Annotated in this window: 54 protein-coding genes and 3 rRNA genes (2 of these 57 only partly in view); 38 read left to right on the top strand and 19 right to left on the bottom strand. The window is 62.8% G+C overall.

Annotated features, from left to right (window positions below):
- Nucleotides 1-295, top strand: the end of a protein-coding gene (gene map / locus BLU88_RS14915; protein WP_092015624.1) for a type I methionyl aminopeptidase. Its footprint begins 542 nt before the window's first position; 295 of the gene's 837 nt are visible here — the last part of the coding sequence; the start codon falls outside the window, past its left edge; the stop codon is at nt 293-295.
- A 9-nt stretch (nt 296-304) separates the two neighbouring features.
- Here the strand turns inward: map and BLU88_RS14910 are convergent, their stop codons facing one another.
- Entirely contained in the window at nt 305-544 is a 240-nt protein-coding gene (locus BLU88_RS14910) for a hypothetical protein (RefSeq protein ID WP_092015621.1), read from the bottom strand.
- 173 nt (nt 545-717) lie between these two features.
- On the opposite strand from BLU88_RS14910, the gene BLU88_RS14905 reads away from it, so the two are divergent.
- Both BLU88_RS14905 and BLU88_RS18185 read left to right on the top strand, forming a co-directional pair.
- On the top strand, nt 718-1,023 hold the full coding sequence (locus tag BLU88_RS14905; RefSeq protein ID WP_092015618.1) for a hypothetical protein: 306 nt from the start codon (nt 718-720) through the stop codon (nt 1,021-1,023).
- Nucleotides 1,020-1,166, top strand: a complete 147-nt coding sequence (locus BLU88_RS18185; protein WP_157689149.1) for a hypothetical protein — start codon at nt 1,020-1,022, stop codon at nt 1,164-1,166. Before BLU88_RS14905 ends, BLU88_RS18185 begins: the two co-directional genes overlap by 4 nt.
- Before the next feature lie 33 nt (nt 1,167-1,199).
- On the opposite strand, the gene BLU88_RS14900 is transcribed toward BLU88_RS18185, so the two are convergent.
- Complete coding sequence (locus BLU88_RS14900) at nt 1,200-2,345, bottom strand: MalY/PatB family protein (RefSeq protein ID WP_092015615.1); 1,146 nt, start codon at nt 2,343-2,345, stop codon at nt 1,200-1,202.
- A 368-nt stretch (nt 2,346-2,713) separates the two neighbouring features.
- On the opposite strand from BLU88_RS14900, the gene infA reads away from it, so the two are divergent.
- The 6 genes from infA to rplQ all read left to right on the top strand — a co-directional run bounded on the left by infA (nt 2,714) and on the right by rplQ (nt 5,887).
- Nucleotides 2,714-2,935, top strand: a complete 222-nt coding sequence (gene infA, locus BLU88_RS14895; protein ID WP_009379245.1) for a translation initiation factor IF-1 — start codon at nt 2,714-2,716, stop codon at nt 2,933-2,935.
- Nucleotides 2,936-2,993: 58 nt separating this feature from the next.
- Nucleotides 2,994-3,107: a 50S ribosomal protein L36 gene (gene rpmJ, locus BLU88_RS14890; protein ID WP_009884960.1), complete on the top strand. Its 114-nt coding sequence runs from the start codon at nt 2,994-2,996 to the stop codon at nt 3,105-3,107.
- Nucleotides 3,108-3,321: 214 nt separating this feature from the next.
- Nucleotides 3,322-3,690, top strand: a complete 369-nt coding sequence (gene rpsM / locus BLU88_RS14885) for a 30S ribosomal protein S13 (protein ID WP_025777905.1) — start codon at nt 3,322-3,324, stop codon at nt 3,688-3,690.
- Between the two features lie 51 nt (nt 3,691-3,741).
- The gene (rpsK, locus tag BLU88_RS14880) at nt 3,742-4,146 is read left to right on the top strand and encodes a 30S ribosomal protein S11 (RefSeq protein ID WP_025777904.1); all 405 of its coding nucleotides are present in this window, start codon (nt 3,742-3,744) and stop codon (nt 4,144-4,146) included.
- A 152-nt stretch (nt 4,147-4,298) separates the two neighbouring features.
- The gene (locus BLU88_RS14875) at nt 4,299-5,297 is read left to right on the top strand and encodes a DNA-directed RNA polymerase subunit alpha (protein WP_025777903.1); all 999 of its coding nucleotides are present in this window, start codon (nt 4,299-4,301) and stop codon (nt 5,295-5,297) included.
- A gap of 23 nt (nt 5,298-5,320) precedes the next feature.
- Nucleotides 5,321-5,887, top strand: a complete 567-nt coding sequence (gene rplQ, locus BLU88_RS14870) for a 50S ribosomal protein L17 (protein ID WP_092015612.1) — start codon at nt 5,321-5,323, stop codon at nt 5,885-5,887.
- A 350-nt stretch (nt 5,888-6,237) separates the two neighbouring features.
- Here rplQ and putP read toward each other — a convergent pair whose 3' ends face one another.
- A complete protein-coding gene (gene putP / locus BLU88_RS14865) occupies nt 6,238-7,758 on the bottom strand; it encodes a sodium/proline symporter PutP (RefSeq protein ID WP_092015609.1) in 1,521 nt (506 codons plus the stop codon).
- 96 nt (nt 7,759-7,854) lie between these two features.
- A complete protein-coding gene (purU, locus tag BLU88_RS14860; RefSeq protein ID WP_092015606.1) occupies nt 7,855-8,706 on the bottom strand; it encodes a formyltetrahydrofolate deformylase in 852 nt (283 codons plus the stop codon).
- A gap of 168 nt (nt 8,707-8,874) precedes the next feature.
- On the opposite strand from purU, the gene glyA reads away from it, so the two are divergent.
- Nucleotides 8,875-10,149 carry a serine hydroxymethyltransferase gene (gene glyA, locus BLU88_RS14855; protein WP_092015603.1) on the top strand — a complete coding sequence of 425 codons (1,275 nt, stop codon included), beginning with the start codon at nt 8,875-8,877 and terminating at the stop codon, nt 10,147-10,149.
- The gene (locus BLU88_RS14850; protein ID WP_092015600.1) at nt 10,149-11,030 is read left to right on the top strand and encodes a bifunctional methylenetetrahydrofolate dehydrogenase/methenyltetrahydrofolate cyclohydrolase; all 882 of its coding nucleotides are present in this window, start codon (nt 10,149-10,151) and stop codon (nt 11,028-11,030) included. Before glyA ends, BLU88_RS14850 begins: the two co-directional genes overlap by 1 nt.
- An 87-nt stretch (nt 11,031-11,117) precedes the next feature.
- Here BLU88_RS14850 and BLU88_RS14845 read toward each other — a convergent pair whose 3' ends face one another.
- The gene (locus tag BLU88_RS14845) at nt 11,118-11,606 is read right to left on the bottom strand and encodes a GNAT family N-acetyltransferase (RefSeq protein WP_092015596.1); all 489 of its coding nucleotides are present in this window, start codon (nt 11,604-11,606) and stop codon (nt 11,118-11,120) included.
- Between the two features lie 86 nt (nt 11,607-11,692).
- On the opposite strand from BLU88_RS14845, the gene BLU88_RS14840 reads away from it, so the two are divergent.
- The gene (locus tag BLU88_RS14840; protein ID WP_092015593.1) at nt 11,693-12,508 is read left to right on the top strand and encodes an exodeoxyribonuclease III; all 816 of its coding nucleotides are present in this window, start codon (nt 11,693-11,695) and stop codon (nt 12,506-12,508) included.
- Between the two features lie 236 nt (nt 12,509-12,744).
- Here BLU88_RS14840 and BLU88_RS14835 read toward each other — a convergent pair whose 3' ends face one another.
- Nucleotides 12,745-12,981, bottom strand: coding sequence for a CstA-like transporter-associated (seleno)protein (locus tag BLU88_RS14835; protein WP_092015590.1), 237 nt, complete (start codon nt 12,979-12,981; stop codon nt 12,745-12,747).
- The gene (locus BLU88_RS14830; protein WP_092015587.1) at nt 12,978-15,200 is read right to left on the bottom strand and encodes a carbon starvation CstA family protein; all 2,223 of its coding nucleotides are present in this window, start codon (nt 15,198-15,200) and stop codon (nt 12,978-12,980) included. Before BLU88_RS14830 ends, BLU88_RS14835 begins: the two co-directional genes overlap by 4 nt.
- Before the next feature lie 244 nt (nt 15,201-15,444).
- Here BLU88_RS14830 and trpS point away from each other — a divergent pair, with 244 nt between their 5' ends.
- The 4 genes from trpS (at nt 15,445) to BLU88_RS14810 (ending at nt 19,043) form a co-directional block, all read left to right on the top strand.
- Nucleotides 15,445-16,443, top strand: a complete 999-nt coding sequence (gene trpS, locus BLU88_RS14825; protein ID WP_092015584.1) for a tryptophan--tRNA ligase — start codon at nt 15,445-15,447, stop codon at nt 16,441-16,443.
- A 2-nt stretch (nt 16,444-16,445) separates the two neighbouring features.
- Entirely contained in the window at nt 16,446-17,495 is a 1,050-nt protein-coding gene (locus tag BLU88_RS14820; protein WP_092015581.1) for an App1 family protein, read from the top strand.
- A gap of 103 nt (nt 17,496-17,598) precedes the next feature.
- Nucleotides 17,599-18,168 carry a helix-turn-helix domain-containing protein gene (locus BLU88_RS14815; protein ID WP_092011929.1) on the top strand — a complete coding sequence of 190 codons (570 nt, stop codon included), beginning with the start codon at nt 17,599-17,601 and terminating at the stop codon, nt 18,166-18,168.
- A gap of 8 nt (nt 18,169-18,176) precedes the next feature.
- Nucleotides 18,177-19,043: an IS3 family transposase gene (locus BLU88_RS14810; protein ID WP_231939718.1), complete on the top strand. Its 867-nt coding sequence runs from the start codon at nt 18,177-18,179 to the stop codon at nt 19,041-19,043.
- 103 nt (nt 19,044-19,146) lie between these two features.
- Here BLU88_RS14810 and BLU88_RS14805 read toward each other — a convergent pair whose 3' ends face one another.
- The 5 genes from BLU88_RS14805 to BLU88_RS14785 form a co-directional block, all read right to left on the bottom strand.
- Complete coding sequence (locus BLU88_RS14805; protein WP_231939451.1) at nt 19,147-20,118, bottom strand: NAD(P)H-dependent flavin oxidoreductase; 972 nt, start codon at nt 20,116-20,118, stop codon at nt 19,147-19,149.
- Between the two features lie 172 nt (nt 20,119-20,290).
- Nucleotides 20,291-21,067: an enoyl-CoA hydratase gene (locus tag BLU88_RS14800; RefSeq protein ID WP_092015575.1), complete on the bottom strand. Its 777-nt coding sequence runs from the start codon at nt 21,065-21,067 to the stop codon at nt 20,291-20,293.
- Nucleotides 21,064-22,119, bottom strand: a complete 1,056-nt coding sequence (locus tag BLU88_RS14795; protein WP_092015570.1) for an enoyl-CoA hydratase/isomerase family protein — start codon at nt 22,117-22,119, stop codon at nt 21,064-21,066. Before BLU88_RS14795 ends, BLU88_RS14800 begins: the two co-directional genes overlap by 4 nt.
- 1 nt (nt 22,120) lies before the next feature.
- Entirely contained in the window at nt 22,121-23,287 is a 1,167-nt protein-coding gene (locus tag BLU88_RS14790; RefSeq protein WP_092015567.1) for an acyl-CoA dehydrogenase family protein, read from the bottom strand.
- 127 nt (nt 23,288-23,414) lie between these two features.
- A complete protein-coding gene (locus BLU88_RS14785) occupies nt 23,415-23,930 on the bottom strand; it encodes a MarR family winged helix-turn-helix transcriptional regulator (protein WP_092015564.1) in 516 nt (171 codons plus the stop codon).
- Nucleotides 23,931-23,982: 52 nt separating this feature from the next.
- Here BLU88_RS14785 and BLU88_RS14780 point away from each other — a divergent pair, with 52 nt between their 5' ends.
- From BLU88_RS14780 to rrf, 4 genes are all read left to right on the top strand, one after another.
- Entirely contained in the window at nt 23,983-24,657 is a 675-nt protein-coding gene (locus tag BLU88_RS14780; RefSeq protein WP_231939450.1) for an SOS response-associated peptidase, read from the top strand.
- A 703-nt stretch (nt 24,658-25,360) separates the two neighbouring features.
- A 16S ribosomal RNA gene (locus tag BLU88_RS14775) occupies nt 25,361-26,885 on the top strand.
- A gap of 417 nt (nt 26,886-27,302) precedes the next feature.
- Nucleotides 27,303-30,418 (top strand): 23S ribosomal RNA (locus BLU88_RS14770).
- A gap of 198 nt (nt 30,419-30,616) precedes the next feature.
- Nucleotides 30,617-30,735: ribosomal RNA gene (gene rrf, locus BLU88_RS14765) — 5S ribosomal RNA — on the top strand.
- Together the 16S, 23S and 5S rRNA genes form the textbook arrangement of a ribosomal RNA operon.
- Before the next feature lie 144 nt (nt 30,736-30,879).
- On the opposite strand, the gene BLU88_RS14760 is transcribed toward rrf, so the two are convergent.
- Nucleotides 30,880-31,530 carry a GNAT family N-acetyltransferase gene (locus BLU88_RS14760; protein WP_092015558.1) on the bottom strand — a complete coding sequence of 217 codons (651 nt, stop codon included), beginning with the start codon at nt 31,528-31,530 and terminating at the stop codon, nt 30,880-30,882.
- A 141-nt stretch (nt 31,531-31,671) separates the two neighbouring features.
- Between BLU88_RS14760 and gdhA the strand changes: the two genes are divergently transcribed.
- Nucleotides 31,672-33,018, top strand: a complete 1,347-nt coding sequence (gene gdhA / locus BLU88_RS14755) for an NADP-specific glutamate dehydrogenase (protein WP_092015554.1) — start codon at nt 31,672-31,674, stop codon at nt 33,016-33,018.
- A 235-nt stretch (nt 33,019-33,253) separates the two neighbouring features.
- On the opposite strand, the gene BLU88_RS14750 is transcribed toward gdhA, so the two are convergent.
- The gene (locus BLU88_RS14750; RefSeq protein ID WP_092015551.1) at nt 33,254-33,769 is read right to left on the bottom strand and encodes a flavin reductase family protein; all 516 of its coding nucleotides are present in this window, start codon (nt 33,767-33,769) and stop codon (nt 33,254-33,256) included.
- 31 nt (nt 33,770-33,800) lie between these two features.
- On the opposite strand from BLU88_RS14750, the gene BLU88_RS14745 reads away from it, so the two are divergent.
- A complete protein-coding gene (locus BLU88_RS14745) occupies nt 33,801-34,055 on the top strand; it encodes a DUF3039 domain-containing protein (RefSeq protein ID WP_035320920.1) in 255 nt (84 codons plus the stop codon).
- Nucleotides 34,056-35,849, top strand: coding sequence for a DEAD/DEAH box helicase (locus tag BLU88_RS14740; RefSeq protein WP_092015548.1), 1,794 nt, complete (start codon nt 34,056-34,058; stop codon nt 35,847-35,849).
- A gap of 123 nt (nt 35,850-35,972) precedes the next feature.
- On the opposite strand, the gene BLU88_RS14735 is transcribed toward BLU88_RS14740, so the two are convergent.
- Nucleotides 35,973-37,292, bottom strand: coding sequence for a nicotinate phosphoribosyltransferase (locus BLU88_RS14735; protein ID WP_092015545.1), 1,320 nt, complete (start codon nt 37,290-37,292; stop codon nt 35,973-35,975).
- Between the two features lie 52 nt (nt 37,293-37,344).
- On the opposite strand from BLU88_RS14735, the gene clpS reads away from it, so the two are divergent.
- The 10 genes from clpS to BLU88_RS14685 all read left to right on the top strand — a co-directional run bounded on the left by clpS (nt 37,345) and on the right by BLU88_RS14685 (nt 47,197).
- Nucleotides 37,345-37,650: an ATP-dependent Clp protease adapter ClpS gene (gene clpS / locus BLU88_RS14730; RefSeq protein ID WP_039207108.1), complete on the top strand. Its 306-nt coding sequence runs from the start codon at nt 37,345-37,347 to the stop codon at nt 37,648-37,650.
- A 3-nt stretch (nt 37,651-37,653) separates the two neighbouring features.
- The gene (locus BLU88_RS14725) at nt 37,654-38,232 is read left to right on the top strand and encodes a DUF2017 family protein (protein ID WP_092015542.1); all 579 of its coding nucleotides are present in this window, start codon (nt 37,654-37,656) and stop codon (nt 38,230-38,232) included.
- A complete protein-coding gene (locus tag BLU88_RS14720) occupies nt 38,229-39,050 on the top strand; it encodes an MBL fold metallo-hydrolase (protein WP_092015539.1) in 822 nt (273 codons plus the stop codon). The genes BLU88_RS14725 and BLU88_RS14720 overlap by 4 nt, the downstream gene beginning before the upstream one ends.
- Nucleotides 39,051-39,099: 49 nt before the next feature.
- Nucleotides 39,100-39,822 (top strand): ribonuclease PH, encoded by a 723-nt coding sequence (rph, locus tag BLU88_RS14715; protein WP_092015536.1) that lies wholly within the window; start codon nt 39,100-39,102, stop codon nt 39,820-39,822.
- Nucleotides 39,819-40,424 (top strand): RdgB/HAM1 family non-canonical purine NTP pyrophosphatase, encoded by a 606-nt coding sequence (gene rdgB, locus BLU88_RS14710; RefSeq protein ID WP_092015533.1) that lies wholly within the window; start codon nt 39,819-39,821, stop codon nt 40,422-40,424. The genes rph and rdgB overlap by 4 nt, the downstream gene beginning before the upstream one ends.
- 126 nt (nt 40,425-40,550) lie before the next feature.
- On the top strand, nt 40,551-42,056 hold the full coding sequence (locus BLU88_RS14705; RefSeq protein WP_092015531.1) for an ABC transporter substrate-binding protein: 1,506 nt from the start codon (nt 40,551-40,553) through the stop codon (nt 42,054-42,056).
- Between the two features lie 12 nt (nt 42,057-42,068).
- Nucleotides 42,069-43,016: an ABC transporter permease gene (locus BLU88_RS14700; protein ID WP_092015528.1), complete on the top strand. Its 948-nt coding sequence runs from the start codon at nt 42,069-42,071 to the stop codon at nt 43,014-43,016.
- Nucleotides 43,013-43,960, top strand: a complete 948-nt coding sequence (locus BLU88_RS14695) for an ABC transporter permease (RefSeq protein WP_092015525.1) — start codon at nt 43,013-43,015, stop codon at nt 43,958-43,960. Before BLU88_RS14700 ends, BLU88_RS14695 begins: the two co-directional genes overlap by 4 nt.
- A complete protein-coding gene (locus tag BLU88_RS14690; RefSeq protein ID WP_407922835.1) occupies nt 43,911-45,728 on the top strand; it encodes a dipeptide ABC transporter ATP-binding protein in 1,818 nt (605 codons plus the stop codon). Before BLU88_RS14695 ends, BLU88_RS14690 begins: the two co-directional genes overlap by 50 nt.
- A 53-nt stretch (nt 45,729-45,781) precedes the next feature.
- Nucleotides 45,782-47,197 carry an amidase gene (locus tag BLU88_RS14685; RefSeq protein ID WP_092015517.1) on the top strand — a complete coding sequence of 472 codons (1,416 nt, stop codon included), beginning with the start codon at nt 45,782-45,784 and terminating at the stop codon, nt 47,195-47,197.
- A 139-nt stretch (nt 47,198-47,336) separates the two neighbouring features.
- Here BLU88_RS14685 and BLU88_RS14680 read toward each other — a convergent pair whose 3' ends face one another.
- Nucleotides 47,337-49,277 carry a zinc ribbon domain-containing protein gene (locus BLU88_RS14680; RefSeq protein WP_092015514.1) on the bottom strand — a complete coding sequence of 647 codons (1,941 nt, stop codon included), beginning with the start codon at nt 49,275-49,277 and terminating at the stop codon, nt 47,337-47,339.
- Between the two features lie 115 nt (nt 49,278-49,392).
- Here BLU88_RS14680 and BLU88_RS14675 point away from each other — a divergent pair, with 115 nt between their 5' ends.
- Nucleotides 49,393-50,664 (top strand): cell division protein PerM, encoded by a 1,272-nt coding sequence (locus tag BLU88_RS14675; RefSeq protein WP_092017542.1) that lies wholly within the window; start codon nt 49,393-49,395, stop codon nt 50,662-50,664.
- A gap of 146 nt (nt 50,665-50,810) precedes the next feature.
- On the opposite strand, the gene BLU88_RS14670 is transcribed toward BLU88_RS14675, so the two are convergent.
- Nucleotides 50,811-51,263, bottom strand: coding sequence for a hypothetical protein (locus BLU88_RS14670; protein ID WP_092015511.1), 453 nt, complete (start codon nt 51,261-51,263; stop codon nt 50,811-50,813).
- A gap of 102 nt (nt 51,264-51,365) precedes the next feature.
- On the opposite strand from BLU88_RS14670, the gene purN reads away from it, so the two are divergent.
- The 4 genes from purN (at nt 51,366) to BLU88_RS14650 (ending at nt 54,243) form a co-directional block, all read left to right on the top strand.
- Entirely contained in the window at nt 51,366-51,989 is a 624-nt protein-coding gene (gene purN, locus BLU88_RS14665) for a phosphoribosylglycinamide formyltransferase (protein ID WP_092015508.1), read from the top strand.
- Nucleotides 51,990-52,037: 48 nt separating this feature from the next.
- The gene (purH, locus tag BLU88_RS14660) at nt 52,038-53,582 is read left to right on the top strand and encodes a bifunctional phosphoribosylaminoimidazolecarboxamide formyltransferase/IMP cyclohydrolase (RefSeq protein ID WP_092015505.1); all 1,545 of its coding nucleotides are present in this window, start codon (nt 52,038-52,040) and stop codon (nt 53,580-53,582) included.
- A gap of 105 nt (nt 53,583-53,687) precedes the next feature.
- A complete protein-coding gene (locus BLU88_RS14655) occupies nt 53,688-53,924 on the top strand; it encodes a DUF3017 domain-containing protein (RefSeq protein ID WP_231939449.1) in 237 nt (78 codons plus the stop codon).
- 136 nt (nt 53,925-54,060) lie between these two features.
- The gene (locus BLU88_RS14650) at nt 54,061-54,243 is read left to right on the top strand and encodes an antitoxin (RefSeq protein WP_092015499.1); all 183 of its coding nucleotides are present in this window, start codon (nt 54,061-54,063) and stop codon (nt 54,241-54,243) included.
- Nucleotides 54,244-54,401: 158 nt separating this feature from the next.
- Here the strand turns inward: BLU88_RS14650 and BLU88_RS14645 are convergent, their stop codons facing one another.
- Nucleotides 54,402-56,921: a UvrD-helicase domain-containing protein gene (locus BLU88_RS14645; RefSeq protein ID WP_092015496.1), complete on the bottom strand. Its 2,520-nt coding sequence runs from the start codon at nt 56,919-56,921 to the stop codon at nt 54,402-54,404.
- A 127-nt stretch (nt 56,922-57,048) separates the two neighbouring features.
- On the bottom strand, nt 57,049-57,080 hold the 3' end of the coding sequence (locus tag BLU88_RS14640; RefSeq protein ID WP_092015492.1) for a hypothetical protein. It continues 358 nt past the right edge of the window; only the last 32 of its 390 coding nucleotides appear in the window; the start codon falls outside the window, past its right edge; the stop codon is at nt 57,049-57,051.

The raw sequence follows: 57,080 nt of genomic DNA, 5'->3' as shown, positions 1-57,080 counted from the left end.
CACCTCGATGCATATGGCCCCCGAGGTGCTCAACTACCGTGCGCGTTCGAACGGCCCCAAGATCAAACCCGGCATGTGTCTGGCGATCGAGCCGATGCTCACCACCGGCGGTGCGGATACACGCACGCTCGCCGACGACTGGACGGTCGTGACAGCGGATGGTTCACGAGCGAGCCATTGGGAACACAGCGTGGCTCGCCATGGTGGGGGAGTCTGGGTACTCACGGCCGCCGACGGGGGTGCGGCCGGGCTGGCACCGTTCGGAATCACTCCCGTGCCTCCGAAGGGCGCCTGAGGGGAGAATTCAGGTCGCCGGCATCGGCCTTCTCAGGGCGGATCTGCCGACGAAATAGACTGTGGCGAAAGTCCCGGATGCCGCCATCAACCCGAGTGCGAACATCCACGTTGCGGTCTCGCCGATGGTGAATCCGAAGATCTGGAAGGTGCAGAAGGCGATGAAGGCCGTGAGGGCTCCCGCCAGCAGTCCGGATGCGCGGGACGTCTGGTACGCACGCTGATCGATTGAGTGCTTCTCGACATCCATGTCGCGGCTCCTCGTCGCTTCTCTGCGATCGCGGTATCCTCGGCACTGATCCTTGTGCTGTCACCGTAAGGTCTGGCCATAACGAGTGTCCACGATGTCCCGAAACGTCGGGCAGATGTGGGCGATCGGTACCGGATGACGCGGATCGGCTTCGACGTGATGTCTGCTTTCGGGTGTCTGCAGGCGAACGGATCGGGCGGGTCTCCGTCGACCGCCTGAGCGAGCACATCCTCTCGGACTTCGGAGACATCGTCGGCGATCATGTCTTTCCGGACTATGAGGGCCACTTCCACGCCATCATGTATTCCGTTTCAGAAGCCGAGCGCGGTCTGCGCGACCGACTGCAGTGCATCGTCCGCAGCCGCCGGATACAGGCAGCTCCGACCGGGAATCCTCAGCGGCTTCGCGGACCGAAGCATCCAGCTCATTGCGCGGCTGCCCGAGATCCCGGCTCCCAGCTGGTCCGAGGCACTCGTTGACGGCAGCCACCCCTGCCGTGCGGTTCTGCGCTCTGATGCGACAGTGCAACCTCGAATACCATCTGCGCTTCGACCAGCAGATCCGCGAGTGCGCGGCAGCCAGTTCCTCCTTCGGCCTCATCGAATGGCTGCCGGAGCACTGAGGCGCCGAAGGAGGAAGGTCTTCGGCGCGAGGCTCAGAGAATCCGGGCGATCCTTTCGACCGCTTCGATGAGGAGCGGACGGGGGAGGGCGAAGTTGAACCGGATATGACCGGCCCCGACCTCACCGCACAGCCGTCCTTCGGTCACGGCCACCTCGGCGCGGGATCGGATGAGATCGGACAGCCCCGACTCCAGGCCATAGCCCCGGAGATCCAACCATGCCAGGTAGGTGCCCTCGGGCTCGATATAGGTGGCACTCGGCAGCAGTGAGCCGACGAGATCGGTGAAGTGGTCGCGATTTCCCTTGAGATAGCCGTTGACTTCGCTCAGCCAGTCATTCCCACGCGTATACGCTGCTGTGGTCGCGAGGATCCCCGGGTTCGACGCAGCGCCGGAGACGAACTGTCCCTTCTCTGCCCAGACCTCACGGTCGGTGGGGGAGGTGAGGATGAGCTGGGCGCATTTGAGACCGGGGATGTTGAAGGCCTTCGACGCGGCTGTCGCGGTGGCGGTGTGTGCGGCGGTCGCCTCGGTGAGAGTGGCATAGGGGATGTGTCGCGCGGGCGCATAGACGACAGGAGCATGGATCTCATCGGAGAACACCCGGGCGCCGACCGCCTCGACGACGTCGGCGAGGGCGATCAGCTCTGCTTCGGTGTAGACCTTGCCGATCGGATTGTGGGGGTTGCACAGGACGAACGTCGCGCCGGGGGTCAGCGCGGAGGCGATGGCGTCGAGGTCGAGGGACCAGCCGCTCTCCGATCGCAGCATCGGGACTTCGATGAGCTCACGACCGGTCACCCGAGCGACGTCGAAGAACGGCATATAGGCCGGTGTCGGCAGCACGATCGGAGTGTCTGGCGGGGTGAGGTGGGTGAGCACGCCGAGGAAAGCAGCCAACACATCACTGGCCGGTTCGATGTGGCCGACCGGGATCTTCCAGCCGAATCGCTCCGAACAGAAGCTCGAGGTCGCCGTTCTGAGGTCGGCGACGAGATCGGCGGGGGCATAGCCGTAGAGGTCGCGATCGTCGATGGTCTGCAGAGACTGACGCACCGCGGGAGTGACCCCGAAGTCCATCTCGGCGATGAAGGCGCCGATGGAGCCGGGGAACGACGACCACTTTCGGCCGCCCTTGGCAACCAGGGACTCCTCGGTGATGGCATCGAAATCGGACATCTCTGTACTCCTCTTTGGGGACTGCGTCGGGTGCGGTTCTCACGCTAGCAGTCGCGGCTGCACCGGTGGGGTCGAACTGTCGTCGGAGGTCATGCGAACAGCGGGCCGCCTCGGCGAGGATGGGATTGTAAGGGACTTCACGCTCAGAAGCGAACACTGTGTGGAAGAATCTTTCTCCGTAGTGTAGGGTTGATGATTGGTCTGTTCTCATTCAACTCACCCTTTTTCAGTTGTGGGCGGCTTCTGCCATCCACTTCTTTTCATGTGGTGACGAGGATTGCAGGCCGAGGGGTCACCGGCATTGAGCCGGTGATACACGATTACGTCGAACGCGAAGGATTCGCGGGAATACGAGGTTAGCGAACGATATGGCCAAAAAAGAAGGGGTCATTGAGATCGAAGGCACCGTTGTCGAGGCTCTGCCGAACGCATCGTTCCGGGTTGAGCTGAGCAACGGGCACAAGGTGCTCGCACATATCTCCGGAAAGATGCGTCAGCACTATATCCGCATCCTTCCCGAGGACCGGGTCATCGTGGAGCTGTCTCCATACGATCTCTCGCGCGGACGAATCGTTTACCGCTACAAGTAAGGATCTTCGATCATTCGCGTCCTGTCCTTCCGGGCAGAGACCGAAAGAAGGAAAAACGATGAAGGTTAAGCCCAGCGTCAAGAAGATCTGCGAGAACTGCCAGATTACCCGCCGTCACGGCCGGGTCATCGTCATCTGCTCCAACCCGCGCCACAAGCAGCGCCAGGGCTGAGCAGCTCGTTCTGAGCAGATCGAGGCTCCTCCGAGAGGGGCTTCAGCAGCACCACACCCGCGCAAACCTCGCCATCTGCGTTCGGATCCATGGGAAGGGATAGCTTCCGTGGGGCGGACACAGGACGATACCTCCGGTCGGGGGCCGGAGACCTTGGGAGACCAAGGACAGGTTTGCATCAGCACCTCCGAAACAACAACAGGAGACAGTACCCATGGCACGACTTGCCGGAGTCGACATCCCGCGTGAAAAGCGCGTGGAAGTCGCCTTGACTTACATCTATGGTGTGGGCCGCACCCGTGCGCGCCAGACCCTGACCGAAACGGGAATCAGCCCTGATACCCGTGTGAAGGACTTGAGCGACGCAGAGCTCGTCCAGCTGCGTGACTACATCGAGGGCACATTCCAGGTTGAGGGTGACCTCCGTCGTGAGGTGGCCGCCGATATCCGCCGCAAGGTCGAAATCGGAAGCTATGAAGGCCTGCGTCACCGCCGCGGTCTGCCGGTTCGCGGTCAGCGGACCAAGACGAATGCGCGTACCCGCAAGGGACCCAAGCGCACCGTGGCCGGTAAGAAGAAGTAACACGCTCACCCGGTTGGCTGAGGCCAACCACCTCGATCAGGAGTAGGACATATGCCTCCCAAGTCACGCGCCGCTACAGTGCGCAAGCCTCGCCGCAAGCTGAAGAAGAATATCGTTGCCGGCCAGGCTCACATCAAATCAACCTTCAACAACACCATCGTGTCGATCACCGATCCGACCGGTGCTGTCATCTCCTGGGCCTCCTCAGGTGAGATCGGCTTCAAGGGTTCGCGCAAGTCGACCCCGTACGCCGCTCAGATGGCTGCTGAATCGGCTGCTCGCCGGGCACAGGAACACGGCCTGAAGAAGGTCGACGTGTTCGTCAAGGGACCGGGCTCGGGCCGCGAAACGGCTATCCGTTCGCTGCAGGCCGCCGGCCTGGAACTGGGAACCATCCAGGATGTCACCCCTGTTCCGTTCAACGGCTGCCGTCCCCCCAAGCGCCGCCGCGGCTGATCCTTCCGTGGAACTGCAACGGATGACGGGCATCAGCCCGACATCGGTCGCAGAACGGATTCCCAGATAACCCGAACCGTTCTTCATGGCCTCGAGGCCATGACGTGCAGTGCGAACGTCATATAGCGGATGTTCGCTGAAAGGAAGCCCACGTGCTCATTGCACAGCGCCCAACGCTCACGGAAGAAGTCGTCTCCGATAACCGCTCACGGTTCGCCATCGAACCGCTCGAGCCAGGATTCGGCTACACCCTCGGCAACTCGCTTCGCCGGACCCTGCTGTCCTCGATCCCTGGTGCCGCCGTCACATCCATCCGGATCGACGGAGTGCTCCACGAGTTCAGCACCGTGCCGGGAGTCAAGGAGGATGTCACTGAGTTCATCCTCAACCTGAAGTCCCTGGTCGTATCGTCCGAATTCGACGAACCGGTCGTCGCCTACCTGCGCAAGCAGGGACCTGGCACCGTGACCGCTGCCGATGTCTCTGCTCCTGCTGGGGTCGAGATCCACAATCCGGACCTGCACATCGCCACGCTGAATGGTGAGGGACGTCTGGACATGGAACTGACCATCGAACGTGGACGCGGATACGTTTCGAGCGCTCAGAACAAGAACGCGGACGCAGAGATCGGCCGGATCCCGGTCGATTCGATCTACTCTCCGGTTCTCAAGGTCACCTACAAGGTCGAAGCCACGCGTGTCGAACAGCGCACCGACTTCGATCGTCTGGTCCTCGACGTCGAAACCAAGCCCTCGATGACTCCGCGCGATGCCATCGCATCTGCGGGCAAGACCCTGGTCGAACTCTTCGGCCTGGCGCGAGAGCTCAACGTCGAAGCTGAAGGCATCGAGATCGGTCCCTCGCCTGTGGACGCGGCACTGGCCGCCGACCTGGCGCTGGCGATCGAAGACCTCGACCTGACCGTGCGCTCCTACAACTGCCTCAAGCGCGAAGGCATCCACACCGTCGGTGAGCTCGTTGCTCGCAGCGAAGCCGACCTGATGGATATCCGCAACTTCGGTTCGAAGTCGATCGACGAGGTCAAGGCGAAGCTCAACGAGCTCGGCCTGAGCCTCAAGGACAGTCCTGCCGGGTTCGAAGCCGGCCTCGTTGATGAGGACCAGTCCTACGTCGAAGACGAACAGTACTGATTAAGACCTAGGAGTAATTGACAATGCCAACCCCAACCAAGGGCCCCCGCCTCGGCGGATCGCCCACACACGAGCGCATGATGCTCAACAACCTGGCAGCCCAGCTGTTCGAGCACAAGCAGATCAAGACGACCGTGACCAAGGCCAAGCGCCTGCGTCCGGTTGCCGAGCGCATGATCACGAACGCCAAGAAGGGTGACCTGGCCGCACGTCGTCGCGTGCTCGGCCAGATCTCCGACAAGTCGATCGTGCACGAGCTCTTCACCTCGATCGCCGAAACGATGGCCGAGCGTCCCGGTGGATACACCCGTATCACCAAGATCGGTCCCCGCCCCGGCGACAACGCCCCGATGGCCGTCATCGAACTGGTCCTCGAGCCCTACTCGCCGAAGCAGGCAACCGTGAAGGAAGCCGAGCAGGCTGCCGCTGCTGCGGCGGCCCCGGCAGAAGAGGCACCGGCTGATGCAGAGGTCGTCGACGAGGCTCCGGCCGAAGACGCCGCTGTCGAGGCAGACGCTGTTGAAGCTGAGGCCGTCGAGGCCGACGCCGAGACCGCTGAAGAGTCCTCCGAGGCTGCCGAGGAGAAGTAAGCTCCTCGACCGACGTCCGGCCTGGTTCCACCAAGCCGTAAGTCGCACATTTCAGGCGGGCACCCACACGGGTGCCCGCCTGTAGTGTATTCACTGCCAGAACCGAGGTTCGATGCGTCGGGGCCGTGCGGATCTTGCGGGCCGCCTCGGCGCCGCTGGTCACATTTCGTTCATTTCATCGGGATCGATCCTGATACCTCGGGCGCGGAGTGGTCCTCAGAGGTCGAAGACTGATGGCGAAGTGGACAGAATGCGGTGACGGCGGGATCGGAACTCGAACGAAGGCCGGGACATCGACGTGTCCCGGCTTTCATTCGGCTCGCGCTGGCGTCTGCCTCACGCGACGATCCTCACTTCACTCGCGAGAGCTCCACCGAATCGTCGAACTCGATGTCAGCGGCCTCATCGTGTTTGTACGTGAAGCGGCTGACGATGACGGCGACGATGAGGTTGACGATGAAGCCGGGGATGATCTCGTAGATCGCGTCCGTCATCGGGGTGCTCACCTGGCCCCATACGAAGGCCACGATCGCACCGGAGAGCAGGCCGAACAGGGCGCCCCAATTGCTCAGACGCTTCCAGAACAGGGTGAGCAGGACGATCGGGCCGAACGAGGCGCCGAAACCGGCCCACGCGAACGCGACGAGGTCGAGGATGCTGTTCGACGGCGAGATCGCGAGCACCACCGCGATGACGGCGACGACGAGCACGCCGAGACGGCCGAGCAGCACATACGTCTTGTCCTGCAGCGTGCGCGTGGATCCGGCACGCAGGGCGACGATCTTGAACAGATCCTCGATGAGAGCCGATGACGTGACGACGAGCTGAGAGGAGATCGTCGACATGATCGCCGCCAGCACCGCAGCCAGCACGAGGCCGGCGATGAACGGGTGGAAGAGGATCTGCGCGAGGTCGAGGAAGACGGTCTCGGCATCGGCGGGCTCCATGTCCGCGTGCTGGGAGAAGTAGGAGATGCCGACGATGGCGGTGGCGATCGCTCCGAGAGCGGAGACGCCCATCCAGCCGACGCCGATGCGTCGGGCGACGGTGGCATCGGCGGGAGTACGCAGAGCCATGAAGCGCACAATGATGTGCGGCTGTCCGAAGTAGCCCAGTCCCCAAGCCAGGGCCGAGACGACGGAGGTGATGGTTGCGAAGGTCCAGAAGCCCTCGGACCCGAAGAGGTTGAGCAGGCCGGGATCGATCTCGGAGACGTTGTGGATCACGGTCGAGGGGCCGCCGGCGTTGATGACGGCGACGATCGGCACGGCCACCAGAGCGGCGAACATCAGCAGACCCTGCGCGACGTCGGTGAGAGTCGCACCGAGGAAGCCGCCGAAGAGGGTGTAGACCATCGTGATCGCGGCGACGAGGAGCATCCCGCCGAGGTAGTTGAGCCCGAAGCTCGACTCGAAGAATTTGCCGGCCGCGACCATGCCCGAAGAGACGTAGAAGGTGAAGAAGACGAGGATGATGATGCCGCAGACGATGCGCAGCAGTCGGGTCCGATCCTTCAGTCGCTGTTCGAAGAAGCTCGGAATCGTGATCGAGTCGCCGGCCTTCTCCGTGAACGCCCGAAGCCGTGGAGCGACGATCTTCCAATTGACCCAGGCCCCGATGGTCAGGCCGATGGCGATCCAGGCTTCGATGAGACCGTGCATATAGATGGCGCCGGGCAGGCCCATCAGAAGCCAGCCGGACATATCCGATGCGCCGGCGCTCAGTGCCGCAACGCTGGGCCGCAGCCCACGTCCTGCGAGCATAAAGTCATCGAGGTTGTTCTTCGTCTTACGGTAGGCGAACCAGCCGATGGCCAGCATGCCGATGAAGTAGAGGACGATTGCAATCGTGCGGAAAGTGGTTTCCGACATCTGAGCTCAGCTCCTTTGATAGGCCGAGCCGACCTTACAGCACAAGAGGTCCTAGGTGTGAATTTCCTGTGCACCCATGCGCTTTGAGGCGATGGTTCAGTCGAAGACGACCGTGCGGTGGCCGTCCATGAGGACTCGGCCCTCTGCGTGCCAGGCGACGGCCCGGGCGAGCACAGCAGCCTCGACGTCCTGACCATGTCGGACGAAATCGGAGGTCGCCTGATTGTGATCGACGCGGGCGACATCCTGTTCGATGATCGGGCCTTCGTCGAGATCGCTGGTGACATAGTGGGCGGTCGCCCCGATGATCTTCACACCGCGGGCATGCGCCTGATGGTAGGGCTTCGCGCCCTTGAAGCTCGGCAGGAACGAATGGTGGATGTTGATGACCCGACCTTCGAGGCGGTCACAGAGTTCGGGCGAGAGGATCTGCATATACCGGGCCAGGACGATGAGTTCGACATCGAGTTCATCGACGAGGGCAGACAGTCGCGCCTCGGCGTCGGCCTTCGTGTCCCGGGTGACCGGAATATGGTGGAAATCATGCCCGTGGAATTCCGACAGCGGACGCAGATCGTCATGGTTGCCGGCGATGCCGACGATATCGATGGGCAGCTGACCAGCCGAATGCCGGAACAGCAGAGTGTTGAGGCAGTGTGCGGCCTTGGACACCATGATCAGCGTGCGGGTCTTCTTCTCCACCGGCTGCAGACTCACGGTCATCGCGAACCGGGGAGCCACCTCGGCGAGGGCGTCTTCCACGGTCGTCGCCGAAATCCCCGCGGGCGTCGAGAACTGCAGGCGCAGGAAGAACTGCCGGGAATCGGGGGAGGAGAACTGCTGGGATTCGGTGATGTTCCCGCCGAACCCTGCGAGCACCCCGGTCACGGCATGGACGATGCCGGTCGAATCGGGGCAGGTGACACTCAGGATCCATTCGCAGCTCATGGTCACGATCCTAATCGGTGGAGGTGGTTTCCACCCACCCGGTGGCGGTATCCGGATGTCGGTCGCGGCCCGGAAACCAGGCGGTGTCGCTGTTAGCATGGTGCCGGGTGACGGCCGCAGTTTGCGCGCTGTCTCGCTCCCATCATCGGATGCCACAGGAGAGTACTCATGACCGAAAACTCGATGCAGGCTTCGCTTGCCGACATCGACCCGCAGATTGCCGAAGTCCTCGACCTCGAGCTGGGCCGCCAGCGTTCGACGCTCGAGATGATCGCCTCGGAGAATTTCGTCCCCCGCGCCGTGCTGGAAGCACAGGGATCGGTGCTGACGAACAAGTACGCCGAAGGGTATCCCGGGAAGCGCTACTACGGCGGATGCGAATACGTCGACGTAGCAGAGAACCTCGCCATCGACCGTGCCAAGAGCCTCTTCGGCGCCGACTACGCGAACGTCCAGCCTCACTCGGGTGCCTCGGCCAACGCGGCGGTCATGCACGCTCTGGCCCGTCAGGGAGACAAGATGCTCGGTCTGTCCCTGGCGCACGGTGGCCACCTCACCCACGGCATGAAGATCAACTTCTCCGGTCGCCTCTACGATGTCGCCTCCTACGAGGTCGATCCCGACACCTACCGCATCGACATGGATAAGGTGCGCGAGAAGGCTCTCGAACACCGTCCCGAGGTCATCGTGGCCGGCTGGTCCGCCTACCCTCGTCAGCTGGACTTCCAGGCATTCCGCGATATCGCCGATGAAGTCGGTGCGAAGCTCTGGGTCGATATGGCCCACTTCGCCGGACTTGTGGCCGCCGGTCTGCACCCGAACCCCGTGCCGTTCGCCGATGTCGTGTCCTCCACGGTCCACAAGACCATCGGCGGACCTCGCTCCGGCTTCATCCTCGGCAAGGAGGAGTACGCGAAGAAGGTCAACTCCGCCGTCTTCCCCGGCCAGCAGGGCGGTCCGCTCATGCACGTCATCGCCGCGAAGGCCGTGGCCTTCAAACTCGCTGCCTCGGACGAGTTCAAGGAACGTCAGGAACGCACCGTGCGCGGTGCCCAGATCCTGGCCGAACGCCTGCTGGCCTCCGACGTCGCTGAAGCCGGAGCCTCCGTGCTCACCGGCGGCACCGATGTCCACCTCGTGCTCGTCGACCTCCGCAACTCCGCTCTTGACGGGCAGCAGGCCGAGGATCTCCTCCACAACGTCGGCATCACCGTCAACCGCAATGCGGTTCCCTTCGACCCGCGCCCGCCGATGGTCACTTCCGGACTGCGCATCGGCACCCCGGCTCTGGCCACCCGCGGATTCGGCGACGAGGAATTCACCGTCGTCGCGGACGTCATCGCCGAGGCGCTCAAGCCGGGTGCCGATGTTGAGGCGCTCGCCGCCCGTGTGAAGAAGCTCAGCGATGATTTCCCTCTCTACGAAGGCCTGGAGCAGTACTGATGAGTGCACAGATCCTGGACGGCAGAGCTTGCGCGAAGCAGATCAAAGCTGAACTCACCGAGGCGGTGGCGACCCTGGCCGAGTCCGGGATCGTCCCGGGCCTCGGCACCGTTCTGGTGGGGGAGGACCCCGGATCGAAGTGGTACGTCGCGGGCAAGCACCGTGACTGCGCCGAGGTCGGGATCCAGTCGATCCGCCGAGATCTTCCGGAGTCGGTGAGCCAGGATGAGCTGTTGGCCGTCATCGACGAGCTCAATAAGGACGACGCCTGTACCGGGTACATCGTTCAGCTTCCCCTGCCGGACCATATCGACACGGACACGATCCTCGAAGCCATCGACCCGGCCAAGGATGCCGATGGTCTGCATCCGACGAACCTCGGGCGGCTTGTGCTCAACGTCAATTCGGAGATCACGACTCCGCTGCCGTGCACTCCGCGCGGAGTCATCGAACTGATCAATCGCAACGGCATCGAGCTGAACGGCAAGCACGTCGTCGTCATCGGCCGCGGAGTCACCGTGGGCCGGTCCATCGGTGCGCTGCTGACTCGGCGTGAGCACAACGCGACCGTGACGCTGACGCACACCGGCACGCGCAATCTCGATGAGCTGCTGGCTCAGGCCGATGTCATCGTTGCAGCCGCCGGCGCGGCCCGCATCGTGAAGGCGGAAGCGGTCAAGCCCGGAGCGATCGTCCTCGACGTGGGCGTCTCGCGTGAGACGGACCCGGAGACGGGGAAGTCGAAGATCGTCGGAGACGTCGATCCCGCGGTCGCCGAGGTGGCGTCCTGGGTCTCACCGAACCCGGGAGGCGTCGGTCCGATGACCCGAGCCCTGCTGCTCAAGAACGTCGTCGACACCGCCCAACGCTCAGCCACCTGACCCCTATTACTACCTGACGGCGGCCCAGCAACCTTGCGCGAGGTTGCTGGGCCGCCGTCAGGTAGTTCTGGGAGGTTTCGGTCGGGGTCAGTCCTCGGAGAGCTTGAGTTCGAAGAAGACGCGCGGATCGCCCGAGCCAGCGTAGTCCTCGATGAGTTCACCGCTGAAGCCCATGGAGGAGTGGAAGGAGATCGCGCCCGAAGACTCCGGCATCGTCGTCGCCTGCACCGAGGAGACGCCGAGCTGACGGGAACGGTCGATGAAGTGCTGGTAGAGGTGGCGGCCGATTCCCTGGTGGCGGAAATCGGAGCGTGCTGCCACCAGGTGGATGTAGGCGGGTCCGTCGTGCGGAATGACGCCGAGCAGGTAGCCGACGATCTCCGAACGGTAGCGGGCAACGAGTCCCGAAGTCACGAACTGACGGAACCAGTAGGCGTCATGGTCACCGCTGAGGTCGCGGTCTCCCCAGAAGTTCGCCTGGGCGTCGAGCAGGAATTCGCGCATCTCGCGGGCGTCGACCTCATCGAGCGGGCTGATGCTCAGCTGCTCGGTATCGATAGTTTCGTCAACGGCCATTGCGCCTCCTGATGTGTTCGTTCTTACCCTCACTCTATAACGCCCTGTCCCGGAAGAATAGTGCGCGCCATGTCATCATAGATCACATGATTCGGATTGCTTCAGTCAACGTCAACGGAGTCCGCGCAGCATGGCGAAAGGGGATGCCAACTTGGGTCGATGCAGCGAAGCCGGACTTCATCACACTCCAGGAGGTGCGCGCTGCCAACGATATCGCGCACAGTGTCCTTGCCGACACGGGCTACACCACCACCAGCCATGACGCGGAGGCCAAGGGCCGCGCCGGAGTCGCCGTGATGGCCCACAGCGAACCCGAGGCGGTGCGCGAGGGACTGGGCGACGACGGATACTTCGACCGGGCCGGACGGTGGGTGGAGACGGACTACCGCCTCGGCGACGGATCGCTGCTGACCCTCGTGTCCGCCTACGTCCATTCCGGAGAGGCCGACACCCCCAAGCAGGACGACAAGTACCGGTTCCTCGATCGCATGATCGAACGGATGCCCCAGCTGGCGAAGACCGCTGACCATGTCCTCATCACCGGCGACCTCAACGTGTGCCACACCGAACGCGACCTGAAAAACTGGAAGGCCAACCGGAAGAAGTCGGGATTCCTGCCGGAGGAACGAGCCTACTTCGACAGGTTCTTCGGGGAGATCGGCTTTGTCGACGTCCACCGCCGGCTCAGCGGCGACGTCGACGGCCCCTACACCTGGTGGTCGATGCGCGGGCAGGCCTTCGATAATGACACGGGATGGCGCATCGACTACCAGATGGCCACTCCGGCCCTGGCCGACGCAGCGGTCAAGGCCACCGTGGACAAAGCTGACAGCTGGGCCGAACGCTGGTCGGACCACGCTCCGCTGGTCATCGACTACGACCTCCCGGCTGTCAAGGCCTGAACCCGCAGTATCCGCCCGCTCGCAGGCAGACCTCGCCGAGGCGGCTCCCCGTGCTCTGTTCACCGTCGACGCCATCGTGGCCGTTCCAGGCCGCCGGGGTCAGCAGTCCGAAGGATATGAGCACGCCGTGACACTGGAAGAGCCCGGGGGCTCAGGACGAAATGTCCTGAGCCCCCGGGCTCTTTGTTGACTGCCGACCGTTCAGAGACGTTCAGTGACTGCGGCGTTTCAGAATCTCAGCAGCAGCGAGCCTTGGGATTGCGGTCCTGCTCATCGGTGAGATCACGCCAGAAGGCCTTTTCCTCCATCGCACCCTCACGAGTGCCGTGGCGGCGCTCGTAGGATTCGAGGTAGTGGATATAGGCGTTCTCGCCCATGATCTCCTTGAGGTACCAGTGCAGCCCGGCGATGCCTCGTCGCAGAGAACCCCACGGATCGCTGGCGATGCGGCTGAGCGGATGTGCGGTGCTCATTCCTTCCGCCTTCCTGCCTCGTGCTCGTCCCACTGTGCCTGGATCTCACGCTCGGGCTTTCGAGCGATGAGACCGGCCGGAGCGAACATCTTCGTCTCGACGAAGGGTTCCTCCGTCGTCGGCAGGGACCCCTTCTTGACGGCCTCGATGGACTTCCAGACTGCCATGACGACGACCATTGCGACAAGGAGTGCGAATACGATCGACAGCGTGCCCTGTACGAAAGTGTTGCGCACGACGGCGCTCATCGCCGCCACTCCTTCGGTGTTGCCCATCGAGGTCTCTCCGGCCGCCAGCGCATCCTTGTAGGCGAAGTGCTGAGCCCAGTAGCCGAGCTTCGGGTCGGAGGAGAAGATCTTCTGCCACGAGGCGACCATCGTGACCAGCAGGTCCCAGACGAGTGGAATGCCGGGGATCCACGCCCACTTGGCCAGACCCATCTTGCACACTATGGCGAAGACGACGGCGAGAGCGATCGCGGCCAGCAGCTGGTTCGAGATGCCGAAGAGCGGGAACAGCGTGTTGATGCCGCCGAGGGGGTCGGTGACACCCATGAGCAGGATCGATCCCCAAGCGGCGACCATGATCGCGGTCGTCAGCCAGGCACCCGGCGTCCATGAGGGGTCCCGGAACCGCTTCGAGAAGTTGCCGAGCGCATCCGAGAGCATGAAACGGGCCACGCGGGTGCCCGCATCGATCGTGGTGAGGATGAACAGCGCCTCGAACATCACGGCGAAGTGGTACCAGAACGACATCCAGGCCGGCCCGCCGAAGACGTTGTGGAGGATGTGCGCCATTCCCATCGCCAGCGTCGGGGCACCGCCGGTGCGTGAGACGATGCTCTCCTCACCGACGTCCTTGGCCGCCTGATCGAGGATCTCCGGGCTCGTCTCCACTCCGGACATGCCCAAGGAGTTGTTGATGAAGTCAGCGGCTCCCTGCACCGTTCCGCCGGTGAGCGGTTCGGCGGCATTCATCGCGAAGTAGAGACCCTTGTCGAGGCAGATCGCGGCGACCAGTGCCATGATCGCGACGAAGGACTCCATGAGCATGCCGCCGTAGCCGATGAGGCGCGCCTGGGTCTCCTTCTCGATGAGCTTCGGAGTCGTACCCGAGGAGATGAGGGCGTGGAAGCCTGACAAGGCTCCACAGGCGATGGTGATGAACAGGAACGGGAACAAGGCGCCCGCGAACGCCGGACCTGCCGTGTTGAATGCGAACTCGGTCAGGGCAGGCATCTGCACGGTCGGATTGACGATGAGGATGCCCACGGCAAGCAGCACGATGGTGCCGATCTTCATGAACGTCGACAGGTAGTCGCGCGGAGCCAGGAGCACCCACACCGGCAGCACGGCTGCGAGGAAGCCGTAGATCATCAGGCACCAGGCCAGAGTCACCTTGTCGAGGTGGAAGATCTCGGACCAGAACGGCGAGTTGTGGACCCAGCCGCCGGCGATGATCGCGATGACGAGCAGCACGATGCCGATGACGGAGGTTTCGACGACCTTGCCGGGACGCAGGTAGCGCATGTAGATGCCCATGAACACGGCGATCGGGATAGTCATCGCGATGGAGAAGACGCCCCAGGGGCTTTCGGCCAGCGCGTTGATGATGACGACGCCGAGGACCGCGATGAGGATGACCATGATGAGGATGATGCCGATGGAGGCGATGATTCCGCCCGTGCGGCCGAGCTCGTCACGGGTCATCTGTCCCAGCGAGCGGCCATTGCGGCGCATGGAGAAGAACAGCACCATATAGTCCTGGACACCGCCGGCGAGCACAACGCCGAAGACGATCCACAGGGTTCCGGGCAGGTAGCCCATCTGGGCTGCGAGGATCGGTCCCACGAGGGGGCCGGCACCGGAGATCGCCGCGAAGTGGTGGCCGAACAGGACTCGGCGGTCGGTCGGTGCGAAGTCGCGGCCGTTGTCGTTGAGTTCTGCCGGGGTGGCTCGCTTGGGGTTCGGGCGGCAGATCTTCCATTCGATGAGCTTCGCGTAGAAGCGGAAGCCGATGAGGTAGCTGCCGACGGCTGCAGCGACGAACCAGCTGGCCGACAGCTCTTCACCGCGCACGAACGCGATCATCGACCAGCCCGCGCCGGCGATGAGGGCGATGACCACCCACAGCACGATCTTCGCCGGTGTCCAGCGTGGCTTCTCGACCACGGCGACCGGCGGAAGGTCGTCCTCGGTCTTGACGTATTCGACCGACATAGTCCTCCTCCTTGAGAGATGACGCATCTGACCTCCGAGGGCCGACGCATTCGAATTGTTGAGTTCTCAGCATGATCGGACCTTCGCTGGCCACAGCTCGACAGTTGTTCGAGAACTGGGAGACACCTTGGTGAATCATGTGATCTGGTACGAACTATACCGCTGGACCCCGACCGAGCGTGACCCACGACACCAGACCGGACGCGTGATCGGACCCCGGCAGGGGAGATGGCATCATAGGACTATGACGAACTCTCCACAGCCGCGCACTGTCTCAGGTATCCAAGCCACTTCCGATTCCCTTCATCTCGGCAACTACATCGGGGCCCTGCAGCAGTTCGTGACTCACCAGGAGTCGCATGATGCCTTCTACTTCATCGCGAATATGCACGCGATCACCGTCGAACAGGATCCGGCCGAGCTGCGGGAGCGCACGCTGCGCACGGCTGCGCAGTTCATCGCCGCCGGTCTCGACCCGGAGAAGTCGACGATCTTCGTCCAGTCCCAGGTGCCTGCCCATCCGCAGCTGTCCTGGGTCCTCGAATGCACCACCTCGATGGGTGAGGCGAGCCGGATGACCCAGTTCAAGGACAAGTCCGCGAAGCAGGAGCACGTGTCCCTGGGGCTGCTCACCTACCCGGCCCTGATGGCCGCCGATATCCTCCTGTACAACCCGCAGCTCGTTCCCGTCGGCGAGGACCAGCGCCAGCACCTCGAGCTGACCCGCAACCTGGCCGAACGCTTCAACTATCGGTTCGGCAAGACCTTCACCGTCCCCGAGGCACAGATCCTCAAGGCGACTGCGAAGATCTACGACCTGCAGAATCCGGGCTCGAAGATGTCGAAGTCCCAGCCCAGCCCGCAGGGCCGCATCGACATCCTCGACGACGCGAAGGCCCTGACGAAGAAGATCAAGTCGGCCGTGACCGATGACGGCACAGAGATCGCCTACGATCCGGAAAGCAAACCGGGAGTGTCGAACCTGCTGACCATCTATTCCTCCCTGACCTCGCGCCCGGTCGACGATATCGTCGCCGAGTACGCAGGGAAGATGTACGGTCACCTCAAGGTCGACCTCGCCGAGGTGGCCGTCGAGACCCTGACACCCGTGCGGGAGCGTACGGTGGAACTCCTCGACGACCGAGCTCAGCTGCAGTCGATCCTCGACCGCGGAGCGGAGAAGGCCAGCGCCATCGCCGAGGCGACCCTGCGAGAGGTCTACGACAAGATCGGCTTCATCTGATCGTGGCGAAGAAGAAACCCGATGAGGGACCGCTCAATCTCACACCGGATATGCTCCACACCGCAGCGCGGGTGGAGGACCGGTTCAATGGGTGGATCCAGAATCGGGCCACCGACCATGCCTACCATCGCACCGTCATCGCCTACGACACATACGGTGGGACCGGGTGGGTGCGGGTGCTCGGACGCCTGGTGCTCACCCCGAACGGTCAGCCCGCCGCCGATGTCCATGCGAGCATCCGCGGCTGGAAATCCTTCGTCAGCGTGCCCCTGCCCAATGACACCGCATGGGTGCGCGTCAACGACGAAGAGCATATGGTCACCTCCGATCGCGGGGGCATCATCGACACCGTCATCCCCGGGGACTTCGAACCGGGGGAGACGGAGATCGAGCTGTGGACCGACGGTTCGCTCGTCGACTCTGCTGCCGTGCGCATCATCGGGGAGGACTCGACCTTCGGCATCATCTCCGATATCGACGATACGGTCATGGTCACCTCGCTGCCGCGTCCCTTCCTCGCCGCCTGGAACACCTTCGTCTTGAGTGAGCACGCGAGATCCCCGGTGGCGGGAATGGCCGTGCTCTATGACCGAATCACCTTCATGCGCCCGGACACTCCGATGGTCTACCTGTCGACGGGCGCTTGGAATTCGGCGCTGACGCTCAAGCGGTTCCTCTCCCGGAACCTCTACCCGATGGGGCCGCTGCTGCTCACCGACTGGGGGCCGACGACGACTCGGGTGTTCCGCTCGGGCAAGGAACACAAACGGAATTCGCTGGAACGTCTGGCCCGGGAATTCCCGTGGATGAAGTGGCTGCTCATCGGCGACGACGGACAGAACGACGAGGAGATCTACGGGGAGTTCGTCGAAAACCATCCGAAGAACGTCGCCGCCGTCGCGATCCGGCAGCTCACCGTCGGTGAGGCCGTGTGGGCCGGTGGACGGTCGAAGCGCCACGGTCGCGGCCAGGGTGTGCCGTGGATCTATGCCCCCGATGGTGCAGGCTTGGCCTCCCGCCTGACCGAACGAGGAATCATCTCGACGGTCTGAGCGGAACCTCACCGCTACCTGACGGCGGCCCAGCAACCTCGCGCTGGAGTGGTCCCGAAAGTTGGACTGTGATCAACACAAACCAACTTGAAGGGACTACTCCATGCGCAAGGACTGTCTGATCACCAACGTCCAAGCCCGTGCCGCGATCGAACTGTTCGACCACGGCTACGGATACGCTGCGACAGCCACGAAGCTCGACGTCCACAAACCCACACTCAAACTCCTCCACGACCGGTGGTTAGTGCGTGGAACAATATCGTTCATGGAACCCCACCAGCCCCGGCGCATACCAGCAGAGCAGAAGATCGCGACCGCGAAGCGATACCTCGACGGTGAACACAAAGTCGAACTCGCCAAGGAACTCGGCCTGGCATCATCGCGACCGATCCTCGACTGGGTCAAGGAATACCGAGACAAGGGCGAGGACGCTTTCACCCCACGCAAAGCATCGGGGAAGGGCAAAACAGCTCGCATGCGCGCGATCGATCACGGGCAGGACCCGGATGCCGACCCGGCACCGTCGAAGCCGGATGTGATGGCGAAGAAGACTCGGGTCGAGGACATCAGCCTGGCCGAGTACCGGCAGCTACAAGACCGGCTGCTGCGGGCGGAAGCGGAGAACGCGTACTTAAAAAAACTGAAGGCCTTGAGGCAGAACGGGCAGCTGTAAAAGCACGCATTGTTGCCAGTCTCAAGGCGGACTACCCACTGTCACTGCTGCTGAGCATTGCGGGGTTGGCGCGGTCGACGTTTTTCTATCACCAGAAACGCTTCGGTCAGAGACCTGACCCGTATGTGCAGGTGAGGGCCCGGATCCGGGAGATCTTCACCGACAGCAACGAACGCTACGGGCACCGCAAGATTATGACTGTCTTGGTCAAAGAGGGCCTGTCGATTGCGAAGAAGACCGTGCTGCGGTTGATGCAGGACATGGGGATCAAGACCAAGGTGCGCCGGAAGCGGTACAACTCCCACCGCGGCACGGTCGGCCGTGTGGCTGGCAATGTCCTCAACCGGGACTTCACTGCTGAGGAACCGAATGAGAAATGGGTCTCTGACGTCACGGAATTCGCTGTGGCGGATCAGAAACTGTATCTGTCACCGGTCATTGATCTCTTCGATACCAGTGTGGTGTCGTACTCGATGTCGACGTCACCGAACACGGCGTTGACGAACGAGTCACTGATCAGGGCATGCCAGGGGCTTCGGCCGGGTCAGGCACCGTTGGTGCACACGGACCAGGGGTTTCAGTACCAGCACGTGTCGTGGGCGGCGATCTTGGCCGAGTATGGTGCCACACCGTCGATGTCGCGGAAGGGAAATTGTTGGGATAACGCGGTCGCGGAGAACTTCTTCGGGCAATTGAAGTCTGAAATGTTCTATCTGCAGAAGTTCGACACTGTCGAGGACCTCAAGACCGCGATCGATGAGTACATTCACTGGTATAACTTTGAGAGGATCTCGACACGACTTGGCGGTCTTGCTCCGATGGAGTATCGGACCAAGACCGCCAATGCCACAGAGGCCGTAACCGCTCTATGCTGACCCCACAGCAGTCCAACTATTGGGGACCACTCCAGCGCGAGGTTGCTGGGCCGCCGTCGGGTAGCAATTGGGGCTGAGGAGGTCTTTGAAGTGCTCGGTCGGCTCAGTTCAGCTGCGCCTGCAGCTGCTGCTTCGCCTCATCGAACTGAGCTGCGAAGGTCTCGATGAGCTCGGCGGTCGTGCGCTGCTGACCGAGAGCACCGATGCCCTGGCCCGAGCCCCAGATGTCCTTCCAGGCCTTCGCATCCGAGTTCGGGTCGGAGGCGAAGTTCATCTTCGAGGGATCGGACTCCGGCAGATTGTCCGGGTCGAGACCAGAAGCGACGATGGACCCGCGCAGGTAATTGCCCTTCACGCCGGTGAAGTAGTTCGAGTACACGACATCGTCGGCACCGGATTCGACGACCATCTTCCGGTAGTCCTCGACGACATTCGCCTCGGGCGTCGACAGAAAGGCCGAGCCGACATAGGCGAGATCGGCACCGGCGGCCAGAGCAGCGAGGACCGAACGGCCGTGGGCTATGGCGCCGGACAGCAGCAGGGGGCCATCGAACCAGGATCGGATCTCCTGAACCAGCGCGAACGGCGACTGTGCCCCGGCATGCCCGCCGGCACCGGCAGCCACAGCGATGACGCCGTCGGCGCCCTTCTCGACGGCTTTGTTGGCGAAGCGGTTGTTGATGACGTCGTGGAGGACGAGGCCGCCGTAGGAATGGACGGCCTCGTTGACCTCTTCACGGGCGCCGAGGGAGGTGATGACGATCGGCACCTGGTGGCGGACCACCGAGGCGAGGTCCTCCTCGAGGCGATTGTTCGAACGGTGGACGATGAGGTTGACCGCGAACGGAGCGGCAGGCTGCTGCGGCTTCGCCGCAGTGTGAGCGGCGTTCGACTCGGAGATCTCATCGAGCCAGTCGGTCAGCTGCGAAGCAGGTCGGGCGTTCAGCGATGGGAAGGATCCGACGATTCCCGCTTGGCATTGGGCCTTGACCAATTCGGGTCCTGAGGCGATGAACATGGGGGAGCCGACGACGGGCAGACGGAGTTGGGAGCGCAGCTCGGAGAAGGTGCTCACGGTGCCTCCTTGCGAAGATTCATGCATGCGCCCATTCTAACTGAACGTTTGTTAAATGCGATAGACGACACATCGTCCGCTCGTGCGTCTCCGGCAGCGGGTACGACAGCGGCGCGGTCTTCGCAATGGAGTCCGCGCCGCTGTGTTCGAGGTGAGCGGCCTCTGCGAGAACTCAGGAATCCGTGAAGTTCGGGTCCCGCTTCTCGACGAAGGCGGCCATGCCCTCGGACTGATCATTCGTGGCCAGCGAGGAGTGGAAGAGGCGACGTTCGTAGCGCAGGCCCTGCTCCAGTGTCGTCTCGAACGCGGTGTTCACCGCTTCCTTGACCATCGTCGAGGCGATCCGGGACTTCGACGCGATGGTCTTCGCGATCTCTTTGGCGGTCTCCAGCAGTTCCTCGGGTTCGACGATGCGAGCGACGAGTCCGGAGCGTTCGGCCTCCTCGGCGCCCATCATCCGACCGGTCAGGCACATGTCCATGGCCTTGGCCTTGCCGACGGCGCGGGTCAGGCGCTGCGATCCGCCCATTCCCGGGAGCACACCGAGGTTGATCTCGGGCTGTCCGAACTTCGCCTTCGCCGAAGCGATGAGGATGTCGCCCATCATCGCCAGCTCGCAGCCGCCGCCCAGGGCGTAGCCGCCGACAGCGGTGATGACCGGCTTGCGCACATCGGTCAGCCGGGTCCACCCGGCGAACCAGTCGGCCTTGTACGCAGTCGAGAAGTCGAGGCTCGACATCTCCTTGATATCGGCTCCGGCGGCGAAGGCCTTCTCGTCGCCGGTGATGATGATCGCCTTGATCGAATCATCGGCGTCGTAGGCGGTTGCCGCATCAGTGATGTCGGTGAGTACCTGCAGATTGAGCGCGTTGAGCGCCTTCGGCCGGTTGATCGTGATGGTGGCGACGCCGTCGCTGACGTCGGTGAGGATAGTTTCGAATTCGCTCATGAGAACACCTTGTCTTCGTGGTCGGTGGTGAGGATCGACTGAACCTGCTCGTCGCTGACCTCGGCCAGCGAGGCGGGATTCCACTGCGGGTTGCGGTCCTTGTCGATGACCTGCGCGCGGATGCCTTCCTTGAGGTCGGGCAGTGCGGTCAGGGTCACGGCCGCACGGTAGTCCTGCTCGAGGACCTCGGCCAACGTCATCTTCTCCGCGTTGCGGATCGCGGCCAAGGTCACCATCACCGAGGTCGGGGCCTTCGTCTTGATGAGCTCCGCAGTGGACTGGGCATCGGGGTTCTCATTCGCGGCGAGAGCCGCGACGATGGCTTCGGCGTCATCACCGACGTAGCAGGCGTTGATCCAGTCGGCCGCCTCGGCGAGGTCATCGACCGGTGCCTCTCCGGTGTATCTGTCGAGGACGGACTCGAGGTCCTCACCTGCAGTGAGGTCGGCGATGAGGTCGGGAATCTGCGCATCGGGGACGAAACGGTCGGCGAGCCCGAGGCTGATCGCGGTGCCGGCTCCGACGGGCTGCCCGGTGAGTGCGAGGTGCGTGCCGAGCTCTCCGGGGCCATTGGCCAGCAGGTGGGTGCCGCCGACATCGGGGAAGAGCCCGATTCCGGTCTCCGGCATCCCGACCTTCGTCGAATCGGTGACGATGCGGTGCGATCCGTGTCCGGAGATCCCGACTCCGCCGCCCATGGTGATGCCGTTCATGATGACGACATACGGCTTGGGGAATTCCGAGATCGCGAAGTTCATCTTGTATTCGCGATTCCAGAATCTCGCATTCTCATCGGTGCCGGCCACGATGTCGTTGTACACGGCCTTGATGTCGCCGCCGGCACAGAGTCCGCGTTCTCCGCGGCCGGTGACGAGGACGAACTTGACTGTGTCATCATCGCGCCAAGCGCTGAGGGCCTCATCGATGGCGCCCACCATTTCCTGGCTGAGCGCATTGATCAGCTTCGGCCTGTTGAGTTCGATCCGGCCCACCCCATTGGTGACCGAAGTGATGACGGAGTCGTCCGCCTGCTTCGTCGAAGGTTCTGTCATATCAGCCCACTCCTGTGCTCTTGCGCGAGATGATCACGCGCATGATTTCGTTGGTGCCTTCCAGAATCTGGTGGACGCGCAGGTCACGCACCAGCTTCTCAATTCCATACTCTGTCAGATAGCCGTAGCCGCCGTGCAACTGGAGTGCCTTGTTTGCGACGGCGAAGCCGGTATCCGTGGCCTTGAGCTTGGCCATGGCAGACAGCAGCGAGGTGTTCGGGTCGCCGGCGTCGTAGGCTCCCGCTGCACGCCAGAGCAGGGATCGGGCACCTTCGAGGTCGGCCTGCATCTGAGCGACTTCGAAGCGCAGCGCTTGGAATCCTGAGAGCTCGGTGCCGAAGGCCTGACGTTCGCCCATGTACGTGATGGCCTTCTCCAGTGCTGCCTGTCCGCCGCCGAGCGAGCAGGCGCCGATGTTGAGGCGACCGCCGTCGAGTCCGGACATTGCGATCTTGAAGCCCTGGCCCGGGTCGCCGAGCATGTTCTCCTTGGGAACACGCACGTTCTCCATGATGACCTGCCGGGTCGGCTGGGCGCGCCAGCCCATTTTCTGCTCGTTGGGTCCGAAGCTCAGTCCCTCCATGCCCTTTTCGAGGATGAATGCGGAGATTCCACGAGCTCCGTCCTGGCCGGTGCGGGCCATGACGAGGTAGGTTTCGGAAGTGCCTGCTCCGGAGATGAATTGCTTGACTCCGTTGAGGACGTAGTGGTCGCCGTCTTCACGGGCGGAGGTGCGCAGGGCGGCCGCATCGGAGCCGGCGTTGGGCTCGGTCAGGCAGTAGCTGCCGAGGTGCTCCATGGAGACGAGCTTCGAGAGGTACTGGGCCTTCTGCTCGTCGTTGCCGAACTTGTCGATCATCCACGCGACCATATTGTGGATGGAGATATAGGCGGCGACGGCGGGGCATCCGGTCGACATCGCTTCGAAGATCAGCGCCGCATCCATCCGGCCCATTCCGGTTCCGCCGGATTCTTCGCTGACGTAGATTCCGCCCATCCCGAGTTCAGCGGTCCTCTTGATGACGTCGACGGGAAAGAAATGCTCGGCGTCCCATTCGAGGGCGTGCGGGGCGACTTCAGTATCGGCGAACTCGCGCACCATCCCGGCGACGGTCTGCTGTTCGTCGGTGAGACCGAAAGGTAGGGCAGCGGCGGTACTGCGGGACATGATTCCTCCAAGAATCGGACGCTTATTCGGTGACGGACACCACGATACGTCCATATTACTTGGACATCCAACTAATTGTGCACCGAGGCGGCCCGTTCGTCACGAGGCGACTCGTCCGGCGGTGTGCTCAGCTGCCGGCTTCGAGGCCCGAACGCAGCGTTTCGAGGTGGGGGAGCAGGGAGTCGAGATCGATCCCGGCGAAATCGGGGGAGGAGAAGACCTCCGCGTTGAGTGCCGTCGTGGCCTGAGCTGCGAGGTCCCGACCGGCATCGGTGAGGTCGACGAGCGTGGTCCTGCGATCATCGGGGTGGCTGCGCCTGGCGACGAGTCCGGCCTTTTCGAGACGGTCGACGGAGTTCGTCGTCGATGTCGCATGCACCTGCAGTCGGGCGGAGATCTTCGACATCGGCAGGGTTCCGGCCCTGGTGAACGACAGCAGAGTGAGGACCTCGTAGCGCGAGAACGTCAGTTCGAAGGGCTTGAGGGCGGCGTCGACCCTGGCGAGGAACAGCTGGTGGATCCGCATCACCGAGATCACTGTCGTCATTCCGTCGGCCGCGTCATTCCACCCGTGGGCCAGCCATTGCCGCCGGGACTCTTCGATCGGGTCGAAGCCCGTGCCTGTATTCTCTTCTGCCGCCATTGTCGACAGTGTAGTGAAGTGGGAAGATAGGCGCATGTGCGGTCGACTCAATATGTCCCTCGATCCGGCTGATCTCGCCGATGAGCTCCGGTTGGACGTCGTCTCCTATGACTTCACGCCGCGCTTCAATGTGCCTCCGGGATCATTTGTGCCGATCCTCGTCGAGAGGCTCGACGAGGATGGTCAGCTGCACCGCCGTCTCGAAACCGCCTCTTGGGGGCTGGTTCCGGCCTGGGCGAAAGATCCGAAGATCGGATTCAAGGCATTCAACGCTCGTTCCGAGACTGTGCTTGAGAAGCCGATGTTCCGACAGGCCATCAAGCGGCGCCGTAGCGCCCTGCCGGTCCCGGGCTACTACGAATGGGAGAACGCGGAGGACGGCAAACAGCCGTGGATGATGACCGCCGCCGGCGCGGACCCGCTCTTCATGGCCGGACTCTTCGAGTTCTGGAGGCAGCCGGATGAGACCTGGCTGGTCTCCACGACGATCCTGACTATGGAATCTGCGGGACACCTCAGTGATGTCCACCACCGGATGCCGGTCTTCCTTGGACGCGACCAGATCAGTGACTGGATCGACCCGGGGGTGCTGACGAACGATGTGCCGGATCTGCTGGCGGCGACTCTCGACCAGGTCGACCCTGCAAGCGTCACGAGACATAAGGTCGGCAAAGCCGTCGGCAATGTCCGCAACGATTCTCCGGAACTTGCCGAACCAGTGGCGTAGATGTCTCTGCCTGACACTGGAGCGGCGGCGCTGCAAGCCAGTGGGGCGACCGCGATCATCGCCTCGGAATGAGTCCGTCAGGAAGTCTTTCGCGAGCTGCTCGGATCGAGCTCAAATGAGGCGGAGCGGACCGATCTCGGGAAGTTCGATTGATGCTCTCTCCCGAGATTTCGGGGTTCCAAGGCCTGAGGCAGGGGGAGCAGTCGAAGCGGTTTTGCAGGTGGCCGCAGATGTGTGTATTGTTGTCCAGGTTGCTAGGACGCGAGGAACGGCAACAGTCGCTCTGATCGGGAACGATACGGGCAAACCGAAGATGAACTTCGAGTTGCACGGATCAGAACAACGATGTAGAGTAGACATTCGCTGGCACAGCGAGTCGCAAGACGAAAAGTGCAAACAGAAACTGATACCCCCAGTGAACATGCTGTTTTTTTGTGTGGTGTGGTGATGGGTGTGTGTTTGTGGTTTGAGAATCCAATAGCGTGTTTGTTTGAACAAGTTGTGATGCCAGAACATGTATTTTTCTGGTGAGACAATCACCTGATCGAACATGGTTCACCCTGGTGTGGGTGGTTCTTCGCTGAACCGTCCGCATGTGGTGGGGTGGTCTTCGTGTTTGGTTGGGAGTATTTTTTGGTCAACTGCGATCACCCCGTGGTCGTGTGTTGGCTGTCTTGCTGGGATTCATTCGTAACATAATTTTTTTATGGAGAGTTTGATCCTGGCTCAGGACGAACGCTGGCTGCGTGCTTAACACATGCAAGTCGAACGCTGAAGCCGGGTGCTTGCACCTGGTGGATGAGTGGCGAACGGGTGAGTAACACGTGAGTAACCTGCCCCTGATTTCGGGATAAGCCTGGGAAACTGGGTCTAATACCGGATATGACCATCTGACGCATGTTGGGTGGTGGAAAGTTTTTCGATTGGGGATGGGCTCGCGGCCTATCAGCTTGTTGGTGGGGTAATGGCCTACCAAGGCGACGACGGGTAGCCGGCCTGAGAGGGCGACCGGCCACACTGGGACTGAGACACGGCCCAGACTCCTACGGGAGGCAGCAGTGGGGAATATTGCACAATGGGGGAAACCCTGATGCAGCGACGCAGCGTGCGGGATGACGGCCTTCGGGTTGTAAACCGCTTTCAGCAGGGAAGAAGCGAAAGTGACGGTACCTGCAGAAGAAGTACCGGCTAACTACGTGCCAGCAGCCGCGGTAATACGTAGGGTACGAGCGTTGTCCGGAATTATTGGGCGTAAAGAGCTCGTAGGTGGTTGGTCACGTCTGCTGTGGAAACGCAACGCTTAACGTTGCGCGTGCAGTGGGTACGGGCTGACTAGAGTGCAGTAGGGGAGTCTGGAATTCCTGGTGTAGCGGTGAAATGCGCAGATATCAGGAGGAACACCGGTGGCGAAGGCGGGACTCTGGGCTGTAACTGACACTGAGGAGCGAAAGCATGGGGAGCGAACAGGATTAGATACCCTGGTAGTCCATGCCGTAAACGTTGGGCACTAGGTGTGGGGGGCATTCCACGTTCTCCGCGCCGTAGCTAACGCATTAAGTGCCCCGCCTGGGGAGTACGGTCGCAAGGCTAAAACTCAAAGGAATTGACGGGGGCCCGCACAAGCGGCGGAGCATGCGGATTAATTCGATGCAACGCGAAGAACCTTACCAAGGCTTGACATACACTGGACCGTTCTGGAAACAGTTCTTCTCTTTGGAGCTGGTGTACAGGTGGTGCATGGTTGTCGTCAGCTCGTGTCGTGAGATGTTGGGTTAAGTCCCGCAACGAGCGCAACCCTCGTTCTATGTTGCCAGCACGTGATGGTGGGAACTCATAGGAGACTGCCGGGGTCAACTCGGAGGAAGGTGGGGATGACGTCAAATCATCATGCCCTTTATGTCTTGGGCTTCACGCATGCTACAATGGCTGGTACAGAGAGAGGCGAACCCGTGAGGGTAAGCGAATCCCTTAAAGCCAGTCTCAGTTCGGATCGTAGTCTGCAATTCGACTACGTGAAGTCGGAGTCGCTAGTAATCGCAGATCAGCAACGCTGCGGTGAATACGTTCCCGGGCCTTGTACACACCGCCCGTCAAGTCACGAAAGTCGGTAACACCCGAAGCCGGTGTCCCAACCCTTGTGGAGGGGGCCGTCTAAGGTGGGACTGGTGATTGGGACTAAGTCGTAACAAGGTAGCCGTACCGGAAGGTGCGGCTGGATCACCTCCTTTCTAAGGAGCATACATAGGAACCCCAATGAACCGGCCGTGCGTGTTGGTGTTGGGTGCTCAAGGGTGGAACATCACTTCTTCCGCTCATACCTTCCAGCGTTGTCCGGTGACTGCCGTGTCGACGTTGATTGTTGTATGGGCTAGAACGGACACGTTATTGGGTCCTGGAATCACAAACCCCGCACAGTAGGTGTGGGTGTGGTTTCAACCAACAGGACCAACCCGACTACCGGGCGGCGGCGTGAAGCGGTTGTGTGGTGGTGGGTGTTTGGTAGTGGTTTGAGAATCGTATAGTGGACGCGAGCATCAAATAACACGTGAGTGTTGTTTATGTAATGTGATTTTTCTTGTCATCATCTAGTGAAGGTGAATGAAACAATTTTTCGCGCGCACGTCAGCCAGTCCCTGTGAGGGGTTGGGTGAGTGTGTAAGAGCGCATGGTGGATGCCTTGGCATCAGGAGCCGATGAAGGACGTGGAAATCTGCGATAAGCCTCGGGAGCCGATAAACAGGCGTTGATCCGAGGATGTCCGAATGGGGAAACCCCGCCACTCGTGAGGGTGGTGACCCGTGTCTGAATATATAGGGCATGTGGGGGAACGCGGGGAAGTGAAACATCTCAGTACCCGCAGGAAGAGAAAATAACAATGATTCCGGGAGTAGTGGCGAGCGAAACTGGATGAGCCTAAACCTTGTCAGTGTCAAGCGTGCTGGTTTTGCTGGCGGGGTGTTGTGGGGTGTGCATGGTCTGGTTCAGCATGGCTGGTCTGTGATGTGTGTTGGTGTAGTCGAACCTGGTGGGAAACAGGACCGGAGTGGGTGAGAGTCCCGTAGACGAAACGTCAGCCTGTCGCAGTGTGTGCGTTGCCCGAGTAGCACGGAACTCGTGGAATTTCGTGTGAATCTGCCAGGACCACCTGGTAAGGCTAAATACTTCCTGATGACCGATAGCGGATGAGTACCGTGAGGGAATGGTGAAAAGTACCCCGGGAGGGGAGTGAAAGAGTACCTGAAACCATGTGCTTACAATCCGTCAGAGCAGTATCTTGATGACTGTGATGGCGTGCCTTTTGAAGAATGAGCCTGCGAGTTAGCGGTGCGTGGCGAGGTTAACCCGTGTGGGGTAGCCGTAGCGAAAGCGAGTCCGAAGAGGGCGATTCTAGTCGCGTGTCCTAGACCCGAAGCGGAGTGATCTAGCCATGGGCAGGGTGAAGCGTGTGTAAGAGCGCGTGGAGGCCCGCACCCACTTCAGTTGAAAATGGAGGGGATGACCTGTGGTTAGGGGTGAAAGGCCAATCAAACTCTGTGATAGCTGGTTCTCCCCGAAATGCATTTAGGTGCAGCGTTGCGTGGTTCTTGCTGGAGGTAGAGCTACTGGATGGCTGATGGGCCCTACCGGGTTACTGACGTCAACTAAACTCCGAATGCCAGTCAAGGTTCAGCGTGGCAGTGAGACAGTGGGGGATAAGCTTCATTGTCGAGAGGGAAACAGCCCAGACCATCAACTAAGGCCCCTAAGCGTGTGCTCAGTGGGAAAGGATGTTCAGTTGCGAAGACAACCAGGAGGTTGGCTTAGAAGCAGCCATCCTTGAAAGAGTGCGTAATAGCTCACTGGTCAAGTGATTGAGCGCCGATAATGTAGCGGGGCTAAGTACACCGCCGAAGTTGTGGCAGCATCACGTATAGCCGTAATGGTGTGGTGTTGGGTAGGGGAGCGTCGAGTTGCTGGTGAAGCTGCCGTGTGAACGAGTGGTGGAGGCGATTCGAGTGAGAATGCAGGCATGAGTAGCGAAAGACGGGTGAGAAACCCGTCCACCGGATGACCAAGGGTTCCAGGGCTAGGCTAATCCGCCCTGGGTAAGTCGGGACCTAAGGCGAGGCCGACAGGCGTAGTCGATGGACAACCAGTTGATATTCTGGTACCGACACACAACCGACAGTACCAAAACACATGAAACTAACCCTGTGATGATCCCGTCAGGCCTTCGGGTCTGTGGTTGGGTTTGAGTGGGGGACCTGAGTGTGGAGTCGGTAAGCGTGAGGTGTGACGCAGAAAGGTAGCCAGGCCGTGCGATGGTAGTCACGGTCTAAGGTTGTAGCACGTGGGGGTAGGTAAATCCGTCCCCACACAGAGTGTGAGAGCTGATGGGCGCCCCACATGGGTGGGGTGATCTGGTGATCCTCTGCTGCCGAGAAAAGCATCGACGTGAGGGTGTGTGTTGCCCGTACCCTATAACCGACACAGGTGGTCGAGTAGAGAATACTAAGGTGATCGAGAGAATCGTGGTTAAGGAACTCGGCAAAATGCCCCCGTAACTTCGGGAGAAGGGGGACCATCCCGGTGAACTCACCATGCGTGGGGATGTGCTGGTGGTGGTCGCAGAGGCCAGAGAGAAGCGACTGTTTATTAAAAACACAGGTCCGTGCGAAGATGTAAGTCGATGTATACGGACTGACGCCTGCCCGGTGCTGGAAGGTTAAGAGGACCTGTTAACTCGTAAGGGTGAAGCGGAGAATTTAAGCCCCAGTAAACGGCGGTGGTAACTATAACCATCCTAAGGTAGCGAAATTCCTTGTCGGGTAAGTTCCGACCTGCACGAATGGCGTAACGACTTCTCTGCTGTCTCAACCACGAACTCGGCGAAATTGCATTACGAGTAAAGATGCTCGTTACGCGCAGCAGGACGGAAAGACCCCGAGACCTTCACTATAGTTTGGTATTGGGATTCGGTGTGGTTTGTGTAGGATAGGTGGAAGACGTAGAGGCCCTGACGCTAGTTGGGGTGGAGTCGATCGGTGAAATACCACTCTGACCATAGTGGATTCCTGAACTTCGGACCCTGATCGGGTTCAGGGACAGTGCCTGATGGGTAGTTTAACTGGGGCGGTTGCCTCCTAAAGAGTAACGGAGGCGCCCAAAGGTTCCCTCAGCCTGGTTGGCAATCAGGTGTCGAGTGTAAGTGCACAAGGGAGCTTGACTGTGAGACGGACGTGTCGAGCAGGAGCGAAAGCTGGGACTAGTGACCCGGCCATGGCTTGTGGAAGCGTGGTCGCTCAACGGATAAAAGGTACCTCGGGGATAACAGGCTGATCTTGCCCAAGAGTCCATATCGACGGCATGGTTTGGCACCTCGATGTCGGCTCGTCGCATCCTGGGGCTGGAGTCGGTCCCAAGGGTTGGGCTGTTCGCCCATTAAAGCGGTACGCGAGCTGGGTTTAGAACGTCGTGAGACAGTTCGGTCCCTATCCGCTGCGTGCGTAGGAAATTTGTGGAGGTCTGTCCTTAGTACGAGAGGACCGGGACGGACGAACCTCTGGTGTGCCAGTTGTTCCGCCAGGAGCATGGCTGGTTGGCTACGTTCGGGATGGATAACCGCTGAAAGCATCTAAGCGGGAAGCCGGCTCCGAGATGAGATTTCCAACTGACTGTTGTCAGGGGAGGTGTCCTATAGATGATGGGGTTGATAGGCCGGGTATGGAAGCACTGTGAGGTGTGGAGTTGACTGGTACTAATACACCGATCACTCATCAACCACTTTCTTTTTGTTGGGGTTGGTGTGTGTGCGAGTTTGTTTTGTGAGTAGTCTTTTCTAGTTGTGGCTGGAAGAGTTCATGCCCCGTTGTGGGTGTGCATGTTGCATAGGTTTTTTGGTGTTCGCGTTCGCTGTGCGGTTCTTGGACCATTACCGCTGATGACCTTGTGTGGGGTTGTGGTGGTGGTTTGTTGGTTTTGCGGTGGTGATAGTGGTGGGGAAACGCCCGGTTAACCGTTCCGATCCCGGTAGCTAAGCCCATTCGCGCTGATGGTACTGCAACTTGGTGGTTGTGGGAGAGTAAGTGACTGCCGCAATATTCTTTTTGGGGTGATGGCCTCGTCCAGTTTTTGGGCGGGGCCATCACTGTATTCACGAATGAGTGTGTTGGGTGGGTTGTGTGGTGGTTGGTGCTACTTGGCGGGGGCCCAGCTACCTGGCGCGGGGTTGCTGGGCCCCCGTCAGGTAGCAATAGTGAGGAAGGTTCGGAAGGCTTCGGCGCCCGTGACTTGTAGGTCACTGTCTGTGTGGACGTAGTTCTCGGCGGCCAGGACCATGTGGTGCTCCGTTAGGGCTGTGCCGTTCTGGCCGATGGTGCTGCGGTGGCCATTGGGGGAGTAGCCGAGCTTCTCTGATACCCGTCGGCTGGCGACATTGCCTTCGAAGTAGGCGGTGTCGAATCTCGTCGCGTCGAAGTAACGGATGAAGGTTTCGATGATGATCCGTCGCATCCTGGTGCCATAGCCGCGGCCCTGTTCCGGCAGCGCCAGCCATGAACCTGTCGAGACCGCCTTTGTCAGCGGATAGCGATGCCCGTTCACACCCTGCACTCCGACGGCCAGACCGTCGACTCTGACCGTGAACTCCATCGTCCAGTCATCCACAGTGAAGTTCGCCCGAGTGGACCAGTGATACTGAGCGAGGCTCAGCGCTATCTGCTCATCGGTACCTGAGCCCCAGTCGACGAGGAACGCTTCGATGCCATCTCGTCTGACTCCGCCTCGAGCGATATCTGCGAGCTCGGGGATATCGGTTTCGCGGACAGGGGAGAGCTCCATATCGCCCGATTGCAGATGAAGTGCGAACGGCGGCCAGATCTCTGAGATATCCATATGCCTTGTGGTCAGTCTGTCCAGTTCTGCTGTTCCTGTATTGCGTGGGAGACTTATATCCCACTTGAAGTGACCGGACAACGTTGTCCATTATCTGGTCGCTCGGATTGTTGTTATGCGGGTCACGGTATGTTTGTGCGCATGAGTCTACATCCATCACTGCAGCCAATCTTCGACACAGTGCTCCAACGTAACCCTGGAGAGTCGGAGTTTCACCAAGCGGTACAGGAAGTTCTCCATTCTCTGGGCCCCGTCGTGGACAAGCACCCCGAATACCTGGAGCTCTCGGCACTCGAACGGCTCTGCGAGCCCGAACGCCAGATCATCTTCCGGGTTCCCTGGATCGATGACTCCGGTGTCGTGCAGATCAACCGCGCCTTCCGAGTGCAGTTCAACTCGGCACTCGGCCCGTACAAAGGCGGACTGCGTTTCCACCCGTCGGTGAACCTCGGCATCGTCAAGTTCCTCGGCTTCGAGCAGATCTTCAAGAACGCGATCACGGGCCTGCCCATCGGCGGCGGCAAGGGCGGTGCGGACTTCGACCCGAAGGGCCGCAGTGACCGCGAGGTCATGCGCTTCTGCCAGTCCTTCATGACTGAACTGTCCCGCCACATCGGCGAATACCGCGATGTGCCTGCCGGTGACATCGGCGTCGGCGGTCGCGAGATCGGCTACCTCTTCGGCCAGTACAAGCGGATGACGAACTCCTATGAGGCCGGTGTGCTCACCGGCAAGGGACTGTCCTACGGCGGTTCCATGGTTCGCACCGAAGCCACCGGCTTCGGAGTCGTGTACTTCCTAAAGGACATGCTCGCCGCCGCGAAGAAGAACATCGACGGTCGCACCGTTTCGATCTCCGGATCCGGAAACGTCGCCGTGTTCGCCGCCGAGAAGGTCACTGCCTTCGGCGGCACCGTCATCACGATGTCCGACTCGGCCGGCTTCATCCATGACCCGGACGGCATAGACACCGAGCTCGTGAAGCGCATCAAGTTCGAGGAGCGGGGACGCATCTCCGAATACGTCGAACAGCGCGGTGGGCGTGCGACCTACCACGAGGGCGGCAACGTCTGGGATGTCGAGGTCGACGTCGCTCTTCCATGCGCGACGCAGAACGAACTCGACGGAGATTCGGCAGCGACTCTGGTCAAGAACGGGGTCATCGCTCTCGCCGAAGGTGCGAACATGCCCTGCACCCCGGAAGCCGTGAAGATCTTCTCCGAATCCGGTGTGCTCTTCGCCCCTGGCAAGGCCGCAAACGCGGGCGGCGTCGCCACCAGCGCGCTCGAAATGCAGCAGAACGCCAGCCGCGACTCGTGGGACTTCGACTTCACCGAGGCCCGTCTGGCCGAGATCATGGGCGATGTCCACGACAGCTGCGCCGCGGCTGCCGACGAATTCGGTTCGCCGGGCGATTACGTCTCCGGCGCCAACATCGCTGGCTTCATCCGCGTCTCCGAAGCGATGCTCGCTCAGGGCGTCGTCTGATCTGCTGATCCGCTGACGGTCGGGAAGCCGATCCGGCTCAGCGTCGATAGCCAGAACGCGTCGACGCGAAGTACAGGACAGGCCCTGCTCGGGACGGTTGAGCTTCTATGCGAAGCACAATGGTCTGGAGCAGGGCCTGTTTCGTATCTGTCGGGCTCAGACGAACCATGTGGCTGCTGTTCTGTCGGCTAGCTGATCTCTGACTTGTGGGGCTGGCCCGAGCCTGTTGGACTGGTCAGCGCTTTCCGATTGTCCCGTAGGCTTTGCGCCAGCGCAGCAGGGGACGGCTCGTTCCCGCCTCGGCGCCCGCACCCATGGACACCACCTCGCCGACGACGATGCTGTGAGTCGCTACCTCGAGGATCTCGGTGAGTTCGAGTTCGAACCAGGCGATCGCCTCGGTGAGCACCGGCTGGCCGGCCTGCGGGGCGGGAAAAGTGTCGATGCCTTTGAGTGATCCGTAAAGCGGCTGACCCGACGCGCCGAGGCGTTCTGAGATATCGCGCTGATCGGAGTTGAGCAGTGAGATCGCGAAGTGCGAACTCGTCTCCAAGGTCTCCATCATCCGTGAACCGGAGTAGACGCTCACCGCCATCGTCGGAGGATCGTAGGACACATCGAGGAACGAATCGACGGTGATCGCATGCAGGGCACCGCCCCGAGTCGCGGAGACCACGGCGACCGCCGCGGCGATGTCATCGCTGAGCTCGCGGTAGCGTTCTGTGAGGGAATCGTCGTAGGCCTGGTCCATGACTCTCATTCTAGGGAACTACAATGGAGCCATGACCATTCCAGCTTCAGGCGGTTCAGCAACGATCGAGCGCGAGCAGTCCGAGCAGCTAGTCGAGCCCGGCGACCACGAGCGCTTCAGCCACTACGCGCCCAAGGACAAGATCATGGAGTCCATGGTGACCGGGACTCCGCTGATCGCCTTGTGCGGAAAGGTGTGGGTGCCCACGCGCGATCCCGAGCGGTTCCCGATCTGCCCCAAGTGCAAAGAGATCTACGAGACGATGTCCGAAGGACCGCAGGAGTAGATGTCAGCGGATCGTCTCCCAACAGCACCAGGGACCTCCGCAGCAGAACAGCTCCCACCGGCATTCCCCGAGCGCGCAGCTTGGGGAACGGCCGGAAAGCTGCGTGCCTGGCAGGCAGAGGCTCTGGAACTCTACTTCCAGAAGCAGCCGAAGGACTTCCTCGCAGTCGCGACCCCCGGGGCCGGTAAGACCACCTTCGCTCTGCGCCTGGCAGCCGAACTCCTGGCCCAACGGGTCGTCAACCGAGTCACCGTCGTCGCTCCCACCGAACATCTCAAGGTGCAGTGGGCCGACTCGGCGGCACGTGTGGGCATCAAACTCGACCCGCACTTCAAGAACTCCCAGGGCAAGCACGCACCCGGTTACCACGGAGTGGCGCTGACCTATGCGCAGGTTGCTGCCAAACCCGTTCTCCACCACAACCGGACGGCCGCCGGTCGCACTCTGGTCATCCTCGACGAGGTCCACCACGGAGGCGATGCCCTGTCGTGGGGCGATGCCGTGCGCGAAGCCTTCGGGCCCGCGGTCCGCCGACTGTCTCTGACCGGAACCCCGTTCCGCTCGGACACGTCACCGATCCCGTTCGTCACCTATGCTCCCGACGAGAACGGCATCCGCACCTCGGTGGCGGACTATTCCTACGGCTACGGCCGTGCGCTCAAGGACTCCGTCGTCCGCCCCGTCCTCTTCCTCGCCTACGCGGGCGCCATGACCTGGCGGACCAAGGCCGGCGACGAGATGTCGCACGTCCTCGGCGAAGAGACGACGAAGGACATCAACTCGCAGGCCTGGCGCACCGCACTCGACCCGAAGGGTGACTGGATCCCGGCGGTGCTCAAGGCCGCCGATATGCGACTGACCGAAGTTCGACGCACCGTCCACGACGCCGGGGGCCTCGTCATCGCCACCGACCAGGAGGCGGCCCGTGCCTACGCCAAGCGCCTGCACGAGATCACCGGAGAGAAGCCGACCGTAGTGCTCTCCGACGAAGCGGGAGCCTCGGAACGGATCGAGAAGTTCCAGAACTCCACCGACCGGTGGATGGTCGCAGTCCGAATGGTCTCCGAAGGCGTCGACGTGCCCCGACTGTGCGTCGGCGTCTACGCGACCTCCTCGTCGACGCCGCTGTTCTTCGCACAGGCGATCGGACGCTTCGTGCGTGCCCGCAAACGCGGCGAGACCGCCTCGGTGTTCCTGCCCTCGGTGCCCGTGCTGATGGCCCTGGCGAACTCGATGGAAGCCGAACGCGACCACGCTCTCGACCGTCCGAAGAACGACGACGAGAATGATGTCGTCGTCTTCGACGACGAAGCAATGGAGCAGGCGAATCGCAGCGAAAGCGCCTCCTCCGACCAGTTGGGGTCGTTCGAGGCCCTCGGTGCCGAAGCGCTGTTCGACCGCGTCCTCTACGACGGCGGCGAATTCGGCACAGGCGGAGCCATCGGCTCCGAGGACGAACTCGACTTCATCGGGATTCCCGGTCTGCTCGAACCCGATCAGGTGCGTGAGCTGCTGAGCACCCAGCAGGCCCGGCAGGCCAAGCGCAAAACCGCGGCGGCCCCTCCGGCTCCGGAGGTCGAGACGAGCGAACTGGAACACCGCGCGATGAAGGAAGAGCGCAACCAGCTGCAGAGCCTCGTCGGGGCCTGGTCGAGACGCACCGGCACACCGCACCAGAACGTCCACGTCGAACTGCGCAAGGCATGCGGTGGCCCGGCCGTCGCTCAAGCCACGCGTGAGCAGATCCAGGCCCGGATCAAGAAGCTGCAAGGCTGGTTCATCGGCAAGAAGTGACTGCAGGGCGTCGGCAGGGGAGAGGCCCACCGGTTGCGAGATCAGAGAAGCCGCCGAGGCAGACAGTGCGTCAGCCTCGGCGGCTTCGTTCGTGCTGTGACGGACCTGGCCGCCGGGTGCCGATCAGGCGGAGTAGAACACGGTGGGGATGGCGGGCTCGCCGTCCTGCAGGCGCCTGGCCGAACGCGGCAGCTCCGCCAGGGACTCGTCGTGTCGGGCGCAGGCCCTCTTCACTCCTGCCGCACCGATGAAGGACTCATCGACCTCACCGTCGAGAACGAGATCGACGCTGAGCCTGCGTCCTTCACCGAGGTCCCCGGGCAGCGAAGGAATGCCGACGGCCTCCTCCACTGCGATCGGACCGTCGATGAGGCGCAGTGCCTCTTTGTGCCCGCCGCGTGACGGCTTGCCCGAGGAGTGTTTGGCCACCGAGGTCCACTCACCGGCTTCGTCTGCGCGAGCCACGAGCTTGTACACCAGCCCGGCGGCCGGGGCTCCCGAACCGGTGACCACGCGTGTGCCGACACCGTAGGAATCGACGGGGGAGGCCGCCAGCGCGGCGATCGCATACTCGTCGAGGTCGCTCGTGACGGTGATCGTCGTGTCGCGGGCGCCGAGGCGGTCCAAGCTCTCGCGCACCTCGCTGGCCTGTTCGATGAGGTCACCGGAGTCGATGCGCACGCCGCCGAGCTTGGGGCCGGCCAGTTCGATCGCGGTGGTCAGTGCCTCCTCGACGTCGTAGGTGTCTAGGAGCAGTGTCGTATCGGTGCCCAGCGATTTCAGCTGGGCGGCGAAGGCCTCGCGTTCGGAATCGTGGAGGAGGGTGAACGAGTGGGCCGAGGTGCCGATCGTGCGCAGACCGTACTGCAGGCCGGCCGCGAGGTTCGACGTCGATGCGAAGCCGCCGATGACCGCGGCTCTGGCCGCAGCCACGGCCGCATGCTCGTTCGTGCGTCGCCCGCCCATCTCCGCGCAGGGTCGGTCGCCTGCCGCCTGAGCCATCCGAGACGCCGCCGAGGCGACAGCACAGTCATAGTTCATGGCCGAGAGGATGAGGGTCTCGAGGATGACGCCCTCGGCGAAGGTCGACTCGATCGTGAGCAGCGGTGAGCCGGGGAAGTAGATCTCCCCTTCGGCATAGCCGCGGATATTGCCGGAGAACCGATAGTTCGCCAACCAGTCGATGGTGCGGGAGTCGACGATGTTCTCCCTGCTGAGGAACGAGAGTTCGGCGTCGTCGAAGCGGAAGTCGCGGATCATCTCGAGGATCCGACCGGTACCGGCGACGACACCGTAGCGGCGACCTGCGGGAAGACTGCGGCCGAAGACTTCGAAGAGGCTCTTGCGGTGGGCGGCGCCGGATTCCAGGGCCGCCTGCACCATCGTCACTTCGTACTGATCTGTGAAGAACGCCGTCGAGTCGGTCCGTGTGAGATCACTCATAGGCGCGATCTTACGTCACGACAGCGTCAGTGTTCTGCCGTAAGCTGGAAACGTGAGCAATCCAACGACCCCAGTGCTCGAGCCGGACGTCGAGGTTCGACCGGCCGAAGACCTGGCCAAACCCTGGAGGACCGTGGTCTTCAACGACCCGGTCAACCTCATGAGCTACGTCAGCTTCGTGTTCCAGACCTACTTCGGATACTCCGAGGAGAAGGCCCACTCACTCATGCTCGAAGTCCATGAGAACGGCCGCTCCGTGGTCGCCACCGGAGGCCGCGAAGCCATGGAACGAGACACCCAAGCGATGCACGAATACGGCCTGTGGGCTGCGTGCCAACCCGATTCAGGATCCGACTGACACATGGCCGCTATCGACGCACGTGGGGATGATGTCGTCCTCACCCTGCAGGACAACGAACGCTCGCTCATGCTCACCGTCTTCACCGATCTCGCAGCTCTGCTGGCTGAAGACAGCGACGAAGGCGACGACCGTCCGGACTCGGAGAACTGGGAGGCCCGGCTCGGACTCGTCGACCGGCCCCGCCCGGAGGACCCGGCACTGCAGCGGCTGCTGCCCGACGTCGATCCCGACGACGAAGAGCGTTCGGCGGAATTCCGCCGCCTCACCGAGTTCGACCTCAAACAGGCCAAGGCGCACAATGTGCGCATCGTGCTGCTGGGGCTGAGCAAGGGCAACGACATCGCCCTGACACGGGACGAGGTGCTCGCCTGGATGAAGGGGCTCAATGATCTGCGACTCGTCCTCGCCGTCCGCCTCGGCATCGACACCGAGGAGGCGCAGGAGGAGAAGTACGCCCACCGCGAGGACCTCTCCGAATCAGAAGATCTCACCCTGACCCTGTACGACTTCCTGACCTGGATCCAGGACCGACTGACGACGACCTTGCTCGAGCAGATGCAAGGGGATGACGAGATATGAAACTCACCGCTATCGGCACCGCCGGGTCCTTCCCGGGGCGCGGAGCCCTCGCCAGCTGCTACCTCATCGAAACCGATGAGGACACCCCCACTCGCATCATCCTCGACCTCGGGTCCGGTGCGCTCAGTCCCCTGCAGGAGACGATCGACACCGATCGCCTCTCCGGGATCGTGCTCAGCCACCTCCACCCGGACCACTGCATGGACATGACCGGTCTGTACGTCAAACACTGCTTCGACCCGAAGTTCTTCAACGGCGACATCTCCGACACCGGAACGATTCGCACCCGCACCCCGGTGTTCGCTCCGGCCGGTGCGAAGGAACGGCTGTTCCGGGCCTACTATACGGATCCCGGAAAATCTCCGGTGGCCAATGGGGGCGACGACTCGAACTTCGACAACGCCTTCGAGTTCACCGACATCGACCACGGAGCTCGACACCAGGTCGGATCGCTGACCATCGAGTCCTTCCTCGTCGACCACCCAGTCGAGGCCTACGCTCTGCGGATCACGGATGCTACCGGCAAGGTCATCACATATTCCGGTGACAGCGACGAATGCGACAACCTCGTCGAAGCGGCGAAGGGTGCCGACCTGTTCCTGTGCGAAGCTGCTTTCCAGGAGGACCGCGACACTGCGCGCGGCATCCACCTCACCGGCAAACGCGCCGGACGAGTGGCACAGAACGCCGAGGCGGCAGCGCTCGTGCTCACCCACATCCCGATCTGGACCGACTGCTCCATCGTTCGCGGTGAAGCGGCCGGCGAGTACCGTGGACCCATCGAGCTGGCGAAGCCCGGAGCCACCTGGACCGTATGAGTCGGCGACGACTGAGCAGACCCCACCACTGAGACGAAAGAGGCAGAAAGTGCGAGCAGACGGCCGTGCAGCAGACGAACTCCGTGAAGTCCGAATCACCCCGGACTGGATCAACACCGCCGAAGGGTCCGCGCTTGTGGAATTCGGCAACACCCGCGTCCTCTGCGCGGCTTCGCTGACCGAAGGAGTGCCGCGCTGGCTCAAGGGACAGGGCCGCGGATGGGTCACCGCCGAATACGCCATGCTCCCTCGAGCCACCGACTCCCGCAGCACCCGTGAGTCCGTCAAGGGCAAGCAGGGCGGCCGCACCCACGAGATCTCCCGCCTCATCGGTCGCAGCCTGCGCGCGGTCATCGACATGGACAAGCTGGGTGAGAACACCCTCGTCCTCGACTGCGACGTCCTCCAGGCCGACGGCGGCACCCGCACCGCTTCGATCACCGGAGCCTACGTGGCTCTGGCGAAGGCCATCGACAAGGGACGCTCGACCGGGCTCATCCCCGCCGCCCAACAGCCGATCATCGACTCGGTGTCGGCCATCAGCGTCGGGATCATCGACGGAGAACCCCTCCTCGATCTGCCGTACGTCGAGGACTCGCGCGCCGAAACCGATATGAACGTCGTGATGACCGGTTCCGGAAAGTTCATCGAAGTCCAGGGCACCGCCGAGGGGGCACCGTTCGACCGCGATGAACTCGGCAAGCTGCTCGATCTCGCCGCTCACGGCTGCACCGAACTCACCCGCATCCAGTCCGAAGTGCTCGCCGGATGACGACCTTCGTCCTCGCCACTCACAATGAGGGCAAGAAGCGTGAGCTGCTGACCATCCTCGGGCCCGTCCTCGGTACCGACACCCAGGTGCTCACAGCCGCCGAGGCGGGACTGGCCGATGTCGCCGAAACCGGAGTCACGTTCACCGAGAATGCCCTCATCAAGGCGCGGGCCGCCGCCGCTGCGACAGGGCACACGGCTATCGCCGATGACTCGGGCATCAGCGTTGACGTCCTCGGCGGCGCACCGGGAATCTTCTCCGCCCGGTGGGCCGGTCGACACGGTGACGACCGGGCGAACCTCGAGCTGCTGCTCGCTCAGTTGGGCGATATCGCTGCCGAACACAGGGGAGCACAGTTCCGCTGTGCAGCAGCCGCCGTGACCGCCGACGGCAGAGAATTCACCGCCGAAGGCGTCATGCCCGGACGTCTGGCCACCGAGCCGAAAGGCGAGAACGGATTCGGCTACGATCCGATCTTCGTTCCCGACTGCTCTGAGCTCAGTGCCGCCGAGATGAGCGCTGAGGAGAAGAACTCACGCTCCCACCGTCGGTTCGCCTTCGACGCATTGGCCGCGATCCTCGCCGACGAGCCGAATCTCTGAGCCATCTGCTGGGGATGGCCGACATCTGAACTCAGCCGCCTCACCAGCTGAGAACTTCGGATACACTGACGATGCTTGAGTGTTGGCGAACGACCCTGTTCGTGGTCGGCGAAATCGAGGAGAACAATGAAGACTCCGCGCATCATGACGTGGGTGGCGGCCGCTGCCGCCACAAGCCTGCTGATCACAGGCTGTTCGGCCGGAGCTTCCGATTCCGGAGGTGATGCGCAGAAGAAGGACTCGATGACCATCGCCTTCACTGCCGAACCGGTCAACCTCGACTTCACCTCGACCTCGGGAGTCGCCATTCCCGAAGCGCTGATGGAGAACGTCTACGAATCCCTCGTCCGTCTGGACGGCGAAGGCGAGATCCAGCCCGCACTGGCCAAGGATTGGAAACTGTCCGATGACCGCAAGACCTACACCTTCGAACTCCAGGAAGGTGTGAAGTTCTCCAACGGTGCGGACCTCACCAGCGAGGATGTCAAGTACTCCTACGAACGAGTGCAGAACGATTGGAAGAACGCGCTGAAGTCGAAGATGGACATCGTCAAGTCCATCGAGACCCCGGACGATTCCACCGTCACGATCGAACTGAAGAAGCCGTCGAACACCTGGCTGTTCAACCTCACCAGCCTCGTCGGTGCCGTCTTCGACACCGAGGGAACCAAGGACCTGGCGAACGAAGCCATCGGCACCGGTCCCTTTGCGATCGACAAGTTCATACGCGGACAGTCCATCGACTTCGCCGCCCGCGACGACTACTGGGGCGAGAAGCCGTCGCTGAACAAGGTCCAGTTCAAATACTTCAAGGACGCAGTCTCGGCCTCGAACGCCCTGAAATCCGGAGAGATCGACCTCGTCTCCAACCTCCAGGCACCCGAATTGGCCGGAGAGTTCCAAAGCAACGACTATCAGATCGTCTCCGGCACCACGAACGGCGAGGTCGTGCTGTCGATGAACAACGCCGAGGGCATCTTCAAGGACAAGAAGGCCCGCGAAGCCGTGATGCATGCGATCGACCGCAAGGCCGTCCTCGACACGGCGTGGGCGGGCTATGGCGAGCTCATCGGCTCGATGGTGCCCCCGACCGACCCGTACTACGAAGACCTCACCGGTGAGTGGAAGTACGATCCCAAGAAGGCCAAGAAGCTCGTCGACGAAGCTGGGATCAAGGGCGAGGAGTTCGCCTTCACCGTGCCGAACCTGCCGTATGCGAAGGCGATCTCCGAAATCGTGTCCGCTCAGCTCGAAGAGGTCGGGCTGAAGGCGAAGATCTCGACTCAGGAATTCCCAGCCGTGTGGTTGGACAAGACATTCACGGAACACGATTTCGACATGTCGGTGATCAACCACGCCGAACCCCGCGACATCCTCACCGTGTTCTCGAAAGACTACTACATCGGCTACGACGATTCGAAGATCAAGAAGATCTCGGAGAAGGCCGACACCGGAACCGAAGAGGAATACATTTCCGGTATGAAGGAGATCGCGAAGACGATCACCGAGGATGCCGCCTCGGACTTCCTGTTCCTGTTCCCGAATCTCGTCATCGCCAAGTCCGATATCGAGGGGATACCCGCCAACCGCGTCTCCGACGCGTTCAAGATCGCCGACCTCAGCTGGGCCTGACCGCGAACGTCGATGCTCACCTACGCAGTCAACCGGGCGATCCAGTTCGCGCTGTCCCTCCTCGTCGCCTCGGTGGTGGTGTTCGCCCTGATGAGCCTGCTGCCGGGTAATGCGGCACAGGTGGCGCTGGGCACGAACGCCACCCCGGAGGCGGTGGCGGCGCTCGAGGCCCAGTACGGACTTGATCGGCCACCGCTCATCCGATACTTCGACTGGATGGGCGGAATGCTCACCGGAGACTTCGGCACCTCCTACGTCACCGGTGCCGACATCACTCCCGTCATCGTCGACAGCGTCCAGGTCACCGCGATCCTCGTCGTCGCTGCCATCGTCCTGTCCATCCTCATCGCCGTGCCACTGGGCACCTTCGCCGCCATCGAACAGCGCAACTGGATCGGTGTGACGATCTCGGCGATCAGCCAGGTGGGCATCGCAATCCCGAACTTCCTGGCCGCGATCATCCTCGTCATCATCTTCTCCCTGACCCTCGGATGGTTCCCGTCCCAAGGCTGGATGGCTCCGATCGAAGGGCTCGGCGGCTTCCTGGTCCGCCTCGTCCTGCCCGTCGTTTCTCTCGCGCTCGTACAGGCGGCGATCCTCACCCGCTACGTCCGTTCGGCCGTCCTCGACGTGATGCGCGAGGACTATATCCGCACCGCCCGCGCAAAGGGACTGACCAGGACGAAGGCGCTGTTCGCGCACGGCCTGCGCAATGCCGCCATTCCCGTCATCACCGTCGCCGGAGTCCAGTTGGCCACGCTGCTGGTCGGCGCCGTGATCATCGAACAGATCTTCGTTCTGCCCGGAATCGGATCCGAACTCGTCCGCGCCGTGGCCAACCGCGACCTCGTGGCGGTCCAGGGCATCGTCATGGTCCTCGTCCTGCTCGTGCTCATCATCAACCTCATCGTCGACATCCTCGTGCCCATCGTCGACCCCCGCATCAGGAACGCCGCATGAACCCGACCGGTGCCCAGAACCCCGCCGAACACGTCGATCCCGTCGTCGCCGACGCGACGGCCACGACCGCCTCGGCGAATGGCGGGCCGATCCGGTCCCGCAAGGGCCGACGGCGGGTGAATGCATCGATGGTCATCGGAGCCGCCCTCGTCGTGCTCATCGTCGGGCTCGCCCTCATCTCGTTCGTGTGGACCCCGTACGATCCGAGCGCGATCGACCCTGCCGCCCGGCTGCAGAGCGGCAGCCTCGCCCACCCGTTCGGCACCGACACCTTCGGCCGGGACACGCTGACCTGGGTGATGGTCGGAGCACGTATCACTCTGCTCGTCGGGGTCGTCGCCGTCGGCATCGCCCTGCTCATCGGCACCCCGATCGGAATCATCTCCGCACTCTTCGCGAAGCAGCAGTGGGGAATGTGGGTCGACGCGGTGATCATGCGCGCCAACGACATCCTCCTGGCCTTCCCCGCCCTGCTGTTGGCGATCATCTTCGCCGCCGTGTACTCACCGGGGACCGGGCCGGCGATGGTCGCCGTCGGCATCGCCGCGATCCCCGGTTTCGCGCGAATCGCCAGGTCCGGGACGCTGCAGGTGCTCGGCTCCGAATACGTGCGCGCCGCACGAGCGTCGAACCGTCGGATCCCGGCCATCGCCTTCGTCCACGTGCTTCCGAACATCGCCGGAATGGTCATCGTCCAAGCGTCCGTGGCGTTCGCCATCTCCGTCCTCGCCGAGGCGGGGCTGTCCTTCCTAGGACTCGGCACCCGGGCCCCGACACCGTCGTGGGGCCGGATGCTGCAGGAGTCCCAGCAGTATCTGTCCACCCACCCCGAACTCGCCCTGTGGCCGGGACTGTTCATTGCGCTCGCCGTGCTCGGGTTCAACCTTTTGGGGGATGGGCTGCGCGACCGGTTCGACCCGAAGATGGAGGTCCGAGGTGCCTGAGAACCTGCTCGAGGTCCGCGACCTCACCATCACTGCCGCCGGAGCCGACGCTCCGGTGCTCCACGATGTCAGCCTCAGCCTGGCACCGGGGGAACGGGTCGGACTCATCGGCGAATCCGGGTCGGGCAAATCCCTGACCGCCCAGTCCGTGATGGGTCTGCTGCCCGAAGAGCTGCACGCCAGGGGCCAGGTGCACCTGCAGGGACATTCCGGGAACCTCCTCGAAGCGAACGAGAAGACCCTGGCCGGGCTGCGTTCGGACATCGTGTCCATGGTGTTCCAGGAACCCATGAGCGCCCTCAATCCGCTCATGCGCATCGGCGACCAGATCGCCGAGGTGCTGCGAATCCACGGCAAGGTGCCCCGAGCTCAGATTCCGACACGGGTGCGCGAACTGCTCCACGACGTCCACATTCCCGACCCGGACGGGGCCCGATTCGCCTACCCGCACCAGATGTCGGGCGGGCAGCGGCAGCGAGTCATGCTCGCGATTGCCCTGGCCAACTCGCCGAGGCTGCTCATCTGCGACGAACCCACCACCGCCCTCGACGTCACCGTGCAGAAGCATATGCTCGACCTCATCGCCGAACGGGTCGCGGCAGTGGAAGCGGGACTGCTGTTCATCACTCACGACCTCGCCGTCGTCGCCGGAGTCTGCGACCGGGTCATCGTCATGTACCGCGGCCGCATCGTCGAATCCGGCAGCGTCGACGAGATCTTCACCGCCCCCAAGCACGAATACACACGCGGGCTCCTGGCATCATCGGACCTCGAATCCACCGACGACCACGGACGACTCTTCACCCTGAAGACCGCGCTCGCCTACTCGGGGCCGCAGGTCGAGGAGACAGAGTCTGCGGCGGTCGTGGAGTCGACGGGCGATGACACTGGCGGGGCCGCCTCGTCGGGAGACAACGTCGGCGATGCATCGGCGAGGGACACCGACGGGGCCGCCTCGGCGAAGGAACCCGCACCGCTCATCGAAGTCTCGGACGTCACCCGGGTCTTCCTCGGACGGGGGCTGTTCGGCCGCAGACGGTCCGAAGTCACAGCTCTGGATGGGATCGATTTCACCGTCGCATCCGGAGCCCGGCTGGGCATCGTAGGGGAGTCGGGGTCGGGGAAGTCGACGCTGCTGAACATCCTCTCCGGCCTCGACCGACCGACCACCGGGCATGTGCGGGTCGGCGACATTCGGGTCGAGGCAGCGAGCTCACAGGCTCTGCGTCGCCTGCGCGAGAACCTGCAGATCGTGTTCCAGGACCCCTTCGCCTCGCTCGACCCGCGGATGCGGATCGCCGATATCGTCGCCGAACCGCTCATCGCCGCGGGTGTCGACAAAGACGAACGCACCGCACGGGTCGAGGAGATGATCGCCGCCGTCGACCTCGAAACGGATTCCCTGCGCCGGTACCCGCACCAGTTCTCGGGTGGACAGCGACAGCGCATCTCGATCGCCCGGGCACTCGTGACCAAGCCGCAGATCCTCGTCGCCGACGAACCGGTCTCCGCCCTCGACGTCTCGGTGCGCGCGCAGGTGCTCAACCTGCTCACCGACCTCGTCGACGAGTACGCGCTGACCCTCCTCTTCGTCTCCCACGACCTCGGCGTCGTCAAACACCTGTGCTCCGAGGTCATCGTCATGAGAGCCGGACAGATCATCGAAACGGGTGCAACCGACGATATCTACGCGAACTGCCAGGAGGAGTACACACGGAGCCTCATCGCCGCCACCCCGAGCCTGGCCGAGGCCCTCGCCGCAGGATAGCCAGGCCTGCGAGTGCTGAGAGCGACGAACCATCGAGAGAGAAAGGGCAGCACATGACCACATCGCTTGCCGACCGCAGTGCGGCCGAACTGGCAGCCGGTTTCGCCGGAGGGGACTTCGACCCCATCGACGTGCACTCCGCGGTTGTGGACCGCATGGACGAATGCGAACCGACCATCAACGCCTTGTTCCACCGCGACGACCAACGCTCCCGGGACGCCGCCGCAGCCAGCGCCGCACGCTGGCGTGAGGGACGCCCGCTGAGCGACCTCGACGGGGTTCCCGTGACGATCAAGGAGAACATCGCCCGCCGCGGTGTCCCGCTGCCCAGCGGTCACGCATGGGTGGAGATGCCGGTGGCCGACCACGATGCCCCGATCACCGAGCGCCTCGAAGAAGCCGGCGCCGTCATCCTCGGATCGACGACGATGCCCGACTGGGGAATGCTCTCCTCTGGAGTGTCCTCTTTGCACGGAGTCAGCCGTTCGCCCCTGGACCCGAGCCTGACGACCGGAGGGTCGAGCGCTGGTGCCGGAGCCGCGGCGGCAGCGGGATACGGGCCCATCCACATCGGCTCCGACATCGGCGGATCCATCCGCCTGCCATGCACCTGGCTCGGCCTGGCCGGGCTCAAACCCAGCTTCGGCCGAGTCCCGCTCGATGCCCCCTACCTCGGCAGGTGCGCGGGACCGCTCGCGCGGACGATGCCCGACGTCAAAGCCGCCATGGACATCATCTCTGCCCCGGACGATCGTGACTATTCGCGGCTGCCGCGCTTCGCTGCCGATGACGCGCAGGCTTTGCCGGGCAGCGATACGACCGCGACCTTCGACCCGCGGAGACTGCGCATCGGCGTGCAGCTCGACGCCGGGTGCGGGGTCGCCGCGGATGCTCAGGTGCGATCAACCGTCACCGAGGCGGCCGACCGGTTCTCCGCGGCAGGAGCCGAAGTCATGACGCTCGATCCGTTCATCGACGATGATCTGCTCCACGACATGGACCTGTTCTGGCGGGTGCGGTCGTGGGCCGACCTCAAGGCGCTGCCCGTCGACGAACAGGCGCTCATCCTGCCCTATATCCAGCAGTGGGCCCAGGACGGGGCCGACACCAGCGGAGTCGACCTGATCGGCTGCTATCACAGCGTCCAGGAGATCCGGCGGAGGACGATCAACGCCACCTCAGAGTTCGACCTGGTCATCTCGCCGACGGCTCCGGATGCGGCATTCCCGGCCGAGCAGCCCATGCCGTACCCGCTGGTTCACGAACCCATGGGCCATATCGGGTTCACGATGCCGTTCAACATGTCCGAACAGCCGGCGGCAACGGTGCTGGCCGGATTCATGGACGACGGCCGGACCATCGGCGTGCAGATCGCAGGACGACGCTTCGCCGACGAATTCGTCATGGCCGCCGGTGCCTGGTTCGAGGCCGCGGCCGGACTCGAACTGCCGACACGGTCGGTGGGCTGACAGAACGAGCTCAGCGGGCCTGTGACGACCGGGAATCGGTCGTCACAGGCCCGCTGTGTCTTAGGGTGCCGCCTCGGTGACGGTGGTCCCCCGCCTCAGGGGGAGGCGAGGTGCACCGAGAAGGCGGCGAACCCTGGGATCAGAAGTCGAAGAATTCGACCGAGAGCTTGTCTCCGTCGATCTTCACGCTTCCGGACACCGACAGGGAGTTGCCGTTGGAGAAGTAGGAAGATCCGGCCCTCTTGCCGTCGACGGAGAAGTTGAACTTGCCGGGCTTCTCCGTGAAGAATGAACCGGTGCTCGTGTCTCCGGCGCCGAAGCTGGCCTTCACCTTGGGCATCTCCTTCATGTCCCACTTGGCGGTGTTCTTCTTCGCCAGGTCATCGAGCTTCTTATCCGAACCGCCGACGGGAATCTCGGTCGGGTCGTATTTGATGAAGTCGCACTTCGGCTCGATGCTCTTGTTGTCGAAGCATTTCTTGAGTTCCTTCTCGACCTGTTTCTGAACTTCCTTGTCGAAGGCGCCGGTCGGGGACAGTTCGAGGTTGAGGGTGGTGGGGGACACCTGCCCCTTGTTCGCCTGTCCGCCGGGGGCGAAGGCCTTCGGGAAGTTCACCTTGGCCGTATCGGAAGCCTCGGAGATCCACTTGCTCTTCGGGATCGTGAAGTCATAGCTGCCGGGGTAGACGGCGAACGAGGTGGTGCCCGACTTCGCCTTGTAGTCCTTGCCGTTGACGGAGAGGCCGTCGGCGGCGGGAACATCGATGGAGATGACGTTGAGATCGGGGCCCTTCATCGTCCACTTGTCGAAGAACAGGTCCTGCTTGCCGTCCTTCGTGGCGGACAGTTCCACGTTGTAGGGACTGCCGTCGAGTTCGTAGGACACGACGACGGTTCCCTTGTCTCCGTCGACCTTTGACGATTCGACCTTGGCCTTCTCGATCTTCGCCGAGGAGGAATCGGTGAATTCCTTCTGCAGCAGGTCGAGGTTCGTGCCTTCCGGACGCGCGGAGGGGGCGATCTTCTCGGCGGCTGCGAAGTCACCCTTGTTGAGGGCTTCGACGTAGTCCTCGGCAACCTTGTCGGGTCCGTACTTGTTCTTATTCACGCTGCTGACGACGAAGAACCCGACGAGGACGAGGATGATGACTAGTGCGACCGCGCCGAGGGTGATGAAGAGGGGAAGCTTGCCCTTCTTCTTCTCGGGACGATTCTCGGCACGCGTTGCGTTGGTCTGGGAACCGGCAAAGCCCGGAGCCGGAGCCGGCTGCGGAATCGCCTGCGATGGACCGGAACCGGTCTGCTGGGCATTCGGGCCCGAACCCGTCTGGTACTGCCCGGAGTGGTTCTGCGCGGAGTCGAACTGGCCCGGCTTGTTCTGAGCGCCGGGGTACGGTGGCTGGTTCTGAGCGCCGGGGTACGGTGGCTGGTTCTGAGCGCCCGGGTAGGCCGAGTTCGAATACTGACCACTCGACCGCGGGCCGCCCTGCGGCTGAGCACCGGGGTATCCGCCATTCGGCTGCTGCGGGTTCTGATACTGGTTGTTCGGGTACTGCCCGTTCTGAGGCTGATCGCTCGGGGACGGAGTACCGGGGTAGGGGACCGGCTGGGGGCCGCCCGGAGCATTCGATCCGCCGTTCTGGCCGGGGCCGAATGACTGATCGTTCTGGGCACTGGGCCCCGAGTACTGAGGCGGTTGGTTCTGCTGCGGAGCCGCTGGAGCGACCGTGGGACGGGCCGGTGCATCGCTGGCCGGGGCTCCCAAGGGCGGCGCCTGATCATCGGGCACAGAGGAACCGTCGTCGGACTGAGCCGGGGCATCGGGCTCGGAGGAACCGTCGCCGGAGGCGAAAGAGCCGTTTTCGGTAGGAGTCTGCGCATCCGACTCGGACGGACCATCGGTGGAATCCGTTCCGTTCGCGGAATGAGGCTGCGAGGTAGGAGTCTCGTCACCTGCGGCGGCACTCGAGTCCGGAAAGTCCTCATTCGCCGGCGGCTCCGACTCAGGCTTCGGTCCGCCGTTCTCCGGAGGCTCGCTTGGGGGTGGCGGGAAATTGGGGTGATCGTTCCCGTTGCTCATCGTGGGGTCATCCTTTGCGTGTACAAGCCTGTCCTGGCGCAATTGTACTTCCCGGAGCAGGGAATCGCGTGGTCAATACCGGGAAGCCGAGCCGGGGTAAGCGAAAATGGTCCTGATGCACACTTCTCCTCACCCTCAGCCCTATCGCCGGACGATCTTCGCGGCCCTCATGGAAGTCGTGAAGATCTACCTCATCGTCGTGCCCGCAGGATTCGTCCTTGCCATCGTCTTCTGGATCATCGGGCTCGGCTCGCAGCTGCCGTATTCGGCGATACCCGAATGGGCGTTCGCACTGTGGGCGACGGTGTCAGGACTGAGTGTCTCTACCCTCGGCTTCGACTTCTCACTGGCGCCGAGTCTTGTGACTCTGGGCCTGTGGTTCCTGGTGGCGACTGGCGCTAAACGAGTAGCCTGTGGCACTGCCGTGGACTGTCAGACCGACAGTGACGAGGATCCCGGCGGGTGGTGGGCGCTCATGGGAGCAGCTCTGGGCACCTTCGTCGTGGCCTACGCCGGTCCTCTCCTGGTGCTGGCACTCGTGGTCGGTCAGGCTGCGGTGACTCCGCTCGGATTCCTTCGCCTCTTCCTCTTCCTCGTCACGGCTGTTGCGTGGGCTCTCATTCGAGTGCGAGGAATCGGTGACATTCCCGGACTGTCGTTGATCTCCGACGAGACGTGGCGTGTCGTCGCCGGGCTCGCTCGCCGTCTGCTGTGGGCAGCCGTGGTCCTTGGCGCGATCGTTCTCGTCGTCGGAATCGTGATCCGCTGGGGCGACGTCGGTGACACTCTGCAGGTCTACAGCTCACCGGTCGCCGCAGGAACCGGTCTCATCGTCGTTCAGGCGCTCTTCGCCCCGAGCATCTTCTTCTCGGCCCTGTCGTGGATCGCCGGGACGGGAGTGAGCATCGGCGATGCGGGGATGAGCTCGGCCTTCAGGTCGACCTCTGCGCCGGTGCCCGATGTGCACGTGCTGCAGCTGCTCAGCGGTGACTATCCGGCGTGGACTGCGGCAGCACCGGCACTTCTCGTTCTGCTCGGTCTGCTGTGCGTCATCCTCGGCCGCGACCGAGCCCGCGAAATCGTCGCAGAATCGTGGACGGGGCTCGCAGTCGCAATCGCGATCGTGTTCATCACCTTCGAGGTCCTCGCACTGTTCGCCGGCGGAGCCATGGGTCCGCTGGGTCTGTCCTGGTTCGGACCCTCTGCACTGACATCGGCACTGGTGGTCACGGCGTGGATCGGTGTGGGAACGGCTGCCGGCCTTCTGCTGATCAGGCTCTCCGGTCTGCACTCCGAATTCGCCGATGACGACGAGGATGATGTGTTCGACGAGAATGAACCGGAACCGATCGGCGACGACATCGTCAACGAAGACGAACCGCGATAGTCGGGTGGGCCGCCCCGGGGAGGCAACGCCCTCGCGGCGGTTACGGCGTGAAGGGCGGGCCGCCTCGGCGGAGGTCTCAGGCGTGAGCCGAGGGCATCCTCGGTGAGGGGATCAGCGCCGAACGATCGGGGATCGGACCGCGCAGGTCAGTTGGTGCCGGGAAGATCGAGGTCCTGGCCGGTGACCTGCTTGAACCAGTCGCCCAAGCCGGACTGATATTCGCTGGTGCAGGAGAGCTGCGCCTGCTGCGTGATCGCATCGCGCAGGCATTCCTCGTACTTCGACTGCACCGGCCAGAGAATGACCGAGGACATCGTGGAGAAGATGAGGTAGATGCTGAGCAGACCGCCGAGGATGCCCAAGGACATGTTCCGGCGCTGCTTGGTCTTGACGACGGCGACGATGTACTTCACCGACCACACGACCGCGGCGATGGCGAACCCGATGGCGGCGAGCTTGAACGGCAGCTGATACGTGAACGTCAGCACCGAGGCGAGGATCAGCAAAATCAGGACGAGTCCATGTCGTGCCGGTGCGGCCTGTGCCTCCTCTTCGGGAGTCGGCGCCTTTTTCTCTTCGGTATTCTGCGGTGACGTCACCGGATCAGTTTCTCACAGTCGACTGACAAATGCCTCGGCGGGCTGTGTCCGCACGATGACAGCCGGGCATCGTCCATGTGCTGCAGACGTTAGACTGTGCGGGTGCGCATCGTTCTTCTGGCCTCTGGATCCGGTACCCTCACGCAGTCCGTCATCGACGCTTTCGCCGACGGGACCCGTGGAGTCGACATCGTCGCCATCGGGGCCGATTCGGCCACCGCTGGGGTTCTGGCCCGAGCCGAACAGCACGAGATTCCCTCCTTCGTCGTCCGTCCCAAGGACTTCGCCGACCGTGACGAGTGGAACCTGGCGCTGAAGGACACGGTGGCCGAGTTCGCACCGGACTGGGTGGTCTCCGCCGGTTTCATGCGCATCCTCGGTCCCAGCTTCGTCGAGGCCTTCCCGTCCCGGATCATCAACACCCATCCGGCGCTGCTGCCGTCGTTCCCGGGTGCACACGGGGTCCGCGATGCGCTCGCCCATGGGGTGAAGCTGACCGGTGGGACTATCCATCTCGTCGACACCGGAGTCGACACCGGCCCGATCATCACCCAGTACGCGGTGCCCGTCGGCGACGACGACACCGAAGAGACCGTGCACGAGAACATCAAAGCCCGTGAACGCGAAGAGCTCGTGCGCCTGCTGACGCACCTGGCTCACACCGACCTCGTTGTCGACGGTCGACATGTCCGCGGATATGTCGCCTCGGCGATGACCGCCCACTGACCCCGCCGGGAGAAGAACCGACCGGCAACCGAACCTCGAGGAGGATCTGTGACAGGAACCCGCGCGATCAAGAGAGCGCTGATCAGCGTCTACGACAAGACCGGGCTGGAGGAGCTGGCTCGCGGCCTCCACTCAGCCGGAGTCGAGATCGTGTCGACCGGATCCACGGCAGCCAAGATCGCCGAGGCGGGAGCCGCGGTGACGAAGGTCGAAGAGCTCACCGGGTTCCCCGAGTGCCTCGAAGGACGGGTCAAGACACTCCACCCGCGCGTCCATGCCGGCATCCTCGCCGACTCCCGCAAGCCCGAGCATCTGGAACAGCTGTCCGAACTCGAGATCGAACCCTTCGACCTCGTCGTCGTCAACCTCTACCCGTTCGCCGACACCGTCGCCAGCGGAGCCGGCTTCGACGACTGCATCGAACAGATCGACATCGGCGGACCCTCGATGGTGCGTGCAGCGGCGAAGAACCACCCCACGGTCACCGTCGTGACCGATCCGGCCGATTACGCCGCCGTGCTCGACGCAGCCGTCGGAGACGGGTTCGACCTTGATGCCCGTCGCTCCTTCGCCGCCCGTGCCTTCGCCCACACCGCGGCCTACGATTCGGCGGTAGCCTCCTGGTTTGCCTCTGAACTCGCCACTGACGAGAAGGCCGCCTTCGCCGGCCTCACCGGTGAGAAGATCGCCGACCTGCGCTACGGAGAGAACCCGCACCAGGCCGCCGCCGTGTACTCCGACGGAACCGTGGGGATCGCCGGTGCGAAACTGCTCGGCGGCAAGGCGATGTCATATAACAACTACACGGACACCGATGCCGCGATCCGCGCAGCGTTCGACTTCCACCTGCCGGCCGTGGCCATCATCAAGCACGCGAACCCCTGCGGAATCGCCGTCGGCGAGACCGCGGCTGCGGCGCACAAGGCCGCCCACGAATGCGATCCACTGTCGGCCTACGGCGGAGTCATCGCCACGAACCGTGAGGTCGACGCCGAGCTGGCCGCCTCGATCAAGCCGATCTTCACGGAGTGCTTGGCGGCTCCGTCGTTCAGCGCCGAGGCGCTGGAGATCCTCACGACGAAGAAGAATCTGCGACTGCTCGAACTCGGCGATATCGATGTGCCCGCAGCCGAGATCAAGCCGATCAGCGGTGGGTTCCTCGTCCAGGATCGCGACGCCTTCCAGGCCTCAGGGGACTCTCCCGAGAACTGGACCCTGGCCGCCGGCCCGGCAGCCACCCCCGACATTCTCGCGGACCTCGAATTCGCGTGGAAGGCCGGACGGGCCGTGAAGTCCAACGCGATCTTGCTCGCCAAGGGCGGAGCCTCGGTGGGCGTTGGCATGGGCCAGGTCAACCGCGTCGACTCCGCCAAACTTGCCGTCGAACGGGCCGGAGCCGAACGTGCCGCCGGCGCGGTCGCCGCCTCGGACGCCTTCTTCCCGTTCCCCGACGGTCTGCAGATCCTCATCGACGCAGGGGTCACCGCCGTGGTGCAGCCGGGCGGATCGATCCGCGACGAAGAGGTCATCGCGGCCGCCGAGGAGGCCGGAATCACGATGTACCTGACCGGGAGCCGCCATTTCTTCCACTGAGATGAAGCGATCTCACCCCCGCCATGCACGGCGGGGAGAGGCCCGATTGCGAAGCGATGGATCTACTGGAAACGGCGATACGCGCATCCCACCAGGCGCGATTGGGTGCTGCTCGGCTGTCTCCTCGGAGTCGCCGCCGCAGCGGCGTGCTCCGTCATCGACTTCCGCCTCGGTGCCGTCGTGCTGGCGGTCGTCCCCGCGAGCCTCGCCGGATTCCGCGCGATGCCGCCGCCGTGGACCGAAGTGTGGACGAACCGGTCGAAGGTCGTCGACATCACGACTTGTCTGCTGTTCGCCGGACTGCTGGTCGGGCTGGCGTTCGTTGTGCCGCTGACCCGCTGACGAATCGGCCTCGGCGAAACAGTTTATGTGCATTCCCTGAGAAATGAGACCTGCAGGTGTCGTCATGTCTGGAACAGTGGCAGGGTGAGTGGCGTCAGAGGTTCGCTTCGAACCTTTTCCGATGAAAGGAGACAGCATGGGACTCGACGATCTTACTAACAAAGCCAAGGACGCCATGAATAGCGATAAGGGTGAAGAGATCAGCGACCAGGGCCTGGACAAGGCCACGGACGCAGCCAACAATGTCACCGGTGGAAAGTTCGAAGACCAGATCAATCAGGGTCGCGACGGAGCCGATGACAAGCTCGGCAACGAATGATCTTTAATCCATAGCCGCGTCCGGCATGGATGAGCGCCGAGGAGAACCTGAGTTCTCCTCGGCGCTTTCTCATGTTCCGGCGCGGGGCAGATGGTGCGGGTGAACGGCACAGCGCGGTGGGGCCACGGTCCCACCGCGCACCCACCACAGCTGTAAACTCAGCTGAGCTTTTCGATCGGGGCGTAGCGCAGCAGGAGTCGCTTCGATCCGGCCGAACCGAAGTCGACGACCGCCACGGTCTTGTCGCCGGTGCCGTTGACCTCCGTGACGGTGCCGAGCCCGAAGGACTCGTGCGAGACCTTCTCACCGACCTCGACGGAGATGACCTCACGGTTGGGCCGGATCCGGTTGGGGAATCCGGCGACCGGTGCCGATGAGCTTGCACTCGAGCGTGAGCGGGATCCGCTTCCGGACGACCGTGACGACCCGAAGCCGCGTGATCCGCCCGAGTATCCGGAGGAATAGCCGCCGGAACCGAAACCTCCCGACCCGAAGCCTCCGGAGAAGCTGCCCGTGTTCTCCCAGTTGATGAGGTTCTCCGGGATCTCGGACAGGAATCGGCTCGGCGGATTGTACTGGGGCTGGCCCCACATGCTGCGGGTCTCGGCGCGAGTCACGAGCAGCCGCTGCCGAGCACGCGTGAGTCCGACGTAGGCCAGACGCCTCTCCTCCGACAGCTCCTGCGGATTCTCGAAGGAACGCGAATGCGGGAACCCGCCGTCTTCGAGCCCGGTGAGGAACACCACCGGGAATTCCAGCCCCTTGGCAGTGTGCAGAGTCATCAGTGTGACCTGACCAAGCTCGGCATCGGGAATCTGATCGGTGTCCGAGGCCAGAGCAACCTGTTCGAGGAACTGGTCGATGGCCGCGGGACCGACACCCGGTGCGGTGGAGGCGCCAGCGGAACCGTCGTCATCGACGTCGGGATCGGCTGCCTCGGCAGCGGATTCGGTCTCTGTCTCGGTCGTCTCATGGGCGGCGGTCGCCTCGGTGCCGGTGTCCGCTTCGGCGGCATCCGGCTCCGCGACCGCGGCGGCTTCGCGAGTGGCGACGAAGTCCTCGGCCACGGCGACGAGCTCGGCGAGGTTGTCGACGCGGGATTCGTCCTGCGGGTCCGTGCTCTTCTGCAGCGATTCGAGGTACCCGGACTGTTCGAGGATCGCCTCGATGACGCGGGAGAGCGGGGAGGATTCGGCGGTGGAGCGCAGATCCTGCATGAGGTCATAGAACTTCTGCACCGAGGTCAGGGCGCGCGAACTCAGGTGCGGGATCTCGTCGAGGCGGCCCAGGGCGGTGCAGAAGCTGATGTTCTCCCGGTCGGCGAAGTCGGCGATGAGGCCTTCGGTGCGGTCGCCGATGGAGCGTTTGGGCACATTGAGGATGCGGCGCAGATTGACGTCGTCATCGGGGTTGGCGACCACGCGCAGGTAGGCGAGGGCGTCCTTGATCTCCTTGCGCTCGTAGAAGCGGGTGCCGCCGACGACCTTGTACGGGATTCCGGAGCGGACCAGCGCGTCTTCGATAGCACGTGACTGTGCGTTGGTGCGGTAGAAGACCGCAAAGTCACCGTAGGTGTACTTCTCGTCGTCGATGAGGTCGTCGATGCGGTCGACGATGAACCGGGCCTCTCCCTGTTCGTTCTCGGCCACCCAGCCGACGATCTGCTCGCCGGAGCCCTCAGAGGTCCACAGTTTCTTCTCCCTGCGGTCGTCGTTGTTCGCGATCACGGCATTGGCTGCGTCGAGGATGTTCTGCGTCGAACGGTAGTTCTGCTCCAGCAGAATGGTGTCCGCGTTCGGGAAGTCCTTCTCGAATTCGACGATATTGCGCACCGTGGCGCCGCGGAAGGCATAGATGGACTGGTCGGCGTCGCCGACGACGGTGAGTTCGGCGCCCGTCGGCCCTCCTGCTCCGTCACCGGCCAGCGCCTTGATCAGGGCGTACTGTGCGGGGTTCGTGTCCTGGTACTCGTCGACGAGGATGTGGCGGAACCGGCGACGGTAGGAATCGGCCACCTCGGGGAAGGCCCCGAAGAGGTGGACGGTCTCTGCGATGAGGTCATCGAAGTCGAAGGCATTGGCCAGCCGCAGACGGGAGGTATAGCGCTTGAAGACGTCGGCGAGCACCTCATCGGCGGGGTTGTTGGGCCGCGGGATGAAGTCGTCGGGGGTCTGCAGCTCGTTCTTGAGGTTGGAGATCCGGTGCAGGATGGCCCGCGGGGCGTACTTCTTCGAGTCGAGGCCGAGTTCCTTGAGGATCTGGGCGACGAGTCGCTGAGCGTCCTGGGCGTCGTAGATCGTGAAGTTCGACTTCATGCCCAGCACCTTCGCCTCGCGGCGGAGGATGCGCACGCACGAGGAGTGGAAGGTCGAGACCCACATGGCGCGGGAGGCGGGGCCGACGATCGAGGACACGCGTTCGGCCATCTCCTTCGCGGCCTTGTTCGTGAACGTGATCGCCAGGACTTCGCCGGGGTGGGCGCGACCGGTGGCCAGGGCATAGGCGATGCGTCGGGTGAGCACGGTCGTCTTGCCCGATCCGGCCCCGGCGACGATGAGCAGCGGGGATCCCGTGTGGATCACGGCCTCGCGTTGTCTGGGGTTGAGTCCGGTGAGGAGTTCGGCCGCTCGGGAGTCGGCGCCGGCGGCATGGTCGGTGTGTTCAGCTGCAGCAGTCATGTCGCCTCCAACGATACCGTCCGGCTCGGACACGACACGTTCGGTCCCTCACACCCCTCAGAACTACCTGACGGCGGCTCAGATACCTCGCGCGAGGTTGCTGAGCCGCCGTCAGGTAGTAATTGGGTCAGTGGATGAAGACGGCCACGATGACGTTGA

Origin of the sequence: Brevibacterium siliguriense, assembly GCF_900105315.1 — a bacterium.
GTDB classification, from domain to species: Bacteria; Actinomycetota; Actinomycetes; order Actinomycetales; family Brevibacteriaceae; genus Brevibacterium; species Brevibacterium siliguriense.
This window is presented reverse-complemented; position numbering and strand designations above follow the sequence as displayed.

Bases quoted from the DNA above. Each gene is read 5' to 3' on its own strand.
- BLU88_RS14750 (WP_092015551.1), bottom strand. From the start codon at position 33,769: ATGGACCAGGCCTACGACGATTCCCTCACAGAACGCTACCGCGAGCTC.
- BLU88_RS14830 (WP_092015587.1), bottom strand. From the start codon at position 15,200: ATGTCGGTCGAATACGTCAAGACCGAGGACGACCTTCCGCCGGTCGCC.
- BLU88_RS14780 (WP_231939450.1), top strand. From the start codon at position 23,983: ATGTCCCTCGATCCGGCTGATCTCGCCGATGAGCTCCGGTTGGACGTC.
- BLU88_RS14700 (WP_092015528.1), top strand. From the start codon at position 42,069: ATGCTCACCTACGCAGTCAACCGGGCGATCCAGTTCGCGCTGTCCCTC.
- BLU88_RS14760 (WP_092015558.1), bottom strand. From the start codon at position 31,530: ATGGATATCTCAGAGATCTGGCCGCCGTTCGCACTTCATCTGCAATCG.
- rpsM (WP_025777905.1), top strand. From the start codon at position 3,322: ATGGCACGACTTGCCGGAGTCGACATCCCGCGTGAAAAGCGCGTGGAA.
- BLU88_RS14745 (WP_035320920.1), top strand. From the start codon at position 33,801: ATGACCATTCCAGCTTCAGGCGGTTCAGCAACGATCGAGCGCGAGCAG.
- BLU88_RS14795 (WP_092015570.1), bottom strand. From the start codon at position 22,119: ATGACAGAACCTTCGACGAAGCAGGCGGACGACTCCGTCATCACTTCG.
- BLU88_RS14695 (WP_092015525.1), top strand. From the start codon at position 43,013: ATGAACCCGACCGGTGCCCAGAACCCCGCCGAACACGTCGATCCCGTC.
- BLU88_RS14800 (WP_092015575.1), bottom strand. From the start codon at position 21,067: ATGAGCGAATTCGAAACTATCCTCACCGACGTCAGCGACGGCGTCGCC.
- BLU88_RS14785 (WP_092015564.1), bottom strand. From the start codon at position 23,930: ATGGCGGCAGAAGAGAATACAGGCACGGGCTTCGACCCGATCGAAGAG.
- BLU88_RS14815 (WP_092011929.1), top strand. From the start codon at position 17,599: ATGCGCAAGGACTGTCTGATCACCAACGTCCAAGCCCGTGCCGCGATC.
- BLU88_RS14840 (WP_092015593.1), top strand. From the start codon at position 11,693: ATGATTCGGATTGCTTCAGTCAACGTCAACGGAGTCCGCGCAGCATGG.
- BLU88_RS14675 (WP_092017542.1), top strand. From the start codon at position 49,393: ATGCACACTTCTCCTCACCCTCAGCCCTATCGCCGGACGATCTTCGCG.
- BLU88_RS14720 (WP_092015539.1), top strand. From the start codon at position 38,229: ATGAAACTCACCGCTATCGGCACCGCCGGGTCCTTCCCGGGGCGCGGA.
- BLU88_RS14900 (WP_092015615.1), bottom strand. From the start codon at position 2,345: ATGTCCGATTTCGATGCCATCACCGAGGAGTCCCTGGTTGCCAAGGGC.
- rpmJ (WP_009884960.1), top strand. From the start codon at position 2,994: ATGAAGGTTAAGCCCAGCGTCAAGAAGATCTGCGAGAACTGCCAGATT.
- BLU88_RS14685 (WP_092015517.1), top strand. From the start codon at position 45,782: ATGACCACATCGCTTGCCGACCGCAGTGCGGCCGAACTGGCAGCCGGT.
- infA (WP_009379245.1), top strand. From the start codon at position 2,714: ATGGCCAAAAAAGAAGGGGTCATTGAGATCGAAGGCACCGTTGTCGAG.
- BLU88_RS14725 (WP_092015542.1), top strand. From the start codon at position 37,654: ATGGCCGCTATCGACGCACGTGGGGATGATGTCGTCCTCACCCTGCAG.
- BLU88_RS14740 (WP_092015548.1), top strand. From the start codon at position 34,056: ATGTCAGCGGATCGTCTCCCAACAGCACCAGGGACCTCCGCAGCAGAA.
- glyA (WP_092015603.1), top strand. From the start codon at position 8,875: ATGACCGAAAACTCGATGCAGGCTTCGCTTGCCGACATCGACCCGCAG.
- rdgB (WP_092015533.1), top strand. From the start codon at position 39,819: ATGACGACCTTCGTCCTCGCCACTCACAATGAGGGCAAGAAGCGTGAG.
- BLU88_RS14680 (WP_092015514.1), bottom strand. From the start codon at position 49,277: ATGAGCAACGGGAACGATCACCCCAATTTCCCGCCACCCCCAAGCGAG.
- BLU88_RS14845 (WP_092015596.1), bottom strand. From the start codon at position 11,606: ATGGCCGTTGACGAAACTATCGATACCGAGCAGCTGAGCATCAGCCCG.
- BLU88_RS14705 (WP_092015531.1), top strand. From the start codon at position 40,551: ATGAAGACTCCGCGCATCATGACGTGGGTGGCGGCCGCTGCCGCCACA.
- rpsK (WP_025777904.1), top strand. From the start codon at position 3,742: ATGCCTCCCAAGTCACGCGCCGCTACAGTGCGCAAGCCTCGCCGCAAG.
- BLU88_RS14690 (WP_407922835.1), top strand. From the start codon at position 43,911: ATGGGCTGCGCGACCGGTTCGACCCGAAGATGGAGGTCCGAGGTGCCT.
- BLU88_RS14650 (WP_092015499.1), top strand. From the start codon at position 54,061: ATGGGACTCGACGATCTTACTAACAAAGCCAAGGACGCCATGAATAGC.
- BLU88_RS14645 (WP_092015496.1), bottom strand. From the start codon at position 56,921: ATGACTGCTGCAGCTGAACACACCGACCATGCCGCCGGCGCCGACTCC.
- purU (WP_092015606.1), bottom strand. From the start codon at position 8,706: ATGAGCTGCGAATGGATCCTGAGTGTCACCTGCCCCGATTCGACCGGC.
- BLU88_RS14835 (WP_092015590.1), bottom strand. From the start codon at position 12,981: ATGAGCACCGCACATCCGCTCAGCCGCATCGCCAGCGATCCGTGGGGT.
- rplQ (WP_092015612.1), top strand. From the start codon at position 5,321: ATGCCAACCCCAACCAAGGGCCCCCGCCTCGGCGGATCGCCCACACAC.
- trpS (WP_092015584.1), top strand. From the start codon at position 15,445: ATGACGAACTCTCCACAGCCGCGCACTGTCTCAGGTATCCAAGCCACT.
- BLU88_RS14850 (WP_092015600.1), top strand. From the start codon at position 10,149: ATGAGTGCACAGATCCTGGACGGCAGAGCTTGCGCGAAGCAGATCAAA.
- BLU88_RS14790 (WP_092015567.1), bottom strand. From the start codon at position 23,287: ATGTCCCGCAGTACCGCCGCTGCCCTACCTTTCGGTCTCACCGACGAA.
- BLU88_RS14735 (WP_092015545.1), bottom strand. From the start codon at position 37,292: ATGAGTGATCTCACACGGACCGACTCGACGGCGTTCTTCACAGATCAG.
- putP (WP_092015609.1), bottom strand. From the start codon at position 7,758: ATGTCGGAAACCACTTTCCGCACGATTGCAATCGTCCTCTACTTCATC.
- BLU88_RS14910 (WP_092015621.1), bottom strand. From the start codon at position 544: ATGGATGTCGAGAAGCACTCAATCGATCAGCGTGCGTACCAGACGTCC.
- gdhA (WP_092015554.1), top strand. From the start codon at position 31,672: ATGAGTCTACATCCATCACTGCAGCCAATCTTCGACACAGTGCTCCAA.